This window comes from Chitinophaga sp. sic0106, from assembly GCF_019219075.1.
Taxonomy (GTDB): Bacteria; Bacteroidota; Bacteroidia; order Chitinophagales; family Chitinophagaceae; genus Chitinophaga.
Map to the genome: position 1 here is coordinate 230687 of NZ_JAHUWJ010000008.1, position 55587 is coordinate 286273.

The window sequence follows — 55587 nt, forward strand, 5'->3', positions numbered from 1 at the left end:
TATAATTTCCGCAAAAGTAACACTTGTTTATCGAATTGACAAAGTTTTCCTGCTTTTTTTAATTCGCATGCGTAAAATAATGTATTCAACCCGATAAAACTTAATCTTTTCAAAGATACGTACTTTCCTGAATTTTAGTTTTTTTTAACAATTTTTTACCATTCTTTAAAACATCTTTTTTACTGCAAAAAGCAACGCATTTTTATATACATTTGTCGTTTACACTATAATATAATAGATGTCCAATCTTTCAATCATAAAATAAAGTGGCATGAAGTTTAAATCACTGCTGGCCAAACCATTTGCTTCTATCGTCCATAGCAAGATAAAGAAGGAAATGTTCAGGGCGGTAGAAGACCAGGAGCATATCCTGGAGGAGCTGATCAAAACAGGACGGAAAACGGAATTCGGTGCGGAGCATAAAATGGAGGCTGTTAATAATTATGATGCCTTTAAACAGGCAGTCCCTATCCGCGACTACGAGCAGTATAAACCTTATATAGAAAGAATCAAGCAGGGTAAACAAAACGTTCTCTGGAAAGGACAGCCGATTTACCTCGCCAAAACCTCCGGTACTACCAGCGGGGTCAAATATATCCCCATCTCAAAGGATTCTATCTCCAACCATATCGATACAGCCCGCAATGCGCTGCTGAACTATATGGGCGAAACCGGAAACAGTAGCTTTGCTGACGGTAAAATGATCTTCCTCTCAGGCTCCCCGGAGCTGGAAAGAGTAGGAGGCATCCCTACCGGAAGGCTTTCCGGGATTGTAAATCACCACATTCCGCGCTACCTGCGTACCAATCAGCTCCCGTCTTATGAAACTAATTGCATTGAAGACTGGGAAACCAAGCTGGACAAAATAGTGGAAGAAACCATCAACCAGGATATGACCCTCATCAGCGGCATACCACCTTGGGTACAAATGTATTTCGACCGCCTCATGGAGCGTACCAACGGCAAACGCATCCGTGAAATCTTTAAAAACTTTGATGTAATGGTGTATGGCGGGGTTAACTTTGAGCCTTACCGTGCTAAACTCATGGCCTCCATCGGAGCGCCTATCCATACCATCGAAACGTTTCCTGCCTCCGAAGGCTTCTTTGCCTTCCAGGATTCGCAGGAACAGGAAGGGCTGCTGCTCAATACCAACTCCGGCATCTATTATGAGTTCATCCCGGCAGGAGAGATTTTTAATGAAAATCCTACCCGGTTGTCGCTCAAAGATGTGCAGGTTGGCGTAAATTACGCCCTCATTATTAACAATAATGCTGGTTTGTGGGGATATAACATTGGTGATACCATCAAGTTTATTTCCACCAATCCATATAAAATTCTGGTGACAGGCCGCATTAAACACTTCATTTCCGCGTTTGGAGAACATGTGATCGGGGAAGAGGTGGAGTTTAGTCTGATGAAGGCCGCGCAGGAAGAAAACCTGCATATCACCGAGTTCACAGTAGCGCCAATGGTCCAAACCAACGGGGAATTGCCGTATCATGAGTGGTTTGTAGAGTTTGAAAACATGCCGGCTAACCTCGAGGCATTTGCCAGAAAGGTAGATGAGAACATGCGTGCAAAAAATATCTACTACGATGACCTCTTGTCCGGAAATATCCTTCAACCGCTGAAAATCAGGGCTGTACGCCGCCAGGGCTTTATTGACTACATGAAATCAGTAGGTAAGCTGGGAGGACAAAACAAAGTTCCACGACTGAGTAACGACCGGAAACTGGCAGACGAACTGGCCCATTATTTACAATGATAGTATCCCATAAGGAATTTTTTTAACAGCTGCAGGAGCGTATCCTGCAGCTGTTCATTCATTTTTTGTAACCTGTAAAACGTAAACAACCGTAATGAACAAACGTAAAATTGCCATCTTCGGGTCCACAGGATCTATTGGCATTCAGGCACTGGATGTGATAGCGGCACATCCCGAAAGATTTTGTGTGGAGGTACTGACCGCACAAAATAATGCTGACCTGCTCATTGAACAGGCACTTAAATTTAAACCTAACGCTGTAGTCATCGGCAACGAAGAGAAATACAAGCAGGTAAAAGATGTATTATTCGACAAAGGCATAAAAGTATTTGCCGGCGCTAAATCAATGGTGGAAGTAGCCTCCTGGAGCTCCATCGATATGATGCTGGCAGCCATTATGGGATTTGCCGGTCTGGCACCTACCATGGCAGCCATTGAACAGGGCATCCCGGTGGCCCTGGCCAATAAGGAAACACTCGTATGTGCAGGGGATATCGTGATGGCAGCAGCAGCCCGCAAGAATGTACCTATCATCCCGGTAGATTCTGAGCACTCCGCCATTTTCCAATGCCTCCTCGGAGAACCCATGTCAAAACTGGAAAAAGTGATCCTCACCGCTTCCGGTGGGCCTTTCCTGGGTAAAAAACCGAACTTCCTCATCAATGTAAAAAAGGACCACGCGCTGCAGCACCCTAACTGGAGCATGGGCGCCAAAATCACCATCGACTCTGCCACCCTCATGAATAAAGGGCTGGAAATGATCGAGGCCAGGTGGTTGTTTGGTCTGAAACCGGAAGATATTGAAGTAGTCATCCATCCGCAATCGATCATCCACTCTATGGTGCAGTTTGTAGATGGCTCCCTCAAAGCGCAGATGGGCCTGCCGGATATGAAACTGCCGATCCAGTATGCCCTGGGGTTCCCGGATCGCCTGCAAAACGACTTCCCGCGGTTTAACTTCAGGAATTATCCGTCCCTCACATTTGAACAGCCGGATACCAAAACTTTCCGTAACCTTGCCATCGCCATGGAGGCCATGTACAAGGGCGGAAACGCTGCCTGCGTCATGAATGCGGCCAATGAAGAAGTAGTGAACGCCTTCCTGAAAAACAGGATCGGATTCCTCCAAATGACAGAAGTGATTGAAGAAACCATGGCGAAAATACCATTTGTAGAAAAGCCAACCCTGCACGATTATTACGAATGTGATCACGCTGCCAGGGAGCATGCGGCTTCTTTAATAAATTCTATTGTAATCTAACCGCATCCAAAAATTAACAACACATTTTGCCATTATATCTGGTAAATCGGATATCTTAACAGGCAGAATAAAAGCTGAAATTAATTAAATGACATTAGAGCTAATATTGGTGAAGGGCGGACAGCTTATACTGTCGCTCTCTATACTGGTGGTACTGCATGAGTTAGGCCACTTTATCCCTGCCAAGTTGTTCAAAACACGCGTAGAAAAATTCTACCTGTTCTTCGACCCCTGGTTTTCTCTCTTTAAAATCAAAAAAGGCGAAACCGAATATGGTATCGGCTGGCTTCCGCTGGGAGGTTATGTGAAGATATCCGGCATGATCGACGAAAGCATGGATAAGGAGCAGATGGCCAAACCACCGCAATCATGGGAGTTCCGGGCTAAACCGGCCTGGCAGCGACTAATCATCATGATTGGTGGGGTTACTGTTAATATCCTCCTCGCCTTCTTCATCTATGCCATGATCCTGTGGTCTAACGGTTACACCTATATGCCGGTGAAAGAACTGCCATATGGTATCCAGGTGGATTCACTGGGTAAGAGCATCGGATTGCAGGACGGCGATAAAATCGTTTCCATCGATAACAAGGAAGTAAAGGAATTTGAAAAAATTCCGGTATATATGATCCTCCATGGTAGCAAAACTATCCAGGTAGATAGAAATGGCCAGCCTGTAAACGTGACTGTTCCGGATGGATTTATTCGTCGCGTAATGGGCATCATGAAAGGCGGTGGCTCCTTCATTGCGCCATATATGCCTGATACAGTGCCTTATGTTGCGCGTCATATCCTCGAAGATGGTGCAGGTGCCAAAGCCGGCCTGAAGCCTGCGGACCGCATGCTGGCCGTAAACGGTGTGGCCACCCCTGACGTGAAGTCGTTTCTGGCTGAAATGAAAAATCAGAAAAGCAAAACGATTGATCTGCAGGTGCTGAGAGGCGCCGACACGGTAACACTGCATCCGGTGCTGGATACTACCGGCAAACTGAACGTACTGCCATATACCGCAGTGACCATTCCATATAATTTCTTCCAGTCCATTCCTGCTGGCGTAAAAATGGGTGTGGATAAGCTGAACTCCTACGTGCTGCAGCTGCGTTTACTCTTTGTTTCCAAAGAAGTGAAGGTAACGGAGTCCCTGGGTGGTTTTGGCAGCATCGCCAAGCTGTTTCCTGACCAGTGGAACTGGCTGGACTTCTGGCAGCTGACTGCTTTCCTGTCCATCATCCTGGCATTTATGAACATCCTGCCAATTCCTGCGCTGGATGGCGGCCACGTATTATTCCTGTTGTATGAAATTATCACCGGTCGTAAGCCGAGTGAGAAGTTCCTGGAATATGCGCAGATCGTGGGTATGGTAATCCTGCTGGGATTACTGCTGTTCGCCAACGGACTGGATATCTGGAGAGGAATATTCGGAAAATAAGTTTTTATAGAGATATTATTGTCACAAGGCCGGCACCCCGAGGTGCCGGCCTTGTTGTTGCCCGGCCTTACCGCACCAGCTATGCTACGGTAGACGGGAACCTGCCTGGTGATCCGCTACACCGTGGGCATCTCGACTTTACCAACCGACAACCCTGAAAACCAACTATTTATTTCCTTTTTTAGATTACTTTTAAAAAAAGTCGTATATTTGCGATCAATAAACCTGGGGCTGCCTGGTTTAGACAGCGTAGATCTTTGAGAGTGTAAGCATGCCGTGCGTTGGATAATTAGCACGATAATCTGAATATTCAAACTTTAATTGGCGAATCTAACTACGCCATGGCTGCCTAATCAGCGATTAGACACCCATTATAGCCGCCCGGAGTTGTCGCCTTATGCGACTCCCGCCGCTGAATCATCAAACCCATAGGGATAGGTGCTCATGGTTTCTGTGAGTGAGCATTGAAGCTAAACGGATAAGGACGAGGTTGGTTTGTTGTGCCCCTGCCGAGTTCCGACAAATCAATGCATAAATAAGCATGTAGAAAGCTTTTGAAGGATATGTTTGGACACGGGTTCGATTCCCGTCAGCTCCACACTTTGCAGGCTTGCTGTTTTAGCTCTATAAAACAGCAAGCCTTTCTCATTTAATCTCAACATATTATGCGAGAAAATGGAGAGCAAAAAAGGTGTTCGAAAAGAATTTCCTGAATAACTAAGGGAGTTATCGAACACCATACGTACAAATGATTTCTTGTCACCAAGTGTGGCGCCATGATACAGCTCCCATACATTCATCAGCTGAGGTAGTAATCTTTCAAAATCCGCCAATTGAGCAGACTTATCTGTTTGAAGGCTTGAAACTTTACTTTCCAGGCTTAATTTATTTGTACTGTACTTCATTGACCACCGGTTATATGTATCGTGGTTGATCTGGTTGGCAAGGAACTTCTCTTCAAGACTCGAAATCAATTCAGCCGTTTTCTTTAATTCTCTTTTCGCATCTCTCAACTCAGTTTCCTGGTTTTCCATTCCTATTTTCAATTGCCTGCGGGCAGACGAGACCAAGTAGTCAATATATGGCTCAGGCACCGAGAACAGTTTCAGCATTTCATCGAACTGGCCGTGTATTTTGGTTGCAGAGAAGTTTGAGCCCTTGTGAGCGGCGCATTTATAGTACGGGTAGTATTTATTCTTTCCCTTGGAAAATGCCCCTGAGAACTGTTTGCCGCAATCGCACAGGAGAATACCTCTCAGTGGGAAGTCTTCGTTTTCTACTACTTTCCCCCTTTTTTCGGATAGCTGCTGTTGGACATGGTGCCATATAGAGGTTTCAATTATTGGTTCAAATACCCCCTTTATGACTTTTTCAGGCTCATTTTTATATGCTGGCTGCACCAGGTAACCCGCATAAGTAGGACAGGTTAATATACGCTTAATGGCACTGTTGCCACTTCTCTTTACCCCTAGCTTTTTAGCCATGGTGTTAAGTTCCGTAATGGATGCCCCCATGTAGCAGGCGTTATATAGTTGGCGAACTATTTCAGCCTGTTCCTGAATAGGCGTGATATTCGGCTTACCATTAATATCCTTTACATTCTTATAGCCAAATGGCGCAAGAGTGATAAACCTTCCCGATTTAATGGCCTGGTGCTGGCCGAACTTGATGCGCTCCTTAATTACGTATAATTCAAATTCAGCCGTAACGAGCATGTCTGCCCGCTGCTTGAAGAAGAATGGCGAATCTGCATCAACAAACATTTGCTCAAAAACACTCAGCACGATTATGCCATACTTCTTCTCCAGCAACTCAATCATACGCAGACCCTCTGCTGCGTTACGCGAAAAACGGTCATACTTGCATACAACAAGGTAGTCAATAGACTTATGGTGTTTTTTCACAAAATCTTCCAATTTAACCCAGTCTGGCCGGTCAAATGACTTAGCGCTTCTGCCCTCATCACAGAAGGTAGACGACAGCTGGATATCCTTTCGCGCGCAATACTCCTGTATGTGGGCCAGCTGCCCATCTATGCTGAAATTGGATTGATCCTTGGTGGAAATTCTAACATATGCAATGCCGTTCTTCATCTTTTGAGGATTTTTTTTACAAACATTAAGGCCAGCAAATCTAATAATTGCTTTTCTTTTTCAGTCAAATTGCTATTTTCTTTCATGCTCAACTGATTTAAAACTTGGGTTAACAAACTGTTGATCAATACGTGTGTATACTGTATGTCGAGAACCTGAACCGCTCATCCTCCCATGAATACAGCACCGATATCCGCTTCACAGGTGCCTTCCGGAATTTCCCGGCGACAGTTGTGCCCCGGTAAAGCCAAAACCGGAACCTGGTCAAGCTGCCGTCACTTCCCATACCAGATGGCACTACGAAATACGTATCGTGCGTTTTTGCCTCAGACTTGATCTTTCCCAGCTTCACGAAATCCATGTTGTAGTTGCTGAATAGTTTCGGATCGCACCGGCTGCCAATACATCGCCAGGTATCCCGCGGACCGATTAAGGAGTCGAGCAATGCTGTTGCTCGTTCACCGGCGTCCTTATGCGTATCGGCAAAATTCAGGTCCTGGGCGCTGGTCAGTGTACTGATGGCCAGCGTGAGGAGTAGGAGTAGTTTTTTCATTGTTCTGTACCGGTTACCGGAGCCGGCGCGGGTGATATTTTTTCGAAATAGAATTTTCCATCAAATGGGGCTAACGTCGCCATTCCAAAATTTACTGCCACCTGGTGAATGTAAATTTTCGAAATTCTATGGTGAAGGCCTCGCATGGTAAACCTGAATCCTTCCAGGGTAGTTGCTCGTTTGTAGTGATTACACTTCCTACAGGACGGATTAAGATTCGCCTCTGCGTCATTACCGCCTATACATTTCGGTCGGATGTGGTCTACCTGCATGTCTGCTATGACCATCTCTCTGCCACAATAGGCGCAATGGCCATCGTATTTTTCAAATATTGCCTGACGGTTGATTTTGCCCATTGTCTGCCTGGTAACCTATCCAGGGAGGTTTAAAATTATCCCTGCCACTCTGTGGTAGGGAATTTTGATGATTTTTTAAGAAGATGGTGAACTTTCTTCAGTCCTTTAATCGACAGATTGAACATTTTCACAACCCCTATATAGCCGCCATACTCATGATATTGATCTTTGGTCAACCATAGGTTGGGCAGGTAGTGAAATTCAAATATTACAACCGGTATAATGTCGCCACCGGTATTTACCAGTACCCTATCCGGCAGGGGTTTACAATTTGTTTAGTTCTTCTTTTACCTCTTTCCAGTAATCACAAGTGGGCACTCTGTGTGCGTATTTACGACACTTGACGAGTTTAGATGGTTCTGCCTTGATAATCTCGTCTACGCACCATAATGCTAACATTACCGCATAAGAAGTATCATAATTACGCCATCTTGAAAGTAGCTCCTGCGCTTTCTCTTTAGGTGTCATGTTTATTTTTTACCGCGTAAGTAAATAATGATTCAATGAACAGATATACAAATAAGTATTGCTGATTGCATGGCTGGAAGCATTCTCCGCTCAACAGCATCACAATTTTCCCATTGGTCTGCAACACGCAGCTTATTTTCTGTGTCTCCTTTGAACCGTGTTTTCCCCAAAAGTTGATGTCAAATGCGGTGTATCCATCTAGTGTCCAATCTTGTCGATCGCTGCTCTCTTTGACATCATAAAAAATGCTTCCATAACATCCAAAACATCTATCAAGGAAAGAATGAATTTTTTTCTCGTGATTATTCACTATTTCCGCCCTCCTGTGCGGGTGGTTCGGGTGCCGGCATCCAGAAGGAGGCCTCCCAGCCAATACCAGGAACACCGAAGCTGTTCGGGAAATCGGCAGACCCTGTGTATCTTCCTCCGAACACCTGGCCGTGATAGTCCGAGCGTAGTACATCTACCACGAATAATACCCGTTGTCCAGGTTCAGGCAGTTGCTCGCTGACTGGTATCCAGTTTGGATTTGCCTGTGCCCACTCTACACCTTCAATGAATGCCCTCTCAACGGTTGAGCCTATACGATAACCTGCGGCGAGTTCGGCGGCAGCTTGTTTAATTTTCTCTGCGTAAGTCATTTTTATTTTTTAACTGAACCAGCGGTTCAGTTAAATTGTGAGAAATTATCATCCATGAAAATCAAATCCATTGAACACGGGAGGAAGCATGTAACCATACATTTAGAAAACAACGACCGCATTCAAATAATTTTATCGGAAAATAGTGTGGAGGTTAGGCATAGCCACCTCAAACTAACCCCAATAGAGACAATGGGAGAGAATGTGGTCGAAATTGAGATTAAACAGAGGACGCAGACGTCGCCTTTTCAATCGCCGATTTCGCAGCATCCCACAGCGCCTGCTGTCCGTTACACATTAGATTTTCAGCATCTCCATAGTATTCATGAAGGGCTTGCAATGCCTCCAATAGTTCAGGTGCCGCTGCGATCAACTGAGCGTTTCCCATTTGTTCCTTACGACCAGCGCAGTATGCTATGATCTCATCTTCCGCACTTACGATGTTTGGGCGATATTTTCCGAAACTCCATGGACCAAGTGTGTATTTAATATTCATGATCGTCATGTTTAGTTTATTGACAATTATTTTCTTCGTGTGTCATTGGTTCACGGTATCGCTTCCGGCTGCGTCTTGGTGAACAACAAATAATGCCATCGGCGGGAGACCTGCGGAGAGGGTCTTTACGTAGATTGGCTCTCCCCGGTTGATTGCCTCAATATCCTCCTTGCTCGGTTGCCAAGCTGTAAGGAAGTATCGGAAATTATCCTGGTCTACACTCTCGAATACCGCGGGAGGAATGACCATATTTTTCTCCGCTATTTCTTGGAGTGTTCCGGATCCGTATTTAGCCCAGATGCTCATGCACTGTTCGTCGGTCATGTCTGCAGGCTTCTTGATTTCAATGGCTCCTTCAAAGTATGTTGGTAGCATGTGATTTATGCCAGGTACCGCCTGGCTTGGTTAAGTTTTTATTCAGCCCATCCCGAAATTGTGTAGGCAATTGCGTCGGTCATGGTTCGGGGGCTTAAAACATCGTATCCATCAGCGACCAGCATTTCTGGTTAATGATGATTGTCTCTCCTCTAACCGGATTAATGCATCTTTGTAAGCTAGTTTTGCTTCATTGATATTCATCTTATTGAGTTGCCTGATCCAAGGCCGGTTTTATGCTATATCCAGAGCTGGTTTAATAAATTTTGCTGATAAAGTTCTAAATGCTAATTCCGCTGTCTGCTCCACTACTCCATTACCAAGTGCACGAAGAAAATCTTCTCGATAGTTGTACCCATTAATTGTGCTACCCAGGCCGGGTTTAGTTGTTCTCGGTTCTTCCCAGTCGTACTGATAGTGTCCTGGTGAGGCGGGAAATCGCTCAGTTCCCCGCGTAAAGCCATTGATGACAGGTTCCTGTCTGCTGATTGGCTCCCTTTCTTCAGTTTGTACTGTATCATTGACGCATAAGGAGTCGGGTATAACTTCGCGACTTCGTTCAGCGGGCGACTGTTTTTCCCATGTTGATTGCTCGCGCCATCCCTCCAATCTCTCGCTGCTGGAGTTGGACATACCTTCACCGCCACTGGAAGAGACATCCCGCAGCCGTTGCCTGTGTTCTTCCCGTGCCTCTCCTTCATTCGATTCTGACGGATTGAGAATTTCTCCAGATCCTCCTCCTGCATTCTGGCCGTAGGGATTGGCCAGCTCTTCACCTGATCTTCCAATCGTCCCTTTGGCTCTGTTTTTCTCGATCCATAACCTGAATTGTTGGCGACTCTCGGAGTCCCCCAAGACGGCGAGGATGAACAATCGTTTTCTCTGATGCGGTGCGCCAACTTCTTCCGCTGAGAATATTCCCTCTTCAACCTGGTAACCAAGGCTGAGTAAGTCTCTTCTGACTGATTCGTATCCGAGACTGAGGTGCCCGGCCACATTTTCGAAGAAGCAGAAAACAGGTCTAATTGCGTATATGCCCGCGTCGATATATGGCCACAGGTGTCGCGGATCGTCTTCACCTCTTCTCGATCCTGCATTGCTAAATGGCTGACATGGATACCCGCCAATGATGCCGAATATTTTGCCGTGAAACTCTGCTGCTGGGAATGTTTTAAGGTCCGTCCAGATAGGAGAGGGAGCCAGTAAACCAGATTCCATCGCCGCGACCAGGTTCCAGCAGATGAAGGCTTCGATTTCCACATAAGCTGCAATGACAAGACCCCCCCCAATTGCTCTCTCAATTCCTCTTTCGAGTCCACGAATGCCGGTGCATATTGAGAGTATAGTATGTGTGTTTTCGGTATTATCCACATGTGATGGTTTTAATTATTAGGAAATAATGCTTCGAACTTATCGCTACACTTGTCATCAAACTTCGCCCGAAACCTCACGAATATTTCACCTGATGGTCGCTCCTCCCGGTAGTCAATTACCGGAGGCCTGCGCAGGTGCTTTTCAGCCTCATTTTTGGCCTCCCACCAGCTGCCGCACACCTTGGTGGCCAGACGAGCCTGTCGTTTTATTGTTGCCATTGTTTTGTAATTCAAAGTTGGGTTACAAAGGGTAAGCATGCGTTTCCGTTTTAGTTGTTTAGAATGGTAAATCGTCGCCTTGAGGACCTCCTGCAGGTGGAGCCGGTGGTGCCGATGGGCTGACAGGTGGAGTACTTTGCGGAATTGTGCTTCGCTGCATGTTAATTGCCCAGCCAACAAGATTGCTCATACATTTTTCCTCTCCATCCTTGGTCCACTTATTCCCACGCAGATTTACTCGAATTTCGACACCGTCACCTGGCTGGTATCTGTCCAGTAAGACGCAATTACCCTGTTGAAATTCTATCGGGTAAGTCTGTGGGCGCTCCACATCTTCTTCACGCAGCCATAGTATGCGCTTTTCGAACATTCCCTTGATCTCAGGTGGGAAGATGGTGTCTATTACACCGGATAGTTTCAGTTTTGCTTGATCACTCATTGTTCTGTGTTTTTATTGTTTCGTTTAATTTTAAAACCTCTTTCATATGCCCATTGTGGATGCTCCTCAACGTATACATTGCACCGGTTGCAGGCGGCCATCCAGAATCGCTCGTCAACCAGGAGGGCAGGCGTATTCTTTCCCTTCAAATGGTGTATGCCTTCGGCCTTTCCTGTGCATTCCGGTGATTTGATGCCGCATCCCTTTCCTTTCCAGAATGGCCTGGATTTTTTGCTATACTCCTTGTTTTGTGCCTGGCGCTTATCGCTCACCTTCTTGATTGGCTTCTTCATTTTCGGTTCCTTCGGAGGTATTAGGCCAAGCATGCGCCGGCGCCGCTCCTCCAGGTATTTCGATATATGTTGCATTTTCTGGTATTCTTGGATTTATTGTGATGAAATGCTTCTGTACGCCCAGTCTAAAATGAACCGTCCAGGCCTTCACTATTCGTTTTGCATGGTCCGGGTTCTTATACCATTTGGTTCGACATTTACTTGGCAGATGAAGTGTTATATATCCTGGCATCCTAGTCGTCCATTATTGCGTTCTGCGCCTCAATCTTCACGGTGTGTCTTTTGCTGTAGTTTATCACAGCAGTCCACAGGTCCGGATCTTCCCGCCACTCATTACCTTCCTTAACCAGCAACTCATATTTCGCCCTCGCCGTTTTACTGTTTGAGTTCTGAAGTGCCTCCTTCATTTCCAGCGCGTAGGCCTGACGGCAATCTTCCAGTATCTGCCAGCGCTCTTTGGCGGACACAGTGATCATTCCATTTCGAAGCAGCCAGTCATAAATCGGAGTGGCGATAAAAGATTCGCGTATTGTGCCGTTTCGGGCTGATAATTTTAGCTTCTCCCATTCTTCGGACCAATCAACCGGGCCGGCTGGTAAAGCGTCTATTTCAGGATCTTTTATTCTTTTTTGCTCTTCCAAATTTGAAAGGTGCTGACGTAGGCCGAGGTATTCACAGATGGCATCATCGATTAAGGCCAGGTTCAGGAATTTTCCCCAGTCCTTGATTTTTGTGCCGTATGTGCGCAATGCGTACTCAAACTCATCGGAGTTTAAGGATTGATAACTGTCGACCATTTTTTTCTGCAACTGACCATCAAGGATAGTTACATACTCTTCACTATCAGGTATCACCCAGCCGGTTATTACACATATCTTCAGTGCTAGTCCTTTTGACATTGCAGATAGCTCGGCAGAAGTATATAAGCCAAAGCGCTTTGATTTATATTTCCGCTCTAAAATCCTCTGTTCCTCCGGCAGCAGGGAATTGAAGCTCGTCTTTAAGCCGGCTTGCAAGGATTCCGAAACCTCCATTCCTACCGTTGAAGGCTGCACTACTTGAAGGTTGTTTGCGACCTTCATTAACTCGTTGTTGTTCATGTTGCTCTTCATTTTCTTTGTAGTTAGTAATGAAGTTGTTCGCGTATGATGGCCAGTGTGTGATCTTATTGCCCTTGTCTGTCCAGCCGGTACCTTCCCACTTATTGAAAAATTTTTTTGCCATCACCTCGTTTCCACCTGATCCTCTGAAATGCCTTAGTACATCTTCAAATGGTGGCCCTGAAAAGGAGGGGGGCGGCGCGGAACTGGGGGGAGGATTTGAATTTTCTGTAATTAGATCCGGAGGCTTGTCAGGACTCGTCGAGGGCGCTTCCCTTCCCTTACTACTTCCCTTACTACTTACTATTTCCTGCAACGAGTATTCGTCGAGTGTGCGTCGAGTACTCGACGAGTGTTCAACGAATCCGCCATCCTCTGATATGACATACCCCTGTTCATAAAGTAGTATCATTAATTCCTTCTCGGGCACGTTCCTCGCCTTGGAGGGTCTATCTACCTTCTGGTGCTTCCTGAAATTCCGGATGTAGTAGAAGTTTTCTTCCTTATAAGAGAACAAGATCACTACCTCCAACTCAACCAAGCGGGCCAGCCAGACAGAAAAAGCCTCAACTCTGAGTGTCGCCTTGTATGGGAATATTTGATTCTTAAGCCATGTTGGGTTTGCCTTAACTACACCATAATCATCGCTGAAATTTAACAGGCCAATTACACACAGCATTACTGCCTCGGGTTCTTGTCCGAGCTTTTGATCATTCCAGAAGTCTGGTTTAATTGTCCTGATTCTTGGCATTATTCGTGATTAAATAAGTCCTGCTGCACACCGTCAGCTACTGCTTTCTTCCAGGAGGGCGCCAGTTGGTACAAATGTTCCGGGCTGCCCATTCCATGTGGAGAAATGATTGTCTTGTCAAGTTTAGCGAGCCTGCCATCCTTCATTAGAGTGGTTATGGCTCTGCGGATACTGGTAATCGGCGTTCGATCGTGGAGTTTGCCGGACTTCTTCAGCTCATACTCTACATCGGAAGCAGTGTATTCACCAGTAGGGTGTTTATTGAAGAATGACTGGATCAAGTTTTCCTGGCTAACAGCGTCTTCTGTGGCTATAGCCAGTGCAGACCCGGATAAGTTGTTAGTGTTGTAGTACGATTTCATGCGCGGTTAGATTTAATGAATGAGCGCATTGGGTGTATGCTTAGGCAACTACTGCACTGAACCGGCAGATGTTACTGGTAAATGGAAGGCGGTCAGGCACCCTGGAAGGAAAGCGGTCAATAATGCTTTCGACGCGGTAAGGCGTGGCAGTTTGCAGGTAGATAGTGTCGCCGGGCTGTAATTTATTGTGATCATCTTCCATGGCGTTTACTATCACTGAAGTTGAGATTTCTACCTCTACTGCTTCTTTGATCATCTTGCCGGCAACCTTATCGTATGCGTCCCGTTCTGCCTGCACCTTTACCGTTCCTGAGTCATCCGCTCTTTCCATTTTCAAAAAGTAAGGCCTATCCGGATACCCCCCCCTAACTGTGTTAAATAAGTTGTACTGCATTGTTACTGAGTTTTGATGTTTGTGATATGAATTGGAAATCGCTCACCCTTTGAACTTTGTACAATCAGCACATCCCCGTGCTCTGCCACCAGCGTTACCCTGGTTCCTTTAGCGGCGTATACCTTCCGGTTTACCGTGCTGATCGCATCCTCCTGCAGGGTCAGTGTTTCCATTTTTCGCGGTATTTAGCCTGAAATGATCGGCGTTTCGGACGCTCTCCCTGTTTGGGGGTGTTGTAATCCCGGTCGATGATATCAGCTAGCGCGGTGCGTTCAACTCCGTCCTGATCGATTGCCTTGTAGATGCGCTGTCCATGCTCGAACGCTTCATCGTAGATTTTCCAGTACTCTACCACCTTGCCGCGTGATACCCTGATGGTTTGTCCGACCATTGGCCGGGAGTTTGGGAAGTTTACTGTTCTTGGCACATGAAAGATTTAATCGTCAATGTCTACTGGGTGAAGTTCTTTTTGTGACCACTCTGGCAACTGCATTTCAATGATGCCGTAATTGCCTGCTTCGGCGCAAGAGTCGTATCCTGGCCAGGAAAGTTTATCTGTGCATTCTTTAACTGTGTTGAGTGAATGCCTGTATTTGTATTTCCCGTTTTGGAGGTCATCAGGCCTCCACCAGTATACAGCTAACATGTAGGGCGGTACCGTTTGAAGCATAATCATCATGACAACATTAAACTTTCGTCCAGTGATATGTGTAGGTACCTCCAAGTACATACCTTCTGAAAGCTCATACTGGTATTTGGCGGCGTCGTACACGAATTTATTCAGTGTCTGCGCTGAGGTAGTTTTTACCGAGATGATCGCATTTACCCCAATATTCTCTTCGATATTAAAGAAGTCAGGGCGAACGCGAACTTTCAGCCCTGTTTCTTCATCTACTCCGTAAAATGAAACCTCTGACACTGCGCCCTTAAGAATACGAGCTATAATTCCACCGCCATATTGCTTATATCCAAAGCTCAAGCAATCGATAATGAATTGTGTGGTTGCATCGACAGTAGTATAGGGACATTCGGCAATCAATTGTTGCAGATAATCCTTCAATGCTGGCATCTTCATGTTATCCAGATTGGCATTATCGGCCTTATTGACTTTTTCATACCACCTGATGGAGTTGATTACACCATCAGTTGTATTCATTGGATAGTCAGGAGCTATTATCGTCTTATCGAATATTTCTGGCTCCAAGAATGCTTCGTGAACAAATGTTCCGAGTTGAAAGTGCTTCTTTGGTTTTTGTGTTCCGTTCTTGTGTTCTAAGGCTCTTTGCTCCTGGTAGAATTTATAGTGAAACGGCGTTTTTAAAGCCTCCTTAAGGGCAGTTGAAGAGATGTGTTTTGAACGGTGGTATTCCTCCATGCTGTCACGCTTCACAATACCATTTACTGATAGTGCAACCAAGTCAATACTGGTCACCTGGTCACTATTAAATTGGTGGCTATTCAACATGTCATGAAGGGAGGGGTAATCCCCCGGAGAGTATCCGAGGGGATTAAGTTCCTTGTCTGCCACAGCGTTATCCAGGTCTGGTAATTGATCAAAATACCCCATGTCTATTTGATTTTTAGGATGAGAGGCCTAACGGACCATTGATCGGACATGAAATTGTTGGTAGCGTTCTTTTTCTTCCCCATATAGGTAATGAGCAACGCGGTACCACGCTGAATTTGCAGCGCCTCAATTAAACCTACCAACCTCTTACTTCCATTAACTATGGTTTGAGCGCCATCTTCTGTTTTCTCATAAAAAAAGGCGCACGAGAGTTCAACGGGTGCATCTGACTGCATATCTTTGCCCATCCTCTGTTTAATGCTGTCAAAATAGACACGCTTACTCTCTCCAATTTCAGAAGGGGACCAGTAATCAGACATCAGGTCAAATGGCAGCACGTCTGCGGTTGATAGGTCCTCAATTGCATTTGAAATATCAAATACTTGTACCGGTAACGGAGCCGCCTGTACGGCCAACTGTGTGTTTTCTTTACTCATATCTGTTTGGTTTGTGGTTTGATAGGTTTTATCTACCTTTACCTTGTTGTTGTTAAATCTGCCGATTTGCAGTAATGATTTGCCCGGCACGCCACGCTGGGCATTTTTATTGAACCTGTACGATCTCGAAATCTGAGGTCTTTACAAATAGTTTCTTCTCAGTAAGATGCTTAATTGAAGGGCATTGGCCATCTCCAAGGGAATAGGTAAGTTTAGAGCTGCTGCCCAAGGTCTCCACCGTCGCGGAGCTGCTGCCCAAGGTCTTCACCGTCGCGGAGCTGCTGTCCAAGGTCTTCACCGTCGCGGAGCTGCTGTCCCAGGTCTCCACCATCGCGGAGCTGCTGCCCAAGGTCTTCACCGTCGCGGAGCTGCTGCCCAAGGTGATTAAATAGGTAGGGGAATTGATTTCTATATTGTGGTGACCTGACGTATATATGTTGTTGGAGAATAGGAGCTCTTTACCAAATAGACCTTCCAGAATATCTGCCAGCCCTTCAACACGGTAGGATATCCATGAGATATTATCCTTAATTATATTAATTAAATCTTCCATGTTTTGGGACTGATCTGTTCTTTCTGCTTGTCCTTCGCACCAGTCAAGATCCTCTCCCTTTTGCAAGATGAAGGCTTTCACCTCCTCGAAAGTTTTGGTAGCTGTTTCCATGATCAATAGATGAGGTGTTTAGTGTTTTTTAATTATTTGAATGAGATAATAAGCTGATACAGCGGCTAGGACAGTCAGCAACATGAATATGAACTGCCCTATACTTCTGATTCTTCTCCAGGTTGCATGCATGACTTTTGATTTTAAGAACAGGCGGGGAAAATTCAACTACTTCTTTTTTTAAAAACCCCGCCTGCATTGTCTACTGTCTGTTTGAGAATAAAATCAATAACCCAATTGCTTTCAAATCGAGTGGCCGTCTGTAGGGTTGTCTGGCCATTCAGGATCTCTTATGTGATGCATACTTTAGCTTTTGTGCTACGTTTTAGGCAAGGGAATCCCAGGCCGCTATCGCAGCTTGTTTTTGAATTATGAATAAAGCGTTATTTGGTGGAGTGGGCAGGATTCGAACCTGCATGACAACATATCGTGGGAACGGTTAAGGTTCGCAGCCTTTCAGCCTTAACGGAATTAAGCTATACCTTCAGTTGTCTTACGTGCGATAAGCGTCTACCAATTTCGCCACCACTCCATGTAATTAATCGTAATACTGTAGTCTTTCCCGGTCCCTCTCCAGTTGTTCAGCTACCTTCCTATCACGTTGCCACCGGTGAAACTCCGCTATGTCCTCCGGGAAATCCCAATCATGATCTTCTGGTTCATCAATCCAATCTTCTGGTTCTTCAGGCATACAAAATGAGTTTTAAAGTTTGGTAGCAGGGCGAACCTGCCGCCGTTTTGCTAACTGTTTCGTCTAGTTTCCATTACTGGAAAGAAATCTTAGGAGGTTGCGCCAAACACTGCCCACATAGAGGCCTGTTGCATATTGGTTTGAGCAACCGACAGCGCACGGGCATCCTTACCTTCAGCTTTCAGTCTTTCGCAGGCATCGATAAAGGCGGCTGCCAATGTTTTGAGTTCTGCCACGTCAGTGTTCTGTGACGGATTGAATGATTTTCTTACTGCTCTTTCACCATAGGTGAGTACTGGTTCCTGGCTGCATGTGCCCATTACATTTTCCATTTTACTTCAATTTTGCTCCTTCCTTAATAACCCAGACCAGCAGGAGTATTATAGTCAGGGTGGTGATGAAATTATTTAGCTCGTTCATTTATCAGTAGATTGGGCGGTAGGGCGAGCATACCGCCGGCTGTTAAGAACCAACACGTAGGTTGTCTAACCCCAAAAATCTTCGTCGTATATGCTGTCACGTTGAGTAAGCGATTTCCAGAGGCAAATAAGCCCGATGATAGCTAACACACCCACAACACCAGCGCACGCATATGAGAATAATTCGTTCATGTCCATTTTTTGAGAGGTTACATTTTATCCAGGATATTCATCTCAGAGGACTGGTCCTCCAGCAACTTCCTGTGCTCTTCGTCAATCTCTACTCCACGGCGCCGCGCCTCCCTGGTTTCTCTCCTTACTTCTGAATGCCATGCGAGTAACGCTAATACAAAAGCCATTACAAGAAACCCGAATATGTATATTGAAAAATTATTCATTGTTTGCGTTTTTGGTAAGGTTTAAAGATCGGCAGCCAGTGGACACCGGCCGCCTGACCTATTTATCCCTATACCTATGAAATATCTTCACTGTCTAAATAAGCATCTCGCTCAGCGAGGGAGCCGGCTCTTACGCAGCACCAAGCCAGGAAGGCGAGGACCGCGGCACCGGTGATCAGCGTGATCCACATAACCGATCTGTTAGGTCATCAATGATGCACATTTGCCAGAAGGCAAGACCCAGGTAGGCCAGTTGCACCAGCGCATACTTGCTACGCTGTGCAGCAATACATAGGCTGTCCAGCTTCTCCTGGTGGTACCGCATCTGATCCTCAACCGCGATTACTGGTCTCATTGCCATGGCACACAGGATTAATGAGTGATTTAATACACAGGGCCATGGCCACAATACCCACTACAGGTATTACTGCATTCTGAAACACCAGACCGAGGCCTATCATCACGGCGCCACACAGGGCGATTGGTAGTAAATTTGGCTGTCTCATGATCTGTAAATTGAAAGAGTTTATACAGAGGGGCCGAAGCCCCTGGTTTACTTGGTTTTTGCGAATCGTTTCAGTTCAACTGCCAGCGCATTGTAATCATGGACGCCTGCGGAAGACTGGGAGATGACTACTATCTGTTTTTCGCTATTCAGGGCAGCGACCATAACGGGCAGACGTTTGTCGGAGATAACCACCGCTTCTGGGCTGCTCCAGTGTTCAATGCCGAGTTTCTGGCATTTTTTGACGATTTTGGAAAGGGGATTGTTTGCCATGTATAATGGGGTTTAAGGTTATGCGAACACGTTTTTAAGAGTATCCAGAGATGCGCGAAATGCCTGATCTCTCATTTCAATCGCCCTGCCGCGGGCGTTTTTGTGGTGATACGCCTCCGGCTTCAGGCCATCTTTCTTAATGTGACCCAATTCACCGGCTTTCACCGCTGCGTTTAAGGCTTTACGTACCTCGGCAGGTATCTTTCCGGTAATAAGCCGCACACCTTCCATCTGCACCATATACACATTCGCCTGTGCCGCTGTCATTAATCCACGCTGCATCTGGTCGCGGGCGTAATCGATACTGTTTTGCTGACTGGTCATGGGTATTGTAGTTTTTAGAGGTTAGCGATAATATCTTCTGCACTCAATCGGCCAGCTTCGACCAGGTAGTCCCAGGCGGCGCTTATGACGTCCTTAGAATAGAGAGGATGGCCAATATTCAGGGTATCCTGAACTGCCCTCTTTGACTTGCCACTACGCTTCTGAATTATGGTAAGATCACCTGGCAGCAGATACGACCTTATGGCCGTGATAATCTCCGTTCTATTTTGATTGCGTAATTCTACGTATGACATTTTTGGTTACTTTTACTGATTATGCAATGTTTGAGTGTATGTACTTTTGCATTGACAATACAATATTAGTTGAAAAAATGAAACAAAGTGCACTTTGTGTAGACTTTTTTCAATGTTTCGAATTTTTTCAATGAATAACCATGTTTGTTAGATGGATTACAAGGAACAGTTAAAGAAATTAATAGAAATAGTAAAAGAGCATAGTAGGCTGACAGGCAAAAAACTGTCACGAGATGAAATTGCTGCACGTTTAGGATTCGGAGGGACCTACCTGTCAAGATTAATTGGACCTACAGGCGAGGTTAACGAAACGCATATATTGTTGTTTAAGAATAAGTTCTCAGAGGAATTGGCCGCGGCAGGTATACCCTTGGCCGGCGACCCGCTCAATGAGGAGCGGGCGATGTTGCTGGCACTACAGCAAGATTATCTGGAGCTGGCTGCTCGTTTGGAGGGTTTACCAGTGAGGGTGGTAGAGGAGAGGCTAAAAGGAAAAGCCACTCTAATTTTGAAAGGCTTGAATGCTCGTCGGTAGGCAGATTGGTGGACTTTTTCTTCGTCTGTTTCATACGCTCAGATTGTAGGGGTGGAAAAAAGATTTACCGGGTGCCGCCAGTACACTGAAATTATACAGCGCTACCGCAGTGTATCTGCGTAGCGGATTAAATTTGCTAAAAAAATTAGTAAAACAACCAGAATAAATTTCACATGAAAAGAATATTTCTACTTGTTTTATCATTCACCATCAACCATGTCATATTTGGACAAGACTCTATATACCATGTCTTCCCGGCTAAGGATGGGAAAATTTATTATGAACGGATTATTGAGGTGAACAGTGTATCAGCAGACGTATTGTTCTCCAGGGCGCAAGATTGGGCACTAAAAAATTATAATAAATCGAAATCAGCTGAGCAAATTAATGACCGCGAAGGAGGTGTGCTGGCGTACAAGGGGTATTTTGAAAAACCATTTTTTGTTAGCGCAGTATATGGGAGCAAGGTTACGGACATGAGGAGGGTATGGAGCTTGTTGCGTGTTTACGTGAAAGATGGAAAGGTTAAGGCAGTTATTTCGGATGTCGCTATTGAAAGCAATGTATTTGGCTCAAACTCAGTTGGCGGATTAACTCAGCCGGTTAGCAGTACATGGGAAATTGAAGGGTCTATGAAGAATTATGAGAGTAATAAAAAAATGGCTGCTAAGTTCATTCCACCTAACCTAGAATACTTCAAGATTGTCAATCAGGAACTTGAGGGGAGGTTAAACCGACTTGAATCTGCCTTAAAATCTAAATCAGAATCAGAATTTTAAGAAATGTTTACCCCAGATATCGAAAACACAATAGCCATGGTTAAGCCAGACATTGTCGGCAAGCCAGAAGGGCGTATAACCAAACTCTCTGGCCGAATGGGAGAGGAGGAGTTGCAGCTATATGTACCAGGCGAAAACCATTTTTACCCCAGCACCCATATCGGGATGGCTTTAAAGGTTTCAAACAACCGTAATATCGGGACATTTTCAGTTCCTGCAGAAGGCCCGCAAAGACTCCTTGTGGGGGATCAGGCCGTATTATATTTCGATAATGGCGACAGTATGTCCTTCCGGTTTATGATCACCTCCTATAAACACTGCGGGCGCCGACAGAATCACTTCATATTGTCAGATGAGCAGCTCATGTATCTCACAGATAATCCACTGAATGGCATTGAACTTACTGCAGCTAAATCTGGCATAGCAACACCTTATCAATTTAATGAGCAACCAACCCATCAGTACACCACCCCCAAGGACGGACGTAAGCTTTTGATGATATTGGCCAAAAGGGTGGCAGGGACCAAGGTACTAATAACTATAAAGAGATGACTTTTAACCTTATCAAAGACGCCCTGTTGCATGAATTAAGTTCAGGGGAGAGATATAAATCTAAGGCCTTATACCAGAAATGTAATGTAGAGGATGCAGTAGGCGAATTTGCGGCTTTAGAGATATTGCAAGATCCAATAGTTGGATCATGGATTAATGAAATAGTTGAGGATTATGGAGATAAGACAGTATATCTGCAATTAAGGAAAGGGTTTAGCGAGGCAATTGCACTATTTTTAAGCCAAGGAGGGTTTCAGGGCAGGGAGACTCTATTATTAAGCAAGGAAAAACGCGCAGAATACAAGGAGGTACTGGAAATAGAAGAGATGAAAGTTGCTATTATGGCGGCAAGACGTGCGCAAGATGATGCCAAAGAGGCAAAACGTAGGGCCATGTGGGCCAATATTATTGCGATTGGTGCTGTCGTAATATCAATACTGGCCGTCATTTGGGATATGATTAAAGCGCTAGTTTTAAATAAATAATATGATGGATGATCAACAAATTAGGGATAGTTGTAAAAATAAGAGTTATTACGCTTTATCAACCGCACGAATTTTTACTCTTCGAATGCAAAAACTTGACAGATTGTTGAAGTTTAATACCTGTCTTGGTATTCTTGTTCCAAGTTTGCTGGGAGGTATTTTTGCGACATATGGGAATGTGGAGGTGGTGAAAATATTTGTTTCAATTACCGGAATATTGGGTCTTGTTCAGATTGTACTATCTGTCTTATCGCTCGTTTATACTTGGGAAGAAAATAAAGCCTACTATCTGGAAAGCAGCAAGGTAAACCGTCGCATTTATGAAGCCTATAAGAATGCTATGTTGTTATGTGGCGAGGAGCTCATCAAATCACATAGCGAGGTGATGGAGTTAGATGCTAAGCAGAATGATTCTGATGATAAATTCCCATTCAGCAATAAGGAAGAGCAAAAGGGGAATAGGTATGCTTATTATGTTATGAGGGAATGCTGTGAAATTTGCGAAGCTGGAATCACAGAATATAAACTTCCTAAGCTCAAAAAGGGGGAGATTCGATGCGCTAATTGCGGAACAACTAAATCTACTATATGACAGAAAAATCAACGAAAGTAGTAGCAGGATACTACAATCTATCAGAATCTGAAAAGCTTGAAGTTATTGCAGAGATTCAGAAGGAGAGGGGCTATTCAGAACAGACTCGAACTTTTACAAGGGATGATTTTAATGAGCGGACAAAACGTGTAACCGGTCCATCCAGTATGAGTACCTGCCCATGCTGTAAAAAATAGTATGGGAATTTTAATAAATAAAATCTATATCTTTACACTTAGATATTGCATAATAACTATATGCCTGTCTGAGTATGAAAAAACAGCAGAAAAAGCCGAACAATGAACTCACGCCCAAAGTTCTCCGCTTTGGCCGTGAATATGTTATCGACCACAATGGTAAGCAGGCCGCCATCCGTGCAGGATACGCGGCCCGCACTGCTGAACAGCAGGCATCTCGCCTGTTAAGTAATGTTAAGGTCAAAGAGTTCATTTCCTCCCTGGAATCAGAAGTAAACACAAAACTGGAACAGAAGCATGAGCTATCAAAGGATAGGGTGCTTCAGGAGCTTGCCCGTATCGGATTATTCGATGCGCGGAAGCTATTTACCGTGGATGGTGCGATCAAGGCACCATGCCATTGGGAAGATGATGTCGCGGCGGTTATAGTGGGATTGGATGTGCACGAGGACTACGTGTCGGATTCCAACGAAAAGGAGGCTACTGGAGCGATGAAGAAGGTGAAATTGGCTGACAAACTGCGTGCATTAGAGATCATTGGTAAGATGCTGGGATATTACAGCCCGGACAAAACACCCGGCGAAGCAAATACCCCGTCTGTGGTATTCGCCGGCGACCTATCGAAACTGGATGAGAAGGAATTGCGCGCCATGGCAGCCATACAAAAAAAATTGAATGCTTAATATATGGGAAACAGAATTATCCAGGCGCTACCTGCTTGATTTTACCCTGGCCACAAAGCCCGGATTTCAGGCTGGGTGGTTCCATACTAAGTATTACGAAGTTCTTAACAAGTTTGCACAGGGAGAGATCAAGAAGCTGGCGGTTTCGGTTCCTCCACAGCACGGGAAGTCCCAGGGTAGCACCAGGCAGCTGCCAGCGTTTCTAGTAGGTAAAAATCCGGGAAAGCGTATAGCCGTGGCTACATTCAATACCAGCAAGGCCCGCAAATTCAACCGTGAGATTCAGCGAATAATTGAAGATCCTATTTATCAGCAGATATTTCCCAATACCAGACTTGCTACGCCCAAGGATAAGAATTACGTCCGAACGCATGACGAGTTTGACATTGTTGGCTACGAGGGAAATATTAAGACTGTGGGCGTAGGTGGTCCGCTTACCGGTGATCCGGTTGATATCCTCATCATTGATGATATCTATAAGGATCAAAAGTCTGCCTGGTCGCCGACAATTCGTGGTTCGATACAGGATTGGTTCGACACGGTTGCCGACAGTCGTCTTCACAACGATAGTCAAGTATTAATTGTGTTCACCAGATGGCACGAAAAAGACCTTCTGGGGCACCTATTAGGGGTGGAGGATGATTGGGTGGTAATTAATTACCCCGCATTGAAGGTGGGTCCGCCTACAGAAGTCGACCCTCGGAAAGATGGGGAAGCGCTTTGGCCAGAACGACATAGTGTGGAGAAGCTCTTAAAAACAAAAAAACGTAATGAGCATGTGTTTGGGTCGCTCTATCAGGGTAATCCGAAACCGAAGGAAGGGCTGTTATATAAGAACTTGAGAACATACAAGGAGTTGCCGCCTAATACTACAATGGTGCGTGCAGTGATTGATACGGCCGATACAGGTAGCGATTTTCTCTGTTGCATCGTTTACGTGCAGACACCTACCGGTTATTATATTATCGATGTGTACTATACGGCAGACGGGATGGAAGTTACGGAGGATAAAACAGCCGTGTCGCTGGTTAAACACGACGTAATGGATGTGAATGTTGAGAGTAACAATGGCGGCAGGGGTTTCGCCAGGGCAGTTGAGAAGATAGTAAGGAGCATGAAGAACCAACGAATGGCGATTAACTGGTATCATCAGAGTGAGAATAAAGAGGTGAGGATATTCACACACGCTACTGCAGTAATGAACATGGTGTATTTCCCGGAATGGTGGGATGTGAAGTGGCCTAAATTCTATGAAGCCGTTACTGGCTATTTGGCTACTGGCAAAAACACCCACGATGATGCCGCTGATGCGCTCACAATGATAATTGAAAACGAACAATCGGACTACAAAATATATTGATATGATCCTGACGCGAACCGACATAATCCGGATATTGAAGGAACGGCCAAATGCAGCTTCGGTGCTGGCCGGGCAACAAATGAATAAGGTGTTGGCTGTCCATATTGCCGGCATCGGCATGAAGCCATATCTGGAGCTTATCAACTCGTTTGAAAATGAAGATCAGGCACGCGTGCGTCAGAAATATGCAAAATCTAACAAGGATGTCTTTGAGCGCTTAGGGCGCCCTATAGATGATGTGTTTACGGCCCGTGGCGGCTCCATTCTTATGGACTTGCCGAAGGAGCAACAACGAGTCATGCATGAGTACATGGCCGATGTTGAGTGGGGGTATTCGCTGAGGGAGTGGATGGCTAATATCGCACTACCATACTATAAAATGGACCCGATGGGGCTTGTGATGATGGAAGTGGGGCAGAACGAAGCGTACCCAACATATAAGTGTGTTGCTGATATATATGATTATCAGCTTTCCGGCAGAAAGCCGGAATATGTGGTTTTTACCACCCCTATCAAGAATACTTATCGCGTGGTTGACGATGCTAACGACAGAACTGTACGTTGGGATGGTGGCGACTCCATTCAGTTCACAGAAGTGTTTACCAATTATTGGGGATATGTCCCTGCGCGTGTTATATCCGACCTTCTAAGAACAGGTGAGCAGGTGTATTGCTCACCATTTGATGCGGTTGTTGAACTTGCAGACCAGGTATTGCGTGATGGATCTGTTAAGAATGTACTCAAGCTTAAACATGGATTCCCGAAATGGTGGCAGCACCAGATATCCTGTAGCGATTGTAAGTCTACTGGGCTTAAAGAAGGGAAAAGCTGCCCATCTTGTAAAGGGACAGGCAAGAAACTAAGTTACGATGTTGCTGACGTGATCAATGTCCCAATTCCTAAGAATGGAGATCCTCAGATTGCACCAGATGTAGCCGGTTATATTGCCCCTCCTATCGATGGACTTGACATGCTTACAGCTGAAATTAAGCTGCTAGAAGAGGAGATGGTTCATACCGTTTGGGGGACATACGACAAAGAGAACTCAAAGGACACAGCCTTTGCCTGGCTCCTCGATGCACAGCCTAAAATCAAGCGTCAGAACAAATTCGCGAACTGGGCAGAATACCTGGAGCAATTTATACTCACCGCAATGTGTGAGTTTTATTATCCTTCATCGTTTAAGGGCTGCTCTGTTAACTATGGCAGATGCTACATACAGGAAACGCCCGAGGCGGCATGGGAGAAGTATCAGGACGCCCGTAAGAATGGTGCCCCGCAGACATCACTAGATGAATTGCTGCGTGAATACTACTATACAAAGTATTCGCATAATAGCCTTGAGCTTCAAAAGCACATACGCCTCATGAAGATTGAGCCATTTGTTCATCAGACTATTCAGGAAGCGAAATTGACCGCTGGTGGGACTGTTGACTATGTGGCAAAATTATACTTCACTGAGTGGCTGGGGACTTTAGGCGAAGGGGACCCTGTCTTCGTGGACCAACAGGTTTTAAGGAGCAGGCTCTACACATATGCGGAGCAGAAATATAAGGCAATGCCGAAACCTATTACAGTTTAATCATTCATTTAAAATAAAAATTATGCATCACACACAGAAAAAGAAATTCGAAAAAATGTTGGCAGACGGAGGCTCTATAGAGCAAGTAAGAGTTGCAATGGAAGAGGCAAATGTGGAAGAAGATGAGATTGCGGCATTCTTATCTGGAGAAGGCTCTTTGCAAAATCCTGGTGAATCCCAGACTGATAAACAGGAAGCAGATCAATCAGGCCACCCAACCTACGAGATGTGGAAAATGGAGGTGAGTTATGAATCCGGTAGCCCTGTTCTGGAAAAGGCAAAAAAGATAAAAGATATCAAGATTGACGACAACCGTGCAGCACGGCTCAATCTGCACCGATTCAACACTAAAATTGAATACTTTAAAAAGTAAGTATATGCTATCAGTAGAACAACAGAAACAAATCGCCAAACTTCTGAAACTGGATGAAGCTACCTTCCTGGCTGCAATAACTGCAGAACAAGAAACCACTGTAGATATACCAACAGTAAGTGTATTTACTTCGCAGGAGCTGCAAACTCGCGATACCAATCAGGAGCGTATTGGGTACGACAAGGGCAAAGACGCAGGACTCGACCTGTTCATCAAGGATCAGAAAAAAGCGTATTCTCTCGATTTTGAAGGTAAAGATCCTGCAAAGTTCATGGAAGCAATTCAGGGCAAGATTCTGGCTGATGCCAAGGTTGAACCGAACAAACAACTCTCCGAGAAGGAAGATATGATCAAAACGCTGCAAGCCAGTGTAGCCTCCTTACAGGCGGAGGCAAATAACGCTAAGGCGGCACATCAGACAATGATGCGTAAGAACAAACTTATGGCAGCTGTTCCTGCGGGCCTTCCACTCGATAAGGACGAGGTGATATTGGCTATGGAATCAAAGGGATACAGCTTTGAGGATGGTGAGAATGGAGAGATTGTTACGAAACTCAATGGCCAGGTTGTCCGCGATCAGTCCACTGCTGGCGCCCGCGCACATTCAGAAGTTGTCTCCGACTTCATTAAGGAGCGAAAGTGGCCTGCTGAACCGAAGGAGGACAAAACTGGCAGAGGCGACAAAACGAAACTGAAAACAGTGGGAATTTCTAAAATGAGTGAGGCTAAGGCGGCCTGGACCGCGGAAGGTAAATCGGAGAACTCAGCTGATTTCCAAGCCTACGTAAACGCGATCGCCAAGGAGAATCCCAATTTTGATATAGAAAATTAATACTTATTTAGGGCATTACTTGTAACATGTAATGCCCTAACAACCTATCCGTACATACGCTATGATGGTGATAGAAAATGAATATGAAATTGGGCAGACTGTATATCTGAAGACCGATCCAGGACAACTGCCTCGAATGATAACTTCTATTGAGGTTTTCAAACAGGGAGAAATTTTGTATTCTATTAACAGTGGCAACATGCCCTCAAAACATTATGCTTTTGAGCTTTCACATGAAAAGAATATTATTGATGTATGAAACAGGATACATATATACTTATTGAGCTGATGTCATGGGGTATCAGCGGTGATGAACTTCCTGCCGGGCTTCAATTGACAAAGGCGCTGCTAAAATCCTCAGGCTGGGAGATTGATAAGTGTATCGCGTTTTCTGCCAGAAAGTGCGGCGCTGACGTTGGCGATATCGGACCGGGTTGGAGTAGACGAGATTCCCTGGCACTATTAAGGTATTAATGCCTATGAATATTGTTCTTTTCTATTGAAAGTTTTGTTTCTATTGTTTTTATCGATACATTTGTACTGGAAGTTATAGACAACCCAAGATACGCGGCTCTATAATAACCGGTGACCCGCCTAAGATATTTGGCAAAGTAAACTACAGCGCAGGATACAGTGCAAAGCATCTTCCCAAGATGATGGGAGTATTTCTACATACTCTGTAAAATGCCAAATTTTTCAGCTACCAATCTTGTTAAGGCTCAAGCCTTACTCAAAAAAAGATTTACTGAGGCAGAAATGAGGACAAAACAGTCCGCATACGTGACCCTGGGTCAACGTAACCTTGATGTCTTAATCCCCTCTCATGAATCTCTTCGTACTCGTGATGACCGTCCAGTAGAGGCTAATATCCTTGCTCGTAGCAAGCGTGCTACAACCAATAGCCGCACCTATAACCATACTGGCAATCGCGGCGATTCTTTTGTACTGCCGCTTGTCTGGACCACATTTACTGATAAATTTTCCATCTCCCTGAAACAGATGGATAATAACGTGCACAGCTTTGATGAGACCCTGTCTCAGCAGTTGTTGAACTGCGCTACGAACATCTACGAAGGCATCGAGACTTACGGGATTGATCTGTTGTATGCGAACCGGACTCAGATAAATACCGCTGCTACTGGTGGTTCATTCAACGCAGCAAACGATGCGTTTGAAATCGCAGCAACAGATAAACCCAGGTTTTACCAGCTGGCAAAATCCATGATGCGTCAAAACAATTACAGCGGGACTTTTGATGTCATCGCATCACCACAGACATATGTTGATGGTGAGTTTTATGCGAATCAAGGCGGCGGCAACAGTACAAATACAAATTTCCAGTTTACAGGACTCAATATTGTGGAATCTGTTGACCTGGAAGACTCTAACTACACAGGTGGGGTTTCACTTATTATGCCAGCCGGCTCCTTTGCTCTTTTGCCATGGATTCCAAAGCAAAACCGCAACGGCCATGGCGATTATAACTCTGTATTGGGGGGCTATGGATCTATTCAAAATCCACTGGGGTATAATTACCCGCTGGCGCTTCATGCTTACGCAGAACGCGCTGACACTTCCGCGCAGAACGGTAATAGCCAAGACGACGTGATGCAGTTCGAACTATCGGTAGATATCGCGACTGTGATATCTCCACTGTCTACAGCCACCGAAAGTGTGGTGTTCGAGGTAGCACAGCTCGTGGCCTAATCCAGTAACCATTCACTAAACAATTACTCACATGAAATTTCTGATAGTACTTATTTCTGTGTTCCTGATCGGCTGGGTGTCTGCGGTAGCGCAGGCTCCAATGAGCCGGTCAAAAGATACCCTGACAAATGTAGATACTGCCTACTTGACCAGTTCTAAGTTTTCTGGATATACGAGAGGTGCAATCCAGCTGAATATTCAGAAGTTTTCCGGTACGGTTGCCGGCAGTGCGTTTGTCCAGGTTAGTATTGACGGTGTAAACTATGTACCCAGCGGGTTGGATACACTTACTGCCGTAAATGGCGATAACGTGAAGATATGGACGATACCGGTAGCCTATTGGCCCTATTACCGGGTAAAAGTTATATCCAGTGGCACCAACCGCCAGATTCCGAAAGCATTTATAACGCTGAAGCAATAATGTATCACAGTAAGGTCATACAAGAGTTATTTGGCCGGGTAGGATGGAGAGAATCTATCCTGCCCGAATATGCGGGCATTCTATCAGATGAGAACAAGGAGGCCAGATCTGGACGGTACTTTGACGGATTCCATGCTGTGGTTAACCTACAGACCATGAAAGACGTAGTTGTTCCCGATCCAGCTGCCAGTAGTGAATCGATCAATGAAGTGCTTAAAGAGATGCAAGAGGATGCGATATCTTCTGTGCTTGATGGCATATTCAGCGAATCAGAGATAATTGAGCAGCAAATGATCTATGAAAGGGATGACCAAAGCCCAGAACTGCTCCCCAATATGGGACAATTTGTTGGCTTCCAAATAAGCGCTGCTGACCGAACTAATATATCTGTGCAAATACATGCTCTAAGCCTCTATTTCAAAGGATCTGGAGTATTCAATATCTATCTGTTCAATCATCTTAAAAAAGCGCCAGTCGGCACTTTTGAGGTGAGTGTACTGGATGGAGAAGAGGTGATTGTGAATTTGCCTGAAACCATTTTATCGGCAATCTCTTCTGTGAATAAGTCAAGGGTCTTCTACCTGGGATATTTCCAGAATGATATTGAGTCAGTGGGTATTCAGGCATATGATTGGCCCAGGCTGCAAAGGGGGGCGAATTGCTATTCTGTACAGGGATTCGAGGCTGAGGTGATTGGAGATGATGACTTCATTCGATTTGACGTACCACTGACATCACGTACCTACGGGCTGAATGCGGAGCTATCCAGCGCTTATGACTATACAGAAGTGATACTTCGTAAACAGCAATTGTTTGATAAGGCAATAGGTCTTCAGATGGCTGCCAAGGTAATTGAGAAGGTAGTTCACAGCTTGCGTTCTAACCTCAACGAGCGAATCGGAGAGGAAGGCGTGCAGCGGTTGTATACAGATCTAAACCTCGATATGGCCACTCCGGAGCTTCCGTACTCATCTGGCATTAAGAACCAGTTGAGAAGGGAGTTAAAACGAGTCCACGATAACCTATTCGTTGATAAGAAAATCACAGCCACAACATCTCCAGAAGGATGCTATACACCAAGGTTTCTCCGGTAGGAGTGGATATACCAATTCAGGCACTGCAGGCTTATCTGCATGATCAGTTGCTCACAAAATGGGGACTGGATAACCGCATGTACCAGGCATATGGTAGGTGTTACCGAAATCAAAAGGATAACGGATATGTGGCAGAAGGATATATCGGATCGAATGAATACCGGGAATTGTATTTGGACGATCGCTACTCCGTGCTTTCATTTTTCGGAATCTCTGAAAATGTAAAGTTTGACACAGGTAACCAGGCTGAAGTACACCTGATATTTTTTGTCAATCTTCCAAAATTAAGTACTACATCCCATAGAGCTGACGAGGAGATACGGCGTGACGTGCAGAATCTTGTGCAATACGGATACCAGTCTGTATATCTCAATAACGTACGCACCGGTATAGCAAATGTTCTGGAAGAGTACCCAGGTTCAATTCGAGACGATCGCCTCAAGTTCAGAGATATGCATCCATTTCACTGTTTCAGATTTGACTTCACATTAAACTACAACATTAACGCCTGTAAATAATACTACCATGGCTAATCTTTTAAATCAAACTGTGTGCGCAAGAAGTCTGGCCAATACCGGCACAGATGAATGCTTTTTTAATCCCGCCGAGATCGCCGGCGCTTTTAAGGTGCCGGGTGACAGAGTTTTTACTCAAGCCGAATTGGATAGCCTGATGGCAACCCTTGAAGCCGGAGTGATGGAGCCCGTCAAAGAAGACAGGATATTTCCGCTTCACGGCTTCCTAGTAGTGACTGACAACAGTGAGGAAACTGTATTTGAGACTGTTGGGTCAACTCAAATTCCAGTTCGTGATGGGCACTACCGCTGGACATTCCGGTATATTGACGGGGGAATGTGCTTATCTAACGCCTTGCGTTCTCACAACTTCACCTCTTCTACCTGGATTTTCTACGATAAAAAGCGACAATTCCTTGGATGGAGGAAACAGGATGAAACTGGAGCCTACGGGCTTGCAGGCGTACCTGTTGTATTCTTCGCAAATAAATGGGGTCAAGCCACCGCCACTACTACCACGAATTACAGTGTGTACTTCGATATTGATCCATTCTACCTGAACGATCAATTAGGTTTCTATGTGGCTGATTTCGACCCATCGCAAATCAAGGGCCTGAGAAATATAAAAATCACGCAGTCCGGCGCCTCTGCGGCCGGGGTAATCAAAGTTATTCTGCGCACTAGCTGTGCCGGCGTGAATCTGTATGACAAGTACAGTACAGAACTGGCAGCCGTAGCTGCATTCAGTGTGCAAAATTTCTCCACTGAGGCGGCAATAACCATCACCTCTGTCGCGGCAGACGCTAATATCAAGGGATTCACTCTTACCCTGAGCTCATCTGACCCAGATTATCCAGCATCAGCGACTAATAAAGTAGTCATAAATACTGTAGACCCTACGGCACTGGATGCCATTGGCGTGAGCGGGTTCGAAGGTGTTCCATTAACCGCTTTAAGAGGATAACATGAAAACGCCAGTAACGAAAATAAACTTCAATAAGGCCGCTCTGATAGGGTACACAAAAGCTCGGTTCATCGCTGAGTTTAAAGGTGTGTATCCGGATGCGGACCTGGCAAAGTATGCTAAGGAACTTGGGCTATCAGATAAGGCTGCTGCAGAAGATAAAAACGCTCAGCCGGATAGTCCAGAAATACTAACGGGTGGCCCTAAGTAGCCACCCTAAATTTTGAGCCATGGCGACCATTTCTCAGTTGATGCGCCGAATAGAGCGAGTGAATATAGCAGATATTTCAGTTGAATCACTTCAGGAAACAAAAACTGATTACCTGGACTGGCAAAAAGAGCAGCTGGATCAGGGGAAGAAAAAAACTGGCGGCAATATCACGCCATTCTATAAGCCGGCAACAATAGCTATTAAAAAGAGAAAGGGCCAACCCACAGATCGTGTGACGCTCAAGGATACGGGATTCTATTATGATAGTCTATACATGGTGATCCAGAAATCAATGAGGACACTGGCTACAGTAAGCAGCGATCCTAAGTCGAAGTGGCTCCTTCAAAAGTATACCGGGAATATCATGGGCCTGGGCGGGGTGTATAAGCGTGGCTATGTATCTGACCTGCGCCCGGTGTTTCAGCAAAAAGTGAACAATGCGTTAAAGCTTCAACCTGAATGATAAATACAATCTACAATACTCCTCTGTCTGTATTCATCGCATGCTATTGTGATGCGGATTATTCCTCATTGGGGGCCGGAGAGAAGGGGAAGGAGGCATGGGGCACACTGTTTCAGGAGTATCTGCAAGAATCTGGCGGGACACTTGAAGATGAGGCCTATCTGCTAGAAGTAGAGAGCACCAATCTATGGTTGAATATATTTTGCTACAGAGAACTACTGGAAATACTTAAACAGTATGCGCATTCAGACGGAATTGAGTTTTTCCGTAAGGAAGGATTTAAACTGGATTATGATCCAGAAAACCAAGATGAATATCTGAATCAACTTAAAAAAATCGAAGGGCGTTTCAAGGCTTGGGAATTGGATCATATGGATAAAATGGTGCAGCTGCAGCAAATCAAGTCCAGGCCCAACACAACGAAGGTTGATCGCGGATATTTTGATCGCTCTCTCGCGGCTCTCTCCAAGTACTCTGGGTATCATGTGGACGAGACCGCCACTACCATCTCGCGCTATATAGCAATCAATAAGACTCTACAAGAAGAAGCAAGGAGGGCTGAGCAGCATGTCGGCAGACGATAAAATAAACAGTGTCATAGACGAGGGTCGTGTCAACCGGCAACTGGAGAACCTATTTGATCTCCTGGGTAAAGCTATTGGGATGATTAAGGAGGTCCATAACGCTGCCAAGGGGGTGAATTTTGGCAATGGATTTAAGGATATGGCCAACGCCTTGAAGGAGGCTCGCGTGGGGTCTGATGCGTACAAAAAGGCCAGGGCAGAGGCAACAGAGGCCGAATCGGCTCTTCGACAAGAATTGCTTAAGACTAAAAATGCCTATGAAGCCCTTCGTCTAGCAGAAGCCCAGGCAGCAGCAGAACGCCGGAAAAATAAACAGAATGTAGTTAGTGAAATAGGTAGCCTAAATGAACTCCGCGAGAGACTGAAGGCTATGACGCGTGAATGGGATTCCTATGGTCCTGCAACACGTAAGGCGAATCAGGCACTATTGAATGACCTCAAGGCGGTCCGTAAGGAGGTCGGTGACTTGGAAGCTCAAACTGGACGATATCAGCGCAATGTGGGTAATTATCCATCCCGTTTAGTCGGCGGACTTAGTAGCTTAATAGGTCAATTTGGGGTACCGCTCACAGCGGCAGCTGCTGCTAAAGAGATTTTTGACCAGACAGTTGCCATTGACTCTCTAAATTCAGCGATGAAAGCTGTTTCGGGCACAGAAGAAGAGTTTAATAAAAACCAAAACTATCTAATCGATCTATCAGAAAGATTGGGGCTGAATGTCCTGGATCTTACTAAGGCCTATAAGTTATTTTATGCCGCAAGTACACAGGCAGGATTGTCAGCTGATCAAACCAGAAAGATTTTTACCTCTGTATCTGAAGCTGCTGCCACTTTAAAGTTCTCCGCCGATGATACACAAGGAGTGCTGCTTGCCTTCTCACAGATACTTGGCAAGGGAAAGGTGCAAGCGGAAGAGTTAAGAGGCCAAATAGGTGAAAGACTACCTGGTGCCTTCGCAATAGCTGCCCGCAGTATAGGGGTTACCCAGGTTCAGCTTAATAAAATGCTGGAAAATGGTGAATTAATTGCGTCTGAATTTCTCCCGCGTTTTGCAGCAGAATTAGAGAAAACATTTGGTAGAGATTCCCAAGAAAAGGTGGAAAGCCTACAGGGCGAAATAAATCGCCTGTCAAATGAATTTACATCTCTTGTATCCAGCAATGAAAGCGGATTAACTCGATTTTTCACATATATTATTTCAGCGGCGAGAAGTGCAACAGCTGCCATAAGAGAAATGGCGGACGGCATAAACTACGTCTACACAAAACTGACAGATTCAGAAGGGTTCAATTCATTGCAAACCGAATCTATAGGTAAACAAGTTAGAGCAGATGCGCGGAATGCTAGCACACAAACACTTTTAGACCAACGAGATTTACAGACTGATAATATTGCCAAAACTGAAGAGAATCTGGCTGCCTACCAGAGACACCTAGCGTTCATTGAACAGGAGTCGAAAAAAACCTACAACAGAGTATTAGACAGTGACTACAAGGCTGCAGAAAAGGCCGTTAAGGATGCGGAATTGCTATTACAAAGGCAGAAAGCTGTTAGACAGGCGGTGGTTGATGAATTAACGACAAGGTTTACTAATAGTCCTGAACAAGGGCCCATTACACCTGGTGCCAGTAAAAAGGATCAAAACCAACAGCAGCGATTACGCGAGTTGCAACTAAAAGCCTTGCTGGATCTTCAAAAAATCTCTGACCAAGAGGCTATTGATGGGCAGAAAGAAATTGCGGAGAATGAAAAAAATACGCTTGCAGAACGAATGCAGGCAGCTGAAAATTATTTCGACCTGCGTAACATACAGGCTCGCAAAGAGGCCGACAGCGAAAAGAAGCTGGTAAATGAGCAGGTTAAGCAAGGTAAGGCTGTTAGCGAGCAGTTATTGGTTGTCGATGCAAAATTCAAGTCAGAGAAGTTAAAAAATGCTTCCGACCTGAATAAGATGCTGTCTGATATTTTGAAGGACAACGCAGACGATAATACAAAACAGATAGCACACAATGCTGAGGTGCAAAAAGCGTCCTTACAGCAGCTGGCTCAAGAAGAGTTGCGTCAAGTTGCCTCCCTTTATAAACGCAGGCTCATTAGCCAAGAACAGTATGAGGCTGAAAAGCTCAGGATTGCGAATAAATTCACCATCCTAGGCATACAAGAAGACATCAAGGCTGCCGAGGCAATGCTGGATATTCAGAAGCTCAGGGGAGAAGATACTCGTGATTTGGAATCCAAGCTTCTTGAGTTAAAGAACAAGTTACGAGATGCAGATCTTGAATACTTCACCAAATCAGAGGAAAGCAAAGCTGAAGTTGCTAAGGCATATGCCACGAAGCATTTGGAGCTTCAGAAGGACCTAAATGGCAGATTAAAAGATCTCGCCTTAGAAACATTCAGTTTCGCAAAGGAAATTGGGGAGGCTCAGTTTACAAATGAGAAGAATCGCCTTCAATCAGAAAGCGACGAGGTAGATAAAGCTAAGGAACGACAAATAGCTGCACTTGACAATCAATTATTGTCTGAACAAGAAAAGGCCAATAAGGTAGCCGTAATTGATGCACAGGCACAGACACAGAAAGAAAATATAGCCAGGCGCCAGAGGGATGTTGATGTAAGGGCGGCTCAATTCCAAAAGGCAATCTCACTATTTCAAATAGCGATTACAACTGCTGAAAATGTTTTTAAAATTCAAGCTCAAGCCGCTGCATTAGCAGCTACTCCAATAGTCGGTCCGGCTCTCGCAGCGCAAGCGCTCGCGCAAATTCCGTTTGTCTTGGCAGCAGGCGCTGTGCAGGCTGCCGCTGTTGCAGTGGCGCCGATACCTCGTTATAAACACGGGACCGATAGGCATCCAGGAGGTTATGCGTTCCTGGGTGATGGAGGTCAAAATGAAGTCGGATTATTGCCAGATGGCACCGCATTCATGTCCCCCGCTCGCGATACCTTGTATGATCTTCCGGCAGATACTAAGGTGTTCCCGTCGCTTGATCGATTTTATGAAGCCATGGCATGGAGTGCTTTTAAGCCAATACCCGAATGGTCTGATCCTCGTGCTGGTGGTGCCATGGCTGAAAAGATAGTCAAAGGGCTTGGCGGCAAGCTTGATAAAGTAGAGAAAGCTATTGCCAAGAAAGCACAGGTAAAGGTAATGAACTGGACAAAGGAAGGGATTAACGAGGTAAGGCAAGAGGATAACAAGTTTACTAAATACATTAATAAGTACATGCGATGAGGGTCAAGGAATGGTTGTTTTTCCTGGCGGATGAAAATGGGGCCACTTACAGCGTAAGTGGCAACGATGTCGTGACGACCCCCACACAAACACCGCTACCCAATAGCCCTGATGGATGGATAAGTCAGGGGGTTTCCCTCGCAAAGAATATGACATATTTAGGGCTGGATCGCTCATTTACTGTACCACTTAGATTTGTTAGGCAGGGAGCTAAGATTCTCCGCTCGCTAGTATATAATGGTAGTATTGAGGCGAAAGTATTCCTGGTGGTACTGAAGTTAAATTCTAAGACCCAAATTCACGAAACCTACTATAAGGGGGAGATTGATTTTAGTCAAATGGATGACCAGGATTCATATTTTGATGTAAATCTGGCGGAAGGTGGTGTAATGTATTTCATTAAGAAGAATGAGGATGTGAAGTATGAAATACCATTGGACGACAATAGCGAGGTGATCAGACTAAGCGGTATAAACTTGAAGCAGTCCACAACTTCCCTCCTGGTGGGGAAGGCTGATCAGTTCAATGCCACATTGTTTGGTGGACACCTGCCTGCCAGTAGTATTATCAGTAATGAAGGTGATAATGTACCAACATCAGTGGAAGCTACAGACTTTGTTCCCCTCAGGGATAATGACCCTTCAGATAATACTGCTGTTTACAATACTGGTAATCTGATTTTTCAGGCTACCACAACATCTACAGTGACTTTTAGCCCGGATTTCGAGTTTAAAACTGGGAATTATAGGACTGGCCCAACTGGGATTCAACCAAACTTTCCTGTTGCTGGTATTCAAATAAAGGTTGATTTACGAATTTTTAATTCAACCGGAACATTTAAGCAGAGCCTCAGTATCTATACAAGCGACAATGTTGGACTGTACTTTACAGAGGCTGGCCTTACTAGTAAGAACCTGGTAAGGCACCATATCGTCGGTAATTATCAGGTTTCTGTTGAAAATGGGGATAAGGTTTTTCTTTTCATTTATGCCACACATTGGAGGCCTGGCGCCCCTTTGGTAGGCGGGGAGTGGGTTTCATTTTGGTACAATGATTTTGAAGACCCAACCCTTACTCCTGGTACCACCGCTTTTAGGTTCGATTTTTTGTACCCGACAACACCGTGCCGCGCCTTACTTCTAGGAGATTTGTTCACCAGGATGGTTAGTAAAATATCTAATGGCCAGTTTACGGGGAATGCCGATTTTATTAGGCCCACTGGCGATGGGTCACCGACAAACCCCTTTAGAGCGATTTTGGTAACCTCAGGTGATGGGGTGAGGCAAATTTCGGACGCAGTAATCAAAACATCATTCAAGGATTGTTATAAGTCGATCGATGCTGTTAAGTCGGTAGGGGTGCGGAATGTGCAAAATGTTCTTACCATAGACTCAAGACAAAATTGCCTCAGTGGGAATATTGCATATGATTTAGGTGTTGTGAAAAAAGTTCGTATTCTTCCTGCTGATAAATTCTATTACAGCAGCGTTAAGGTAGGGTTCCCGTCATCTGATTATGAGGACAATAATGGCCGATACGAGTTTAATAATACGTCCATTTTCAATGCGCCTATGGGGCGTATCGTAAATGAACTGGATTTAACAAGCTCCTTCAGGGGGGATTCATATGGCATTGAATTTCTCAGGGTGAATACAGCCGGCAAAACTACGACTGATAATGCCAGCGACAACTCTGTATTCCTTATAGATTGCATTGGCTACCTCGATGAAGGAGGAGCTGTTGTATGGGAGCCTTTTCGACAAGTATTTTATGAGGTGGAAGGCTTGCTAAGCAGCACAGTATATAATATAGGAATTTCGCCTAAGCGCCTTCTGAGTATACACGGAGGATATCTCAGATCTGTCTTGTATAAACGAGAAGGAACTTCGTTGACCTATCAGACCACAGATAAAAACAGTAAGCTTAAAACCACCAGCATTACTGGTGCTGTTGTAGATGAAGATGCAGATATGCCAATTGGGTTGCTCGGACAGCCGTTTTTTAAACCATTTATCATTGAGTTTACAACAAAATACCCACTCGGTATTCTTGATGTAGTTCAAATGTCCAGGTCTGGTATGATTCAAATAACTGATTATAAGGGTAGGACTTACAGTGGCGCCTTAATTGACGGCGGGGTTAAGCCTACAACAAAAGAGGAGCAAAGTTGGTCCATACTATGCTCAATTAATACTGATTTAACCAAAAGAATATGAGTACGAATGTAGTCACAATACCCAAAGCCAATCCACTTCGGATGGTAAGAGTAGATAGGCCGGCAATAGCTGGTAAAAACTTCGTGCACTTTGATGAGGACTGGTTCGCAAATAGCCTAAGGCCTAGTGACACCCAGGTGAATTACTTTCAGAAATGGCAACAAACAGACATCATATGGGTGCAACTCAAAAGCACATATGGGCCTCTTCGTATAGATTTGATCACCTGCACTCAGCGAGTAGTTAAGTCGGTAAATTTTGATCAGATCACCACCAGTATTATAGGTCAGTCTTATCAAATATTCGAAGCAAAATTACAGCTTGCTGATGTAGGCCCCGGGCTATATTATGCACTTATTACTATTGGATCTGGAGAACTATCCAGGCAACTGATCTCTGAACCTATGGATATACGTCTCCGGCACCCGGAAACAGTGCTATTTGAGTACAAGGGCGATGAAAATGCTCATGGTGTTATCTGGGATACAGGGTATGCCCCAACATTCCGAGCTGAGGCTACGATTACTGATTACCAACCGGAGTTTGAGGATACTGTATATGTCGACCAAATCTACGATCAAACTCTTTTGGATTCAGTTCCACACCTTACGGCTAATCTCAGATTAGGCGAAACCATTAATTACCGATTAGGCGTTCCCGTATGGGTATCTGACAAGATCAGCCGCATTTTTTGCTGCAGCAGTGTCCTTGTGGATGGTAAGCAGTTTACCCGTGACCCAGAATCCAAGCTAGAACCAACATCGATTTCCGGTTACCCAATGCCTGTGTGGGATATGAAAATAGCCGAGACAAAAAATGATTACGATAACAATTTTGACGCTGAATTTGATGATAAAGTGGTAGTTACGTATAATATTTACACAGATGCATTTGGTACTATGAACGGGCCAGTTGAAAATAATATTGTTCAAGTAATACAGATTGACTAATGGAAGCACCTTGCACCGTACAATTTGATACAACACCAACAGATTATGTGATAGCCAGAGCTTTCCCTACACGCGACCGGACAGTCGAGGTTCTGAGTGCCCGCCAGGTGTTTGCTCCTCCACAGCTTAATCCCAGAGCATTTGTAATGACCTTACCCACTCCAGAGCCCTATATAATCCTTATTAATAGTTCGCCAGATGGAACAACCATAGGGGTAGAAAGGAGTTCGTATATGGTTGTGCCAAAGCTGTATCAGGGACAATTTATTGAAGATGTCACAATTGTTGTAGATGGTGGCACTATTGATATTGATCCAGTGGCAGGAACAAGGATAGCGCCTATTCCATCCTTAGATGGATATAACATTGCCCGGATATACCGTAACGGTGCCAGTAGGGCATTGCGTAAGGATCGAAATCCTGAATGGGTGCAGCGTCCTGGAGGCGGGTTTAATCTTACGGATGATACCAAGCCATTTTCACATGGAGAAACATTTGTGATTCAGCTTGCGCCATTTTATTCATCAAATGTCGCAGCGGATATATTTAGCCTGAATGAGTTGATAAATAGCCATATTAGTAACACGAACAACCCCCATGCTGTTACCAAGTCTCAGGTCGGGCTAGGGAATATCCCAAATGCGAAGTCTGATGCAATAAACAATAATAGTTCTGATACACTCGCTACATCCGCAGCTGTTAACGCCCTGCGGTTATCTGTGCAAAATCAGATCGCTGGATCAGGTAAATTTTTTGTTGGAGACGTAGTGCGGGTTGACGAGACTAGGACAATTACACATAACCGGAACATTACAGGAGAGTATGTAGTAGTTGGATCTCTCGTTTCCACAGGGGCTGATTGGGATAAAGACAACGATGTGATATGGGCAGTTAGAGATTTAGGCACGAACTCGTTTACGCTCCTACTACGGGAATTGTCGCCCAATATTCAAAATATTTGGTTCTATTACTCTTTAATAAAAATATAGATAAAATCTATAAGAACAGTAATTTGTATTTACCTTAGTTATATGAAAAAAGTAATGACGGCTCTCCGGAATAGCTATCTGGCAGCCATTTTAATTTTTATCGCCCCGGCAATACATGCCCAGGAACTAAATGAGATAGATCCTCCTGGACAAATCCATTATCGCATTAAGGTTACTGATTTTCTAGGTCTGCCAAACAAAAAATCAATACCTATTGCAACGAACATTGACTCCTCTGGCGCCGTATCGTTTGTCATATCTGGGGGGGATTCATCTGTCTGGGTTTTTACCGGCAAACAATGGAAAAAAGTCGGCTCCGTATCCCTCATTCCTCGCAATGGCTTATCTCTCTCAGGAGATACCATTAAGCTGGGCGGACCACTGTCGGAGAACACCACTATTACACCAGGCAGCTATTTATTGAATATATCTGGCAGAATCAGCGCACAGCCAGCGGTGGCTGATACAAATCTGGTCACACTGGCGCAGCTCAAAGATACGATCTCCCTGGGCAGAGGTTATGCGGACGCGTTTTTCGAGAAAATACGTACAGGCGCCGCTGTTACGATTGCATGTGAAGGCACTAGTCTGACTTACGGCCAGCAGTACCCGGATGGGCCTGTGTCCGGGATAAATGGCAGTACCATTCCCCGAGCGCAATACCAGTATCCATCAGCCCTTCAGAGTACATTACAATATGCTGGGGTAAATGCTACGGTTATCAATCGTGGTTATCCTGGCGATAGGACAATTGAGGGCTTAACACGCTGGGATACCTGTGCGCCGGTCGACGCGGTAATCATTGAGTATTGCCACAACGACGCAATGAACTACGCTTCCTACCCGTCTGGTGTTGTGCCTATAGATCAATACAAAATAAATCTATCAGCAATTGTAGAGCGGCGTCTGAAACAGCATAGCTGGGTGTTACTCACGCTTCCACCGGATATCGATGACAGTACGGGGCAGGCTAAAATCAGCATGTATAAAACCGCGATAGTAGAGGTGGCGCACAAGTACAATCTGGACATAATCAATGCGCAGCAGATAACCGGCTGGATGTCCACACAATGGGTAGATGGCCTGCACCTGAATGCGCTCGCAAATAATGAGTGGGGCAGCCAGGCGGCGGCAAATTTCTTGCGTGATCCTCGTACGCATACAATCGTAGGCCATCGCACTACTATTTACCCTCCGAATCGGATTTTTAACGGCGGCGCTACATTTCCTTATGCCTCCGCATCCACTGGGTACCTGTGGCAGTTATTAGGCAATTCTGTATATCCTGTAATAGTCAATAGCTCAGCAGATCTTCAGCTGGCTATTAAGACTGTTAATAATGGCGCTACTAAATCACTGCTGGTACGCTACGGGAATGGTATTTCCCAGCGCGACACAACAATAGTTAACTACACGGCTGGTGCTATTACGACGCCGATCGCAGCGGAAACACTCACAAAAATCCCGGCAGGGCATAGGTTGATATTCTTGCAGAGAACAGCAGGAGAGGCTTTCTATGTTGATCAGCTCAGCTTCCATACTGAATTTCAAACACTTGATCAGGCACTAAGAGCCGGCAACAGCACAGATCGTAATATGCAATTCACTGATACGAATTATATAAGATTCGCTAAAAACTCCGACTATGGAGAGGTGAAGTGGTATTCGACAGGAGACGTTGACAATTCAAGCAATCTGATATTTACGAATGGAGATAATAGCTCGCCTCAAGAAGGATTCATCTTTCGCAAGGACACGGCGAATAATGCCGGCATCACTACCGCTTACGATACAATTCTATCATTAAGGGCCATTATCAAATCACGTCTGAGAATGGCGCTTAATACTGCTGACGATGGAAGTACGCAACTGCAAATCGGAGGTAATGCCCGCGTATCCGGCTATTTGCAGGCTAGCAACGGCACTGTGTCTAATCTGCTGTTCTACGATTCTGGCGCAGGAACCGGCCTGGTAGGCACGTTTTCCGGCCACCCGATGACCTTGTTCGCAGGAGGCAATGAACAGGTCAGGATACTGACTAACGGAAATGTTGGCATCGGCAATACTTCTCCGTCCTCTCGGCTCGATGTTTCCGGCGCCACTGGATATAATCAACTACGATTGCGTACTTCCTATACACCTACATCCTCAGCAGATACTAATGGTAACACTGGGGATGTGTCGTGGGATGCAAATTACTTGTATCTGAAAACCTCCGCAGGCTGGAAGCGCACGGCATTATCCACCTTCTAAATGTGAACAATGGCAAATTTCTTCAAGAATCTGAATTTTAATTTCCAGCACCTGCTGGCGCTTATTATTGTAGTGACCTGCTTCGGGTACTTTTTTTACATCTCCGGCACTCACTTCGCCACCGTTCAAAACAATAATGTGGTTGATGTAAAGACCGCTATGATCAGCATTTTGACTATGGTTGCCATGCACTATTTCCGCCAGGAGAAGAGAAATATTGATGACCCTTCAAAGCCTGAGTAATGGACCTGAAAAATATAAAAATAGGCATTGTCCAAGTGGCGATTATAGTTGCCCAAACAGTTACTGTAGTATGGGTTATTGGCAAGTCGGCCAACAAAATAGATAAGGTAGACGATACAACCAGTCGCGTTGAGAAGAAGGTCGATAAAATGGATGAGGATAATAAAATCTGGAAAGCTCAGATTGAGGCGAATCAAGCTGATTTTAAGGTGAGATTAGCCATCCTGGAACAGAAGGTTGCTAACATGGAAAATGAACGAAATGCACACTAAAATAATTATTGGCCTGTTGCTGCTCTGCTCCTGCGCATCCTCCCGTAAATCTATTACCCGGGAGGAGCGCAGAAAGGACAGTGTGGGGATTACTGTACAGGAAAACTCAGTGGTAACCGAAACCACCGTATCCGGCACAGTGCCCGCCTACACGCGTCCGGATAGCGCTGGCCTTACATGGTATTTGCCAGCAGAAGACACGGGTACCAGGTCCGAATCAGTTCAGGCCGGTGCGCTAGTTCTCACCGTAACGAGTAAGCCGCGCCGGGATACCTCTGGGAAGGTTTCCGGGCGTGACCTGCAGGTGCGGGCGCGAAAGAATCCGGAGGAAGTTATGGCGCCGGTGGATTTCCAACAGAAGAAAACAGAAACCGGCAGCAGTATACAGGCAGGCAGGAAGCAAGAATCTACCGCGGTTTCCACCAAAACAATAGACAAAACCGGTATTAACTGGCTGGTAGGAGCAGGCATAGCCATATCGCTGGTTATTGCTGTGATTTACCTAATTAGAAAGTATGTGAAATGAAAAATGCATATCCAGAAAAACCGATACTGCAATTCCGGCGCACATCGGTGGAAATGTCGGTGGCAATAAAGACTATCCAGGATTCCAACTCCCCAATAGGGGTGAAGCGTGCTGCCTATATGATTTTCCGTAAGGAGAGCGGTAATGGCCGCAGCGGGATTAATGAAAACTATTCCGGCTTTCAGGCCGACTCCGGACGCTGGCCAGCCATTTATGATCCGCTGATCGCAGGTGTAGTGTTAAAGAACGAGAATGGCACAGGTAAACCCAGGTTATTCCTGGCATTCCACAGCGTAGCAGGATGCCTCCAAATGCTCATGGATAGAGTGCAGCAGCGTGGCCTTTACATTGGTGGACATACCAGCAAAATTGTGGACATGGATGTGAAAAATGTAACCGATTTTGCCAGGGCCTACAAGAAGGAGTGGGCGGCAGGTAGTGCTACTGCAGAGCCTACAGAGGATGATTTTAAAGGGTTTGCCAGTATGTACCGGCAGGCAGTAGGGTTATTCTCGTAGCACCGATATGAAGCAACAAAATTCAACGAAATTATTTTTCAAGACTCAGAAAAAATATTTGGTAATCAAATTTGATTACTTTAATTTTGACTTATCAAATAATAAAGCTGGCGGCAACAGGGTAAATTCGGCAAGGCTAAAATGAATACTTATAGCATTACCACAAAATTAACAGAAGATTTTCAGCCAGTATGGCTATACTTCATTGATGGGGTATTATACGTGCAAAAAGGTTTCAAAACAGAAGCAGATGCGTTCAACGCTGGACTGGAAAAAGTAAAGGAACTTAAAAAAGGTAGGTAATGAAAAAAACTATAACAAGGGGTGACATTACACTCACCCTTCCCCTTAATTCTGATGAGTCAGTTGATCTGAGAGGGAAAATGATAATTGATTATCCTGGAATTGAAGATAGTCTTAGGATAGCGCCTACCGTTGCGGGCAGGATAGGTATAGGCACAATACAAGACCAGTTCGATTACATAGCCACATTCAGAGAGTTTGACGCAGCTCACCACCGCCGTGCCATCGGGGAGCGAATAAAAAAATTACGCGAGGAAGCAGGACTGACACAGGATCAACTTGCTGAAAAAACCAGTATGCTGAAGCAAAACATCAGTAGAATTGAGCAGGGTAAATACTCGACCGGGCAGGATATTCTTTCAAAAATTGCGGACGCACTGGGTAAGAAATTGGATATAATTTGATCTTCTAAGATACTATTACAGTTAAAATCCTCCTGCAACAGCAGGAGGATTTTTATTTTTTGCATCCAGGAGCAGCAGTTGAAATAGAATAGCTGTAGTATCTCGCACTACTACACCTGCGGCATTTGCCATTAAAAGATTCATACGGTCAAAGATTACATCCGCATAGAGGATAATCGGGACGTTGCCGGCATGGCGCCGGAGAAATGCGTATACATCAATGTCTGGCATAAACCTGTTGGCCAACACTACCTGGCAACTGGCGGTGGCCAATATTTCCGCCGCCTTTGGGTAGGTTGTAGCTTCCAAAACCTCAAACCGGCGCTCTCGGAGGTAAGGCGCAAGGACTTGTGGAAACACCGGATCTGAATCAAATAGAAGTATAGCCATGGGGTAATACAGCGCAGGCGGTTTCCCGCTACTGGTGGCACCCAGAATGAGCGGCACCCACGCTGTGCAGGCGAATGTAGTAATTATTTTCCACTGACTCGATATATCGAGTCAATAAATCTTATCATATACATGAACTTTATCCTTAATGGATAAGGAGATAGCAATAAGATTGGGTAAGAAAATCAAGCGACTCAGGGTAGAGGCCAAGATGTCCACGCGTGATTTCGCAGACCGTGTGGAAATATCCCTGTCGCAGCTGTGGGAAATAGAAACCGGAAAAGGAAATCCTACTCTCAAAACTCTCCTGGCGATTGCCACCACCCTTAAAACTACTGTCTCCGATCTGATTGATCATATATAATTTTCACTAAAACATAAATTATTAATATAAATATATTTAAACTGCTTTTTTTAGCCACATTAGCAGCAGTTCCATTTCATTTGAGTTCGACGCTGTTCCCGTCAGCTCCACAGCAAAGGAATCCCACTTTCAAATGGGAGAAATACAAACAGCTACCAGATTTCTGGTAGCTGTTTGTATTTTATGGGTATCTGCTTTACAATCAGTTATTTACCCTCCCTTTTTAGTTAGTTAATCCTTTCCTTTCAGCCTGAGGCCTTTATAAAGGAGATGATGGATATAATAAATTTCACCTAAACCTAAATGTGGTCAGTAAATGCCCTTTCCATTAAATCCTGTTCCCTTTTAGATAAACCTATCTTAATAGCATATTGACGCCAGTCTTTCACTGCAGCTAATACTTTCGCGATAATCTGCTCGCCCTGCTTTTTAGCCACACGGAAATATGGTGCAACAGATCGCACTAAATCCAGGTCCAGAGAGTTATCGTCTTCCGATATGTTGAGTGTAAGTCCTGTACCATCAGCAAATGGATTGACATCATAAACCGGAGAGAGTCTCCAGCCTTCCACTGTCAATAAAAAACCATGATTACGCAAGTGGTCATCTGTATTTTTGATGCTTACATATAGCACAATTCTGCGCCAGAGTTCTTCCAGGTCCTCATCGACCTTCGCACCATTTTTAATAAGAAATTCAGCCAGCTCCAGATAACTGACGCCGGTAGTATAATCAGCGCCATCCGAATATCCAAGCATAGTCATTGCCGAAGCAAAGTGTATCCTTTCGCCACTAGGAGTACGGTCAAAGCGACGGCTTAAGAATGTGTGATGCTTGCCGGAGAATTTCTGTGCTTTAGAAGGAGATATAAGTACTCCTGCAGCTTTGGCAATATCCATTGCAACAGCTTCCCATCCACCAATATCAACCTCATCATTGCCACTTGGGAATTTGGCGATCCATAACTGACCTTCTGGGTCCCTTACCCCTGCCTTGGGACGTGCACCCCCTAATGACGATCCGGGAGCCATCAACATGTTTAGCCATCTCAATGCTTCATCGTCGTCAAAATCATCCTGCTCCAATTGTTTGCTGGCTTCTTCAAGTTCCCGCAGTGATGTCCATGGTGGCGCTGCAAGGGCTTGTTCTCCGCTTACAAAATCTCCATCTGGATCTAACTTGAAACGTAAGGCGCCAATTCGATGTTCATCATAAACCCCTAACAAATAGTCTGACTCAAACAGCGTTACCTGTTTGCGATCTTCTTTGCGCGCTATTATTGCTTCCCGTCTTTTCATTAGGACACGTCCCCATCGGTCTGGAGAAGAATCGAGAAACAAACCAAAGTTGTGCTTCTCGCCCGTACTATATTGTCGTCCTCTATAAAAACTTAGGTCAGGGTCTAAGACCTGGCTATTGCCGGACGCCAACCATTCTGCTGAATATTCAAAAGAAAAGACTTCCTTCCCTTTGCTATGGGCACTATTAAGCATGCCCATCAGTAAAGGGGCATTGTTTAATCCCTCCCAGTCAGCATATACATATATCATTTTATCAGTCGGCATCTTCTTCAGTTTGTTTTTTGTTTCTTTTTGGAGCGCGTTTCTTAGTGATCAATCCTGCATCCTGCAGCTTACGCCCCAATTGATCGTCTTCTGCCAACTTCAAAAAGTCTTTCTCCAGATTTAATACGAATAAAACCATAAAGTAATTGCCTAGGGATACAGAAGGTGATCCATTTTCAATTTGCCAGACTGTCCCACGGCTAAGCCCAGCCCGCTCTGCAACTTGAGTCGTACTGAAATTTCGCCTTCTTCTCGCAAGTTTGATGTTTTCTCCCATCTGCTCCATTATCTTACGAGCCTTGGGTAACATAGTTATGGACTCTTTCATAAGTGATAATGTTCAATTTTATTAACAAATTTAGCATTTTTGTTTGTTAAAATGAACATTGTGATAACAGTATTAAAATAATTATAAATATGTGTGCAATTAATAAACGTAAAATTTCTCCGCAATAGCTACATTTTGTTTTACCTCCATCAGAACTAATAATACCGAGATTTTACAATTCCGGAATTCAATTCCGAAATTGTAAAAAATCCCCCATTCCCGCTACACTTTCCCGCACTTCGGCTACATCTCCCCAACACAATCCCACCAACTTTGTATTCAAATAAAGACACAGACCATGAATACAAAATCAGTCACCTTTCTTTCCAACAACATCCCTCTCGCAGCAAACCTCTACCTGCCGGCAGGCAAACCCATTGCAGCCCTGGTAGTTGGCCATCCCGGCACCGGCGTTAAAGAACAAGCAGCCGGATTATATGCGCAGTTACTTGCAGAAAAAGGATTTATTACCCTGGCCTTTGATGCCGCCTACCAGGGTGAAAGCGGCGGACTGCCGCGCGGCCTCGAAGATCCCGCCCAGCGCATAGAAGATATCAAAGCAGCAGTTACCTATCTGCAATCTATCCAGGATAAGCCCGTGGGAGTACTCGGCATCTGCGCCTCCGGTGGCTATGGGGTTGCAGCAGCAGCAACAGACCATCGCATAAAAGCTATTGCCACAGTAAGCGCAGCAGATATAGGCCGGCAGTTCCGCAATGGCGGTGATGGTAAGCAAGGCATGGAGGTGATCCAGGGGATGCTGGACATGGCCGCGGCCGACAGATCCGCCAAAGAACCGGGATCATTTCCGCTCTTTCCTGCTGAAGAGCAGGCCAAAGCAATGGGGCTGCATGTCTACGAAGGATGGAAATACTACTGTACGGACCAGGGCCAGCATCCGCGTTCTGCCAAATTCTTTCAATGGAAAAGTGTGGAACTGATCGCAGGCTTCGATGCCTTCCGGTTTGCAGATTTAATTGCTCCACGACCCTTGCTGATGATTACAGGATCTGAAGCCGTTACCACCTGGATGACGGAGGCCGCAATAGCTACCGCCAAAGCACCTAAGGAGCATGCTATTATTGACGGTCCCACCCACGTGGAACTATATTACAAACAGCCGTATGTAAACCAGGCGGTAGATAAGCTCCATGCGTTTTTCACTGAAAACCTCTAATTTTAAGTATGCAGCAACCGTTTAAGATCGAGACCATCGCCGCATTGCATCGTATGCTGGGATTGCCGGAGCCACAGCATCCCCTGGTTAGCATTGTGCATAACTGTGAAGTGAATATGATCAGGGAAGCATTTCCAGTATCACTGGTGCTGGGGTTTCATAAGATATCTTTTATGAACGATATAAAAGGAAAAATCAGGTATGGGCAAGGCTATTACGATTTTGATGCCGGCGGAATGGTGTTTGTTGCCGCCAATCAGGTACTGACAGTGGCCGATGAGGCGGATACCTACGAAGGTTTTAATCTCTTCCTGCACCCTGACTTTTTACAGTCTTATCCATTGGCAACTACTATTAAAAAATACGATTTCTTTTCCTACGAAACCAATGAAGCGTTGCATCTATCCATAAAAGAAAAGGAAAAAGTGGTGGCTATTTTTAACAGCATAGGCGCCGAACTGGCCGAACGCCTGGATGATTTTAGTCAGGACGTAGTGATTGCCCATATTGATTTGCTGCTTACTTACTGCAAACGTTTTTATAAACGGCAGTTTACCACCAGGAAGGCAGTAAACAATGATCTGCTGGCAAAATTGGAAACTATCCTGGATGACTATTTTAATACGGCGCTTGCACTCAACAAAGGCTTGCCCGGCGTACAATATCTGGCAGACCAGTTGCATCTTTCCCCGCATTACCTGAGCGATATGCTGCGCAGTTTAACAGGGCAAAATGCACAACAACATATACATAACCGGGTGATTGAAAAAGCAAAGGAAGCATTGTCAACCACCAACCTCACTGTTGGTGAAATCGCCTGGAGTCTTGGGTTTGAACATTCCCAATCCTTTAACAGGTTTTTCAAACAGAAAACGAACAGCTCCCCGTCAGCATTCAGGAGATCATTTAATTAAACAAAAAAATGCCCGGCAATCTTATGATTACCGGGCATTTTCATTTCAATATAATTATTTCGCCGTCAGCGCCCGGCTTTCAAAGCTGATGCCAGCCCAGCCATGTTGCATGAATTGCCTGATGTTCTGATGGTCAGTAGCATCGGGTGTGTTTAGCACGGCCTGATAATGCTCTGCAAATAATAACAGTGTGTCTTCCTTGCTGAGCTGTTGTGCTTGTGCAAAAGAGAATACTTTGGCGCTGCCCTGGTTTTGGGTAGCTTCATTATAGGCATCACCGTTTTTAAACGCCGCAGGCTGGTGCTGGTAATAAGTTTCGATAAATTCAATCACTTCTTTAAAGCTGGCAGTATTAGCTTTTAACCTTTCTATCAGGGAACTCAGTTGCTCTTTCATGCAAATTCAGAATAATGTATGTTTTCAGTAATTCAGAGACACCGAGGCCTCGTTTTCCGGGCCAAAAATAGAAATTAATGTGTTTGGGTGTACCATTCCACCGCAGCTTTCTCCGTCCTTTTCATGAAGGCATCTTTTGCCTCATTGTAATCGTTACCATCCTGCCATTCCTGCTTTACTAAATCGGCTTTCAGTTGCTGGTATTCCTCTCTCACCGCAGGGTGACTGCGCACATAATCCCGGAAGGCAATGTGGCGTGTCCAGTGGGGGGAAGTAACCGGAATAATGTGGATATGTGCCAGCCGGTAGTGATGGTCATGCATGATGTCCGGTATGCTATCTTCTTTATCGAACTGCAGGGGCAGCGATAAACGTTGAGGCGGCACTTTCAGTTTAATGAAGAAGCGACGGTAAGGCATATCCTCATTATATTTTGGATAATAGATGTAATTTCTGGCCATGAGCAGCTCAGGTGCTTTCTCCAGCTGAGATTCGTCCTGCAGGCCTACCAGGATGTCGATGACCGGTTTAGCAGAAAGGCCTGGAATGGAGGTGCTGCCAATATGGGCCACTACAGGACGTAAAGGACCGAGAATTTGCAGTAGTTCTTTTTCAAGGTTGCTGTAAGTCAGCTTCCATTCGTGATTATATGGCTCAAAAGGAAGTTTCATTGATATGTATTTTGAGTATAAAAAATACGTGGATTGAACCTGTATCGTACTTGATTGTTTAGAAACCTAACAACGTGTTTACTTCAAACCTCCCAATAATGAGAAGAATCCTAATGCTACTATTAGTGCTGGCTACCTGTTTTAATGCCAGCGCTCAAACCGGCGGTAAAAACGACATCGTAGTCAAAGCCAACGGAGATGTACTGACTGGCAAAGTAACTGAAATCAATGATGATGCCATCAAATTCATTCACTCCGGCGAATCGCTGGTGTACACGATTAAGAAATCGGATATTCTGAAGATCACTTATGCCAGTGGCAGGGTGGAGTCATTCAGTGCTCCGGCTGCTGCAACTGCCGCCGCTCCTTCGTCCGGCAATGCGCCCGCTCCAACCATGGTGACAGATCCTGCGGAACGGCGTAACAAAGTGGCGATCCTTCCTTTCGGCTTTATTGTCGATGGTCAGCCACAGGCCCAGGAGGTAAGCGATGAAATCCAGAATGAGGCTTATGCGCTGCTGAGCAAACATTCCGGTGTGTATAATATTTTGAGTCCGCGTGGGACTAACGTAAAGCTCGCGCAGGCAGGCATCACCAGGGATAAAATGATGAATTACACCATGGCGGACCTCTGTCAGATCCTGGGAGTAGAGTTTGTGGTGGATGGCCTGGTAACACAGAACCGGACTTCCCAAACCAGTACGGGTACTACCACTTACAACAATAAAGGTAACGACGATGATAAAAAGAAGAGCGGCGTGGCTACCAGTACCTCTACCAGTCAACAAAATTTCCAGACCAGGTTGGATCTGAAAATCTATAACGACAAAAGCGATATCATCTACAATCAAAACCGCCAGGCTTTCTGGAACACAGCTGATGCCTACAAAAATGTGCTGGAATACCTTGTTAAACGCTCCCCGCTTTATACCAAATAAGTTTATTTGACCAGCCGGTCAGCAATTCTGGCGGCAAATTGATCCATGTCCACATTAGCGGTATTGCTGAGGATAATGATTGTTGTTTTTGCCTCCAGTACATGAAATAACATGGCCTGCGCTCCCATAATGGAGCCGGGCCTTTTTATTATCGTGTAATCATGTCCGTTAATCGCATATTTTTTATACACCCATACCCCAAGGCCGTATTCGTCCAGGCCGGAATGGAACATTTGTTCCATGGTTGCCGGCTGCAGGAGCTTTCCGGAGAAGAGGGCGTTGGAGAATTTGGCAATGTCGTTTACCGTGGAATACATGGCGCCCGCTGCGTACCAGTTGTTGATGTAGGCGGGGAGATCATTGACGAGCGACTTCAAATCTTCCCGGTAGAAATAGGTATCAGCCAGGTTGTCAATGATTTTTTCCTGGGAGGCCATCCCGCTTTCCTGCATGCCAAGTGGCTGCAGGATGGCACTGTGTAACTGTTCTTCAAAAGTTTTCCTGGTAACGGCTTCAATGAGCTGCCCTAACACTATGTAATCCGCGTTATTATAGTCAAACTGCCTCCCTGGTGACCTTAACAGCGAATCACTGGCGTAAAGTGTGAGCATTTCCCTGTTGCTGTGCGGCAGCTGGTACTGCGGCATGCCGTTTTTCAGCACCGATTCCAGGGTAATGCCGGCATCCATATTCTTCATCCCGGAGGTCATATTCAGCAATTGCCGGATGGTGACCTGCCTGGCGGCAGGGCCTTTATAGTCAGGGAGGTAGGTGGAGATGCTGGTGTCGAGGCGGATGAGTCCGCGTTCATACAGCTGTAGTACCAAAACAGCAGTGAAAGCCTTGGTAATGCTGGCGATCTTATATTTTGTATTGGCCGTATTAGGGATATTAAAGGCCATATTAGCCAGTCCGAAGCTTTTACGATAAACGGGGCTGAATTCATTTTCCAGCAGAATAGTGCCGTTAAAATGGCCTTTTTCAGTGATGGAATCAATATAGCTGGCTGCAACGGGCAGCTGCGCATAGGCTTCAACTGAGCATAGCAGCCAGGCTGCCAGGAGGTAACGCTTCATATACCGGATTGTAACTATAGGAAGTTACAACGATTTCAGCAATATGTCCGTGAAGTGTTTTTATCTAAAAAAGGCGGTATTCTTTACATTTTTTGTCATAAACAAGCTTTTTTTTGTTCTGTTTGTTAAAAAATTGCGACTTTTGTTGAAATTATTTCATTTAATCAACTTAATTATTGAAGTTTGTATTGTATTTGATGATTTTTATAAGAAAATTTCAAATGAAATCAATGTATAGGTAAATAGATTTTATGCAATCAACCGCCAAAACATCCAAAAGTGCCTTGCTCGCCAAAGAAGAGCTGATTGCGAAGATTAAAGACTTCTTCGCCCTGCAACTATGCCAGCAACTCTCCCTCGTGAAAGTAACTGCGCCCCTGTTCGTGAAATCCGGAACCGGTTTGAACGATGACCTAAACGGTATCGAAAGACCCGTAAAATTTAATCTCAACGGCGTTAATACCCCCGTTGAAATCGTACAATCGCTCGCTAAATGGAAACGCATGCGTCTGCACGAACTGGAAATCCAGCCAGACAATGGTATCGTTACCGATATGCGCGCCATCCGGGCAGATGAAGTAATTTCCCCTATCCACAGTTTTTTTGTAGATCAGTGGGACTGGGAAAAACGCATCGGCCAGCAGGACAGATCCATCGCCTACCTGCAGCAAACCGTAAATGCCATCTATAGTGCTGTTAAAGCGACCAATGATATGCTCGCGGGTCAACAGGAGCAAGCGCTGGAACTGCCAGAAACCGTACACTTCATCCATAGCGAAGCACTGCTCGCCGCTTACCCTCATCTCTCTGCAAAAGAAAGAGAAAATGAAATCACCAGACAATACGGGGCCGTATTCATTATGGGCATAGGTGCTGCTCTTAGCAACAGCCAGGCTCACGACGACAGAGCCCCCGACTACGACGACTGGAGCACTACTAACGAAGATGGCTACACGGGACTAAACGGTGACCTCATCATCTGGAACCCCGCCCTCAACAGCGCACTGGAAATTTCATCCATGGGTATCCGCGTAGACGCCGCCGCCCTGAAAAAACAACTGTCTGTCAGAAACTGTGAGGAGCGCTCCCAGCTCGACTTCCACGCCAGCGTACTCAACAGTGCCTACCCGCTGTCGATGGGCGGCGGTATTGGGCAGTCGCGCCTGTGCATGCTCCTCCTTCAGCAAAAACATATCAAAGAAGTGCAGGCCAGCGTATGGCCGGAAGGCACTATCTGATTTTTTTAGGTACAACATGCGACTCCCCGTTGCCGGCATCGGTAACGGGGAGTTTTTATTTTACTTATCTTCACAGGCCCTCACTTTTTTATCACCCTAACTTATAACATGAATACCATCCGATTAACACTGTTAGTTTTGCTATGTCCATTGCTTACCCTCGCCCAGCGCTATGCAGACGGTCCGTATGTATTTTACCGGAACGATAGCATCCTGGTTAAAACCATCACTACCAGAGGCGATCTGGCAGCCGCTGAAACAAAGGTATACACGCAGCCGCCCCTGCCTGAACTGCCTGTCAGCGGGTTTTCCATCTCCCTGAAACAAAAAATTACCACACCCCCTAACGAAAGCCCCGCCGCCAGCAGGATGTTCATACTATCTGACATAGAAGGGGAATTTGAAGCCGGCAGAGACCTGCTGCTGGCCGCAGGCGTGATTGATCAACAGTTTAACTGGACCTTCGGCAATGGTAAACTCATCATCGCCGGCGACCTGTTTGACCGTGGAACCACCGTACTGCCCTGGCTTTGGCTGCTATACAGCCTTGAAGATAAAGCCGCTGCCGCGGGTGGTGCCGTACATGTGGTACTGGGGAATCATGATGTAATGCAACTGGCAGGCGACTTCCGCTATACCGATGCCCGTTATTTCAAATATGCCTGGCTCATGGGAAAAGAATTACGTCAGGTGTTTGCAACGGACTCCGAACTGGGCCGCTGGCTGCGCAGCAAGAATGTGATGGAAAAAATCGGTGACCTGCTCGTGATGCATGCCGGCGTATCTCCT

The 55587-nt window shown here is 45.3% G+C and carries 67 protein-coding genes, 1 tRNA gene, 1 other RNA gene and 1 pseudogene (1 of these 70 running past the window's edge); 38 read left to right on the forward strand and 32 right to left on the reverse strand.

What is annotated here, in order from left to right:
• Positions 1–271 precede the first annotated feature (271 nt).
• The 4 genes from KW844_RS14455 (at position 272) to ssrA (ending at position 5059) form a co-directional block, all read left to right on the forward strand.
• Positions 272–1768, forward strand: a complete 1497-nt coding sequence (locus KW844_RS14455; RefSeq protein WP_218377493.1) for a GH3 auxin-responsive promoter family protein — start codon at positions 272–274, stop codon at positions 1766–1768.
• 94 nt (positions 1769–1862) lie between these two features.
• Positions 1863–3029 (forward strand): 1-deoxy-D-xylulose-5-phosphate reductoisomerase, encoded by a 1167-nt coding sequence (locus KW844_RS14460; protein WP_218377494.1) that lies wholly within the window; start codon positions 1863–1865, stop codon positions 3027–3029.
• Between the two features lie 88 nt (positions 3030–3117).
• Positions 3118–4458, forward strand: coding sequence for an RIP metalloprotease RseP (gene rseP / locus KW844_RS14465; RefSeq protein WP_218377495.1), 1341 nt, complete (start codon positions 3118–3120; stop codon positions 4456–4458).
• Positions 4459–4685: 227 nt separating this feature from the next.
• Positions 4686–5059, forward strand: a transfer-messenger RNA (tmRNA) gene (gene ssrA / locus KW844_RS14470).
• A gap of 703 nt (positions 5060–5762) precedes the next feature.
• On the opposite strand, the pseudogene KW844_RS29425 reads toward ssrA, so the two are convergent.
• The 26 genes and pseudogenes from KW844_RS29425 to KW844_RS14600 form a co-directional block, all read right to left on the reverse strand.
• A pseudogene (locus KW844_RS29425) lies at positions 5763–6551 on the reverse strand (recombinase family protein); the annotation flags it as partial.
• A gap of 124 nt (positions 6552–6675) precedes the next feature.
• Positions 6676–7104, reverse strand: coding sequence for a hypothetical protein (locus tag KW844_RS14480; RefSeq protein WP_218377496.1), 429 nt, complete (start codon positions 7102–7104; stop codon positions 6676–6678).
• Positions 7101–7460: an HNH endonuclease gene (locus tag KW844_RS29430; protein WP_218377497.1), complete on the reverse strand. Its 360-nt coding sequence runs from the start codon at positions 7458–7460 to the stop codon at positions 7101–7103. The genes KW844_RS14480 and KW844_RS29430 overlap by 4 nt, the downstream gene beginning before the upstream one ends.
• A gap of 770 nt (positions 7461–8230) precedes the next feature.
• A complete protein-coding gene (locus KW844_RS14490) occupies positions 8231–8569 on the reverse strand; it encodes a DUF551 domain-containing protein (RefSeq protein ID WP_218377498.1) in 339 nt (112 codons plus the stop codon).
• A 220-nt stretch (positions 8570–8789) separates the two neighbouring features.
• Complete coding sequence (locus KW844_RS14495; protein WP_218377499.1) at positions 8790–9065, reverse strand: hypothetical protein; 276 nt, start codon at positions 9063–9065, stop codon at positions 8790–8792.
• Between the two features lie 42 nt (positions 9066–9107).
• On the reverse strand, positions 9108–9440 hold the full coding sequence (locus tag KW844_RS14500; protein WP_218377500.1) for a hypothetical protein: 333 nt from the start codon (positions 9438–9440) through the stop codon (positions 9108–9110).
• A gap of 234 nt (positions 9441–9674) precedes the next feature.
• The gene (locus KW844_RS14505) at positions 9675–10811 is read right to left on the reverse strand and encodes a DNA cytosine methyltransferase (RefSeq protein ID WP_218377501.1); all 1137 of its coding nucleotides are present in this window, start codon (positions 10809–10811) and stop codon (positions 9675–9677) included.
• Positions 10812–10822: 11 nt separating this feature from the next.
• The gene (locus KW844_RS14510) at positions 10823–11032 is read right to left on the reverse strand and encodes a hypothetical protein (protein WP_218377502.1); all 210 of its coding nucleotides are present in this window, start codon (positions 11030–11032) and stop codon (positions 10823–10825) included.
• Positions 11033–11090: 58 nt separating this feature from the next.
• Positions 11091–11471, reverse strand: coding sequence for a DUF3127 domain-containing protein (locus KW844_RS14515; RefSeq protein WP_218377503.1), 381 nt, complete (start codon positions 11469–11471; stop codon positions 11091–11093).
• Positions 11468–11764: a hypothetical protein gene (locus tag KW844_RS14520; RefSeq protein ID WP_218377504.1), complete on the reverse strand. Its 297-nt coding sequence runs from the start codon at positions 11762–11764 to the stop codon at positions 11468–11470. Before KW844_RS14520 ends, KW844_RS14515 begins: the two co-directional genes overlap by 4 nt.
• Positions 11765–12706: 942 nt before the next feature.
• Positions 12707–13615, reverse strand: coding sequence for a hypothetical protein (locus KW844_RS14525; protein ID WP_218377505.1), 909 nt, complete (start codon positions 13613–13615; stop codon positions 12707–12709).
• Complete coding sequence (locus KW844_RS14530; RefSeq protein WP_218377506.1) at positions 13615–13977, reverse strand: hypothetical protein; 363 nt, start codon at positions 13975–13977, stop codon at positions 13615–13617. Before KW844_RS14530 ends, KW844_RS14525 begins: the two co-directional genes overlap by 1 nt.
• A 40-nt stretch (positions 13978–14017) precedes the next feature.
• A complete protein-coding gene (locus tag KW844_RS14535) occupies positions 14018–14308 on the reverse strand; it encodes a hypothetical protein (protein ID WP_218377507.1) in 291 nt (96 codons plus the stop codon).
• Positions 14309–14373: 65 nt separating this feature from the next.
• A complete protein-coding gene (locus KW844_RS14540) occupies positions 14374–14544 on the reverse strand; it encodes a hypothetical protein (protein ID WP_218377508.1) in 171 nt (56 codons plus the stop codon).
• Positions 14532–14762 carry a hypothetical protein gene (locus KW844_RS14545; RefSeq protein ID WP_218377509.1) on the reverse strand — a complete coding sequence of 77 codons (231 nt, stop codon included), beginning with the start codon at positions 14760–14762 and terminating at the stop codon, positions 14532–14534. The genes KW844_RS14540 and KW844_RS14545 overlap by 13 nt, the downstream gene beginning before the upstream one ends.
• 45 nt (positions 14763–14807) lie before the next feature.
• A complete protein-coding gene (locus KW844_RS14550; RefSeq protein WP_218377510.1) occupies positions 14808–15938 on the reverse strand; it encodes a PD-(D/E)XK nuclease-like domain-containing protein in 1131 nt (376 codons plus the stop codon).
• Between the two features lie 2 nt (positions 15939–15940).
• Entirely contained in the window at positions 15941–16375 is a 435-nt protein-coding gene (locus KW844_RS14555) for a hypothetical protein (protein ID WP_218377511.1), read from the reverse strand.
• A 106-nt stretch (positions 16376–16481) separates the two neighbouring features.
• Positions 16482–17039: a hypothetical protein gene (locus KW844_RS14560; protein WP_218377512.1), complete on the reverse strand. Its 558-nt coding sequence runs from the start codon at positions 17037–17039 to the stop codon at positions 16482–16484.
• A gap of 388 nt (positions 17040–17427) precedes the next feature.
• Positions 17428–17571: transfer RNA gene (locus tag KW844_RS14565), tRNA-OTHER, on the reverse strand.
• A 6-nt stretch (positions 17572–17577) separates the two neighbouring features.
• Entirely contained in the window at positions 17578–17730 is a 153-nt protein-coding gene (locus KW844_RS14570; RefSeq protein WP_218377513.1) for a hypothetical protein, read from the reverse strand.
• Between the two features lie 89 nt (positions 17731–17819).
• On the reverse strand, positions 17820–18062 hold the full coding sequence (locus KW844_RS14575; protein ID WP_218377514.1) for a hypothetical protein: 243 nt from the start codon (positions 18060–18062) through the stop codon (positions 17820–17822).
• A gap of 296 nt (positions 18063–18358) precedes the next feature.
• Complete coding sequence (locus KW844_RS14580; RefSeq protein ID WP_218377515.1) at positions 18359–18508, reverse strand: hypothetical protein; 150 nt, start codon at positions 18506–18508, stop codon at positions 18359–18361.
• Positions 18509–18722: 214 nt separating this feature from the next.
• On the reverse strand, positions 18723–18908 hold the full coding sequence (locus tag KW844_RS14585; protein ID WP_218377516.1) for a hypothetical protein: 186 nt from the start codon (positions 18906–18908) through the stop codon (positions 18723–18725).
• A complete protein-coding gene (locus KW844_RS14590) occupies positions 18880–19053 on the reverse strand; it encodes a hypothetical protein (protein WP_218377517.1) in 174 nt (57 codons plus the stop codon). Before KW844_RS14590 ends, KW844_RS14585 begins: the two co-directional genes overlap by 29 nt.
• Positions 19054–19100: 47 nt before the next feature.
• Positions 19101–19325 carry a hypothetical protein gene (locus KW844_RS14595; protein ID WP_218377518.1) on the reverse strand — a complete coding sequence of 75 codons (225 nt, stop codon included), beginning with the start codon at positions 19323–19325 and terminating at the stop codon, positions 19101–19103.
• 18 nt (positions 19326–19343) lie between these two features.
• On the reverse strand, positions 19344–19649 hold the full coding sequence (locus tag KW844_RS14600) for a hypothetical protein (RefSeq protein ID WP_218377519.1): 306 nt from the start codon (positions 19647–19649) through the stop codon (positions 19344–19346).
• Between the two features lie 405 nt (positions 19650–20054).
• Between KW844_RS14600 and KW844_RS14605 the strand changes: the two genes are divergently transcribed.
• The 28 genes from KW844_RS14605 to KW844_RS14740 all read left to right on the forward strand — a co-directional run bounded on the left by KW844_RS14605 (position 20055) and on the right by KW844_RS14740 (position 45741).
• Positions 20055–20438, forward strand: coding sequence for a hypothetical protein (locus KW844_RS14605; RefSeq protein ID WP_218377520.1), 384 nt, complete (start codon positions 20055–20057; stop codon positions 20436–20438).
• Between the two features lie 173 nt (positions 20439–20611).
• The gene (locus KW844_RS14610) at positions 20612–21217 is read left to right on the forward strand and encodes a DUF4468 domain-containing protein (protein ID WP_218377521.1); all 606 of its coding nucleotides are present in this window, start codon (positions 20612–20614) and stop codon (positions 21215–21217) included.
• 36 nt (positions 21218–21253) lie between these two features.
• Complete coding sequence (locus KW844_RS14615; protein ID WP_218377522.1) at positions 21254–21769, forward strand: hypothetical protein; 516 nt, start codon at positions 21254–21256, stop codon at positions 21767–21769.
• A complete protein-coding gene (locus KW844_RS14620; RefSeq protein ID WP_218377523.1) occupies positions 21766–22254 on the forward strand; it encodes a hypothetical protein in 489 nt (162 codons plus the stop codon). The genes KW844_RS14615 and KW844_RS14620 overlap by 4 nt, the downstream gene beginning before the upstream one ends.
• A 1-nt stretch (position 22255) precedes the next feature.
• On the forward strand, positions 22256–22846 hold the full coding sequence (locus KW844_RS14625; RefSeq protein ID WP_218377524.1) for a mobilome CxxCx(11)CxxC protein: 591 nt from the start codon (positions 22256–22258) through the stop codon (positions 22844–22846).
• Between the two features lie 271 nt (positions 22847–23117).
• Positions 23118–23726 carry a terminase small subunit gene (locus KW844_RS14630; RefSeq protein ID WP_218377525.1) on the forward strand — a complete coding sequence of 203 codons (609 nt, stop codon included), beginning with the start codon at positions 23118–23120 and terminating at the stop codon, positions 23724–23726.
• Positions 23719–25086, forward strand: a complete 1368-nt coding sequence (terL, locus tag KW844_RS14635) for a phage terminase large subunit (RefSeq protein WP_218377526.1) — start codon at positions 23719–23721, stop codon at positions 25084–25086. Before KW844_RS14630 ends, terL begins: the two co-directional genes overlap by 8 nt.
• A 1-nt stretch (position 25087) precedes the next feature.
• Positions 25088–26668, forward strand: coding sequence for a zinc finger-like domain-containing protein (locus KW844_RS14640; RefSeq protein WP_218377527.1), 1581 nt, complete (start codon positions 25088–25090; stop codon positions 26666–26668).
• A 22-nt stretch (positions 26669–26690) separates the two neighbouring features.
• The gene (locus KW844_RS14645; RefSeq protein ID WP_218377528.1) at positions 26691–27041 is read left to right on the forward strand and encodes a hypothetical protein; all 351 of its coding nucleotides are present in this window, start codon (positions 26691–26693) and stop codon (positions 27039–27041) included.
• A 4-nt stretch (positions 27042–27045) separates the two neighbouring features.
• The gene (locus tag KW844_RS14650) at positions 27046–27873 is read left to right on the forward strand and encodes a hypothetical protein (protein WP_218377529.1); all 828 of its coding nucleotides are present in this window, start codon (positions 27046–27048) and stop codon (positions 27871–27873) included.
• A 684-nt stretch (positions 27874–28557) separates the two neighbouring features.
• Complete coding sequence (locus KW844_RS14655; protein WP_218377530.1) at positions 28558–29580, forward strand: hypothetical protein; 1023 nt, start codon at positions 28558–28560, stop codon at positions 29578–29580.
• Between the two features lie 31 nt (positions 29581–29611).
• The gene (locus KW844_RS14660; protein ID WP_218377531.1) at positions 29612–30001 is read left to right on the forward strand and encodes a hypothetical protein; all 390 of its coding nucleotides are present in this window, start codon (positions 29612–29614) and stop codon (positions 29999–30001) included.
• Between the two features lie 155 nt (positions 30002–30156).
• Positions 30157–31095 carry a hypothetical protein gene (locus tag KW844_RS14665; RefSeq protein WP_218377532.1) on the forward strand — a complete coding sequence of 313 codons (939 nt, stop codon included), beginning with the start codon at positions 30157–30159 and terminating at the stop codon, positions 31093–31095.
• Positions 31096–31620: 525 nt separating this feature from the next.
• Positions 31621–32574, forward strand: a complete 954-nt coding sequence (locus KW844_RS14670; RefSeq protein WP_218377533.1) for a hypothetical protein — start codon at positions 31621–31623, stop codon at positions 32572–32574.
• Position 32575: 1 nt separating this feature from the next.
• Complete coding sequence (locus KW844_RS14675; protein WP_218377534.1) at positions 32576–32785, forward strand: hypothetical protein; 210 nt, start codon at positions 32576–32578, stop codon at positions 32783–32785.
• 19 nt (positions 32786–32804) lie between these two features.
• Positions 32805–33248, forward strand: a complete 444-nt coding sequence (locus tag KW844_RS14680; RefSeq protein WP_218377535.1) for a hypothetical protein — start codon at positions 32805–32807, stop codon at positions 33246–33248.
• Positions 33245–33832, forward strand: coding sequence for a hypothetical protein (locus KW844_RS14685; RefSeq protein WP_218377536.1), 588 nt, complete (start codon positions 33245–33247; stop codon positions 33830–33832). The genes KW844_RS14680 and KW844_RS14685 overlap by 4 nt, the downstream gene beginning before the upstream one ends.
• A complete protein-coding gene (locus KW844_RS14690) occupies positions 33816–37067 on the forward strand; it encodes a tape measure protein (RefSeq protein ID WP_218377537.1) in 3252 nt (1083 codons plus the stop codon). Before KW844_RS14685 ends, KW844_RS14690 begins: the two co-directional genes overlap by 17 nt.
• Positions 37064–39283 (forward strand): hypothetical protein, encoded by a 2220-nt coding sequence (locus KW844_RS14695; protein ID WP_218377538.1) that lies wholly within the window; start codon positions 37064–37066, stop codon positions 39281–39283. Before KW844_RS14690 ends, KW844_RS14695 begins: the two co-directional genes overlap by 4 nt.
• On the forward strand, positions 39280–40233 hold the full coding sequence (locus KW844_RS14700; protein WP_218377539.1) for a hypothetical protein: 954 nt from the start codon (positions 39280–39282) through the stop codon (positions 40231–40233). The genes KW844_RS14695 and KW844_RS14700 overlap by 4 nt, the downstream gene beginning before the upstream one ends.
• Positions 40233–41222, forward strand: coding sequence for a hypothetical protein (locus KW844_RS14705; RefSeq protein ID WP_218377540.1), 990 nt, complete (start codon positions 40233–40235; stop codon positions 41220–41222). The genes KW844_RS14700 and KW844_RS14705 overlap by 1 nt, the downstream gene beginning before the upstream one ends.
• A 42-nt stretch (positions 41223–41264) precedes the next feature.
• Positions 41265–43475 carry a GDSL-type esterase/lipase family protein gene (locus KW844_RS14710; protein WP_218377541.1) on the forward strand — a complete coding sequence of 737 codons (2211 nt, stop codon included), beginning with the start codon at positions 41265–41267 and terminating at the stop codon, positions 43473–43475.
• Between the two features lie 9 nt (positions 43476–43484).
• The gene (locus KW844_RS14715; RefSeq protein WP_218377542.1) at positions 43485–43718 is read left to right on the forward strand and encodes a hypothetical protein; all 234 of its coding nucleotides are present in this window, start codon (positions 43485–43487) and stop codon (positions 43716–43718) included.
• Entirely contained in the window at positions 43718–43990 is a 273-nt protein-coding gene (locus tag KW844_RS14720) for a hypothetical protein (protein ID WP_218377543.1), read from the forward strand. The genes KW844_RS14715 and KW844_RS14720 overlap by 1 nt, the downstream gene beginning before the upstream one ends.
• On the forward strand, positions 43980–44516 hold the full coding sequence (locus tag KW844_RS14725; protein WP_218377544.1) for a hypothetical protein: 537 nt from the start codon (positions 43980–43982) through the stop codon (positions 44514–44516). The genes KW844_RS14720 and KW844_RS14725 overlap by 11 nt, the downstream gene beginning before the upstream one ends.
• On the forward strand, positions 44513–45034 hold the full coding sequence (locus KW844_RS14730; RefSeq protein ID WP_218377545.1) for a hypothetical protein: 522 nt from the start codon (positions 44513–44515) through the stop codon (positions 45032–45034). The genes KW844_RS14725 and KW844_RS14730 overlap by 4 nt, the downstream gene beginning before the upstream one ends.
• Before the next feature lie 141 nt (positions 45035–45175).
• Entirely contained in the window at positions 45176–45337 is a 162-nt protein-coding gene (locus KW844_RS14735; RefSeq protein ID WP_218377546.1) for a hypothetical protein, read from the forward strand.
• Positions 45337–45741, forward strand: a complete 405-nt coding sequence (locus tag KW844_RS14740; RefSeq protein WP_218377547.1) for a helix-turn-helix domain-containing protein — start codon at positions 45337–45339, stop codon at positions 45739–45741. Before KW844_RS14735 ends, KW844_RS14740 begins: the two co-directional genes overlap by 1 nt.
• A gap of 21 nt (positions 45742–45762) precedes the next feature.
• Here the strand turns inward: KW844_RS14740 and KW844_RS14745 are convergent, their stop codons facing one another.
• Positions 45763–46131, reverse strand: coding sequence for a response regulator (locus tag KW844_RS14745; protein WP_218377548.1), 369 nt, complete (start codon positions 46129–46131; stop codon positions 45763–45765).
• 148 nt (positions 46132–46279) lie between these two features.
• Between KW844_RS14745 and KW844_RS14750 the strand changes: the two genes are divergently transcribed.
• A complete protein-coding gene (locus KW844_RS14750; RefSeq protein WP_218377549.1) occupies positions 46280–46495 on the forward strand; it encodes a helix-turn-helix domain-containing protein in 216 nt (71 codons plus the stop codon).
• Positions 46496–46794: 299 nt separating this feature from the next.
• Here KW844_RS14750 and KW844_RS14755 read toward each other — a convergent pair whose 3' ends face one another.
• Both KW844_RS14755 and KW844_RS14760 read right to left on the reverse strand, forming a co-directional pair.
• Positions 46795–48060: a type II toxin-antitoxin system HipA family toxin gene (locus tag KW844_RS14755; RefSeq protein WP_218377550.1), complete on the reverse strand. Its 1266-nt coding sequence runs from the start codon at positions 48058–48060 to the stop codon at positions 46795–46797.
• On the reverse strand, positions 48050–48388 hold the full coding sequence (locus KW844_RS14760) for a helix-turn-helix domain-containing protein (protein WP_218377551.1): 339 nt from the start codon (positions 48386–48388) through the stop codon (positions 48050–48052). Before KW844_RS14760 ends, KW844_RS14755 begins: the two co-directional genes overlap by 11 nt.
• 298 nt (positions 48389–48686) lie before the next feature.
• Here KW844_RS14760 and KW844_RS14765 point away from each other — a divergent pair, with 298 nt between their 5' ends.
• Together KW844_RS14765 and KW844_RS14770 are read left to right on the forward strand one after the other, a co-directional pair.
• Positions 48687–49565 carry an alpha/beta hydrolase gene (locus KW844_RS14765; protein ID WP_218377552.1) on the forward strand — a complete coding sequence of 293 codons (879 nt, stop codon included), beginning with the start codon at positions 48687–48689 and terminating at the stop codon, positions 49563–49565.
• An 8-nt stretch (positions 49566–49573) separates the two neighbouring features.
• Complete coding sequence (locus KW844_RS14770) at positions 49574–50479, forward strand: AraC family transcriptional regulator (RefSeq protein WP_218377553.1); 906 nt, start codon at positions 49574–49576, stop codon at positions 50477–50479.
• A gap of 54 nt (positions 50480–50533) precedes the next feature.
• On the opposite strand, the gene KW844_RS14775 is transcribed toward KW844_RS14770, so the two are convergent.
• Together KW844_RS14775 and KW844_RS14780 are read right to left on the reverse strand one after the other, a co-directional pair.
• Positions 50534–50875, reverse strand: coding sequence for a HopJ type III effector protein (locus KW844_RS14775; RefSeq protein WP_218377554.1), 342 nt, complete (start codon positions 50873–50875; stop codon positions 50534–50536).
• Between the two features lie 74 nt (positions 50876–50949).
• Positions 50950–51546: a GrpB family protein gene (locus KW844_RS14780; RefSeq protein ID WP_218377555.1), complete on the reverse strand. Its 597-nt coding sequence runs from the start codon at positions 51544–51546 to the stop codon at positions 50950–50952.
• 98 nt (positions 51547–51644) lie between these two features.
• On the opposite strand from KW844_RS14780, the gene KW844_RS14785 reads away from it, so the two are divergent.
• Positions 51645–52484: a hypothetical protein gene (locus KW844_RS14785; protein WP_218377556.1), complete on the forward strand. Its 840-nt coding sequence runs from the start codon at positions 51645–51647 to the stop codon at positions 52482–52484.
• 2 nt (positions 52485–52486) lie between these two features.
• Here the strand turns inward: KW844_RS14785 and KW844_RS14790 are convergent, their stop codons facing one another.
• Positions 52487–53560 carry a serine hydrolase gene (locus KW844_RS14790; protein WP_218377557.1) on the reverse strand — a complete coding sequence of 358 codons (1074 nt, stop codon included), beginning with the start codon at positions 53558–53560 and terminating at the stop codon, positions 52487–52489.
• Positions 53561–53811: 251 nt separating this feature from the next.
• Here KW844_RS14790 and asnA point away from each other — a divergent pair, with 251 nt between their 5' ends.
• The gene (asnA, locus tag KW844_RS14795) at positions 53812–54798 is read left to right on the forward strand and encodes an aspartate--ammonia ligase (protein WP_218377558.1); all 987 of its coding nucleotides are present in this window, start codon (positions 53812–53814) and stop codon (positions 54796–54798) included.
• Positions 54799–54906: 108 nt separating this feature from the next.
• Positions 54907–55587: the 5' portion of a metallophosphoesterase gene (locus KW844_RS14800; protein WP_218377559.1), read on the forward strand. Its footprint extends 372 nt past the window's final position; 681 of the gene's 1053 nt are visible here — the first part of the coding sequence; it begins with the start codon at positions 54907–54909; the stop codon falls past the right edge of the window.

Coding starts and splice junctions, on each gene's coding strand:
- KW844_RS14645 (WP_218377528.1), top strand. CDS start 26,691: ATGCATCACACACAGAAAAAGAAATTCGAAAAAATGTTGGCAGACGGA.
- KW844_RS14460 (WP_218377494.1), top strand. CDS start 1,863: ATGAACAAACGTAAAATTGCCATCTTCGGGTCCACAGGATCTATTGGC.
- KW844_RS14705 (WP_218377540.1), top strand. CDS start 40,233: ATGGAAGCACCTTGCACCGTACAATTTGATACAACACCAACAGATTAT.
- KW844_RS14615 (WP_218377522.1), top strand. CDS start 21,254: ATGGTTAAGCCAGACATTGTCGGCAAGCCAGAAGGGCGTATAACCAAA.
- KW844_RS14550 (WP_218377510.1), bottom strand. CDS start 15,938: ATGGGGTATTTTGATCAATTACCAGACCTGGATAACGCTGTGGCAGAC.
- rseP (WP_218377495.1), top strand. CDS start 3,118: ATGACATTAGAGCTAATATTGGTGAAGGGCGGACAGCTTATACTGTCG.
- KW844_RS14660 (WP_218377531.1), top strand. CDS start 29,612: ATGAAATTTCTGATAGTACTTATTTCTGTGTTCCTGATCGGCTGGGTG.
- KW844_RS14785 (WP_218377556.1), top strand. CDS start 51,645: ATGAGAAGAATCCTAATGCTACTATTAGTGCTGGCTACCTGTTTTAAT.
- KW844_RS14555 (WP_218377511.1), bottom strand. CDS start 16,375: ATGAGTAAAGAAAACACACAGTTGGCCGTACAGGCGGCTCCGTTACCG.
- asnA (WP_218377558.1), top strand. CDS start 53,812: ATGCAATCAACCGCCAAAACATCCAAAAGTGCCTTGCTCGCCAAAGAA.
- KW844_RS14690 (WP_218377537.1), top strand. CDS start 33,816: ATGTCGGCAGACGATAAAATAAACAGTGTCATAGACGAGGGTCGTGTC.
- KW844_RS14515 (WP_218377503.1), bottom strand. CDS start 11,471: ATGAGTGATCAAGCAAAACTGAAACTATCCGGTGTAATAGACACCATC.
- KW844_RS14560 (WP_218377512.1), bottom strand. CDS start 17,039: ATGGAAACAGCTACCAAAACTTTCGAGGAGGTGAAAGCCTTCATCTTG.
- KW844_RS14665 (WP_218377532.1), top strand. CDS start 30,157: ATGAAAGACGTAGTTGTTCCCGATCCAGCTGCCAGTAGTGAATCGATC.
- KW844_RS14750 (WP_218377549.1), top strand. CDS start 46,280: ATGGATAAGGAGATAGCAATAAGATTGGGTAAGAAAATCAAGCGACTC.
- KW844_RS14610 (WP_218377521.1), top strand. CDS start 20,612: ATGAAAAGAATATTTCTACTTGTTTTATCATTCACCATCAACCATGTC.
- KW844_RS14590 (WP_218377517.1), bottom strand. CDS start 19,053: ATGAGACAGCCAAATTTACTACCAATCGCCCTGTGTGGCGCCGTGATG.
- KW844_RS14700 (WP_218377539.1), top strand. CDS start 39,280: ATGAGTACGAATGTAGTCACAATACCCAAAGCCAATCCACTTCGGATG.
- KW844_RS14755 (WP_218377550.1), bottom strand. CDS start 48,060: ATGCCGACTGATAAAATGATATATGTATATGCTGACTGGGAGGGATTA.
- KW844_RS14710 (WP_218377541.1), top strand. CDS start 41,265: ATGAAAAAAGTAATGACGGCTCTCCGGAATAGCTATCTGGCAGCCATT.
- KW844_RS14545 (WP_218377509.1), bottom strand. CDS start 14,762: ATGGTCGGACAAACCATCAGGGTATCACGCGGCAAGGTGGTAGAGTAC.
- terL (WP_218377526.1), top strand. CDS start 23,719: ATGCTTAATATATGGGAAACAGAATTATCCAGGCGCTACCTGCTTGAT.
- KW844_RS14620 (WP_218377523.1), top strand. CDS start 21,766: ATGACTTTTAACCTTATCAAAGACGCCCTGTTGCATGAATTAAGTTCA.
- KW844_RS14605 (WP_218377520.1), top strand. CDS start 20,055: ATGGATTACAAGGAACAGTTAAAGAAATTAATAGAAATAGTAAAAGAG.
- KW844_RS14780 (WP_218377555.1), bottom strand. CDS start 51,546: ATGAAACTTCCTTTTGAGCCATATAATCACGAATGGAAGCTGACTTAC.
- KW844_RS14455 (WP_218377493.1), top strand. CDS start 272: ATGAAGTTTAAATCACTGCTGGCCAAACCATTTGCTTCTATCGTCCAT.
- KW844_RS14675 (WP_218377534.1), top strand. CDS start 32,576: ATGAAAACGCCAGTAACGAAAATAAACTTCAATAAGGCCGCTCTGATA.
- KW844_RS14735 (WP_218377546.1), top strand. CDS start 45,176: ATGAATACTTATAGCATTACCACAAAATTAACAGAAGATTTTCAGCCA.
- KW844_RS14725 (WP_218377544.1), top strand. CDS start 43,980: ATGCACACTAAAATAATTATTGGCCTGTTGCTGCTCTGCTCCTGCGCA.
- KW844_RS14490 (WP_218377498.1), bottom strand. CDS start 8,569: ATGACTTACGCAGAGAAAATTAAACAAGCTGCCGCCGAACTCGCCGCA.
- KW844_RS14685 (WP_218377536.1), top strand. CDS start 33,245: ATGATAAATACAATCTACAATACTCCTCTGTCTGTATTCATCGCATGC.
- KW844_RS14695 (WP_218377538.1), top strand. CDS start 37,064: ATGAGGGTCAAGGAATGGTTGTTTTTCCTGGCGGATGAAAATGGGGCC.
- KW844_RS14535 (WP_218377507.1), bottom strand. CDS start 14,308: ATGGAAAGAGCGGATGACTCAGGAACGGTAAAGGTGCAGGCAGAACGG.
- KW844_RS14650 (WP_218377529.1), top strand. CDS start 27,046: ATGCTATCAGTAGAACAACAGAAACAAATCGCCAAACTTCTGAAACTG.
- KW844_RS14745 (WP_218377548.1), bottom strand. CDS start 46,131: ATGGCTATACTTCTATTTGATTCAGATCCGGTGTTTCCACAAGTCCTT.
- KW844_RS14585 (WP_218377516.1), bottom strand. CDS start 18,908: ATGGCAATGAGACCAGTAATCGCGGTTGAGGATCAGATGCGGTACCAC.
- KW844_RS14520 (WP_218377504.1), bottom strand. CDS start 11,764: ATGAAGAAGCCAATCAAGAAGGTGAGCGATAAGCGCCAGGCACAAAAC.
- KW844_RS14720 (WP_218377543.1), top strand. CDS start 43,718: ATGGACCTGAAAAATATAAAAATAGGCATTGTCCAAGTGGCGATTATA.
- KW844_RS14600 (WP_218377519.1), bottom strand. CDS start 19,649: ATGACCAGTCAGCAAAACAGTATCGATTACGCCCGCGACCAGATGCAG.
- KW844_RS14630 (WP_218377525.1), top strand. CDS start 23,118: ATGAAAAAACAGCAGAAAAAGCCGAACAATGAACTCACGCCCAAAGTT.
- KW844_RS14540 (WP_218377508.1), bottom strand. CDS start 14,544: ATGGAAACACTGACCCTGCAGGAGGATGCGATCAGCACGGTAAACCGG.
- KW844_RS14640 (WP_218377527.1), top strand. CDS start 25,088: ATGATCCTGACGCGAACCGACATAATCCGGATATTGAAGGAACGGCCA.
- KW844_RS14790 (WP_218377557.1), bottom strand. CDS start 53,560: ATGAAGCGTTACCTCCTGGCAGCCTGGCTGCTATGCTCAGTTGAAGCC.
- KW844_RS14670 (WP_218377533.1), top strand. CDS start 31,621: ATGGCTAATCTTTTAAATCAAACTGTGTGCGCAAGAAGTCTGGCCAAT.
- KW844_RS14760 (WP_218377551.1), bottom strand. CDS start 48,388: ATGAAAGAGTCCATAACTATGTTACCCAAGGCTCGTAAGATAATGGAG.
- KW844_RS14525 (WP_218377505.1), bottom strand. CDS start 13,615: ATGCCAAGAATCAGGACAATTAAACCAGACTTCTGGAATGATCAAAAG.
- KW844_RS14765 (WP_218377552.1), top strand. CDS start 48,687: ATGAATACAAAATCAGTCACCTTTCTTTCCAACAACATCCCTCTCGCA.
- KW844_RS14715 (WP_218377542.1), top strand. CDS start 43,485: ATGGCAAATTTCTTCAAGAATCTGAATTTTAATTTCCAGCACCTGCTG.
- KW844_RS14500 (WP_218377500.1), bottom strand. CDS start 9,440: ATGCTACCAACATACTTTGAAGGAGCCATTGAAATCAAGAAGCCTGCA.
- KW844_RS14770 (WP_218377553.1), top strand. CDS start 49,574: ATGCAGCAACCGTTTAAGATCGAGACCATCGCCGCATTGCATCGTATG.
- KW844_RS29430 (WP_218377497.1), bottom strand. CDS start 7,460: ATGGGCAAAATCAACCGTCAGGCAATATTTGAAAAATACGATGGCCAT.
- KW844_RS14775 (WP_218377554.1), bottom strand. CDS start 50,875: ATGAAAGAGCAACTGAGTTCCCTGATAGAAAGGTTAAAAGCTAATACT.
- KW844_RS14655 (WP_218377530.1), top strand. CDS start 28,558: ATGCCAAATTTTTCAGCTACCAATCTTGTTAAGGCTCAAGCCTTACTC.
- KW844_RS14575 (WP_218377514.1), bottom strand. CDS start 18,062: ATGGAAAATGTAATGGGCACATGCAGCCAGGAACCAGTACTCACCTAT.
- KW844_RS14570 (WP_218377513.1), bottom strand. CDS start 17,730: ATGCCTGAAGAACCAGAAGATTGGATTGATGAACCAGAAGATCATGAT.
- KW844_RS14625 (WP_218377524.1), top strand. CDS start 22,256: ATGATGGATGATCAACAAATTAGGGATAGTTGTAAAAATAAGAGTTAT.
- KW844_RS14480 (WP_218377496.1), bottom strand. CDS start 7,104: ATGAAAAAACTACTCCTACTCCTCACGCTGGCCATCAGTACACTGACC.
- KW844_RS14495 (WP_218377499.1), bottom strand. CDS start 9,065: ATGAATATTAAATACACACTTGGTCCATGGAGTTTCGGAAAATATCGC.
- KW844_RS14595 (WP_218377518.1), bottom strand. CDS start 19,325: ATGGCAAACAATCCCCTTTCCAAAATCGTCAAAAAATGCCAGAAACTC.
- KW844_RS14580 (WP_218377515.1), bottom strand. CDS start 18,508: ATGGCTTTTGTATTAGCGTTACTCGCATGGCATTCAGAAGTAAGGAGA.
- KW844_RS14730 (WP_218377545.1), top strand. CDS start 44,513: ATGAAAAATGCATATCCAGAAAAACCGATACTGCAATTCCGGCGCACA.
- KW844_RS14530 (WP_218377506.1), bottom strand. CDS start 13,977: ATGAAATCGTACTACAACACTAACAACTTATCCGGGTCTGCACTGGCT.
- KW844_RS14740 (WP_218377547.1), top strand. CDS start 45,337: ATGAAAAAAACTATAACAAGGGGTGACATTACACTCACCCTTCCCCTT.
- KW844_RS14680 (WP_218377535.1), top strand. CDS start 32,805: ATGGCGACCATTTCTCAGTTGATGCGCCGAATAGAGCGAGTGAATATA.
- KW844_RS14510 (WP_218377502.1), bottom strand. CDS start 11,032: ATGGCAACAATAAAACGACAGGCTCGTCTGGCCACCAAGGTGTGCGGC.